The organism is Pseudorhizobium banfieldiae (assembly GCF_000967425.1).
GTDB classification, from domain to species: Bacteria; Pseudomonadota; Alphaproteobacteria; order Rhizobiales; family Rhizobiaceae; genus Neorhizobium; species Neorhizobium banfieldiae.
This window is the reverse complement of the sequence record NZ_FO082820.1, coordinates 3,951,258-4,007,685: the sequence shown is the minus strand read 5'-3', so window position 1 is coordinate 4,007,685 and position 56,428 is coordinate 3,951,258. Positions and strand designations below refer to the sequence as shown.

The 56,428-nt window shown below is 63.1% G+C and carries 52 protein-coding genes, 1 tRNA gene and 1 other RNA gene (1 of these 54 running past the window's edge); 34 read left to right on the top strand and 20 right to left on the bottom strand.

Features of this window, described 5'->3' with window-relative positions:
* Positions 1–368 precede the first annotated feature (368 nt).
* From NT26_RS19310 to dnaJ, 3 genes are all read left to right on the top strand, one after another.
* Positions 369–2,672, top strand: coding sequence for a transglycosylase domain-containing protein (locus NT26_RS19310; RefSeq protein ID WP_052641176.1), 2,304 nt, complete (start codon positions 369–371; stop codon positions 2,670–2,672).
* A gap of 203 nt (positions 2,673–2,875) precedes the next feature.
* On the top strand, positions 2,876–4,783 hold the full coding sequence (dnaK, locus tag NT26_RS19305) for a molecular chaperone DnaK (RefSeq protein ID WP_052641174.1): 1,908 nt from the start codon (positions 2,876–2,878) through the stop codon (positions 4,781–4,783).
* 92 nt (positions 4,784–4,875) lie between these two features.
* Positions 4,876–6,015 carry a molecular chaperone DnaJ gene (gene dnaJ, locus NT26_RS19300; protein WP_052641172.1) on the top strand — a complete coding sequence of 380 codons (1,140 nt, stop codon included), beginning with the start codon at positions 4,876–4,878 and terminating at the stop codon, positions 6,013–6,015.
* 93 nt (positions 6,016–6,108) lie between these two features.
* Here the strand turns inward: dnaJ and NT26_RS19295 are convergent, their stop codons facing one another.
* Both NT26_RS19295 and NT26_RS19290 read right to left on the bottom strand, forming a co-directional pair.
* Positions 6,109–6,318 carry a SlyX family protein gene (locus NT26_RS19295; protein WP_052641170.1) on the bottom strand — a complete coding sequence of 70 codons (210 nt, stop codon included), beginning with the start codon at positions 6,316–6,318 and terminating at the stop codon, positions 6,109–6,111.
* A gap of 40 nt (positions 6,319–6,358) precedes the next feature.
* Positions 6,359–6,646, bottom strand: a complete 288-nt coding sequence (locus tag NT26_RS19290) for a hypothetical protein (protein ID WP_052641168.1) — start codon at positions 6,644–6,646, stop codon at positions 6,359–6,361.
* A 153-nt stretch (positions 6,647–6,799) separates the two neighbouring features.
* On the opposite strand from NT26_RS19290, the gene recF reads away from it, so the two are divergent.
* The 3 genes from recF to NT26_RS19275 are packed head-to-tail and all read left to right on the top strand — an operon-like array spanning position 6,800 to position 9,240.
* On the top strand, positions 6,800–7,918 hold the full coding sequence (recF, locus tag NT26_RS19285; RefSeq protein WP_052642400.1) for a DNA replication/repair protein RecF: 1,119 nt from the start codon (positions 6,800–6,802) through the stop codon (positions 7,916–7,918).
* A 42-nt stretch (positions 7,919–7,960) separates the two neighbouring features.
* Positions 7,961–8,728, top strand: a complete 768-nt coding sequence (locus NT26_RS19280) for a molybdopterin-synthase adenylyltransferase MoeB (RefSeq protein WP_052641166.1) — start codon at positions 7,961–7,963, stop codon at positions 8,726–8,728.
* Complete coding sequence (locus tag NT26_RS19275; protein ID WP_052641164.1) at positions 8,725–9,240, top strand: GNAT family N-acetyltransferase; 516 nt, start codon at positions 8,725–8,727, stop codon at positions 9,238–9,240. The genes NT26_RS19280 and NT26_RS19275 overlap by 4 nt, the downstream gene beginning before the upstream one ends.
* Here NT26_RS19275 and NT26_RS19270 read toward each other — a convergent pair.
* A complete protein-coding gene (locus NT26_RS19270; RefSeq protein ID WP_052641162.1) occupies positions 9,237–10,241 on the bottom strand; it encodes a 2-hydroxyacid dehydrogenase in 1,005 nt (334 codons plus the stop codon). The genes NT26_RS19275 and NT26_RS19270 overlap by 4 nt on opposite strands.
* 174 nt (positions 10,242–10,415) lie before the next feature.
* Here NT26_RS19270 and NT26_RS19265 point away from each other — a divergent pair, with 174 nt between their 5' ends.
* Positions 10,416–10,952, top strand: coding sequence for an SH3 domain-containing protein (locus NT26_RS19265; protein WP_052642398.1), 537 nt, complete (start codon positions 10,416–10,418; stop codon positions 10,950–10,952).
* A gap of 10 nt (positions 10,953–10,962) precedes the next feature.
* On the opposite strand, the gene NT26_RS19260 is transcribed toward NT26_RS19265, so the two are convergent.
* Positions 10,963–11,955 carry an adenosine kinase gene (locus NT26_RS19260; protein ID WP_052641161.1) on the bottom strand — a complete coding sequence of 331 codons (993 nt, stop codon included), beginning with the start codon at positions 11,953–11,955 and terminating at the stop codon, positions 10,963–10,965.
* 157 nt (positions 11,956–12,112) lie between these two features.
* Here NT26_RS19260 and NT26_RS19255 point away from each other — a divergent pair, with 157 nt between their 5' ends.
* Positions 12,113–13,057 (top strand): AEC family transporter, encoded by a 945-nt coding sequence (locus NT26_RS19255; RefSeq protein ID WP_052641159.1) that lies wholly within the window; start codon positions 12,113–12,115, stop codon positions 13,055–13,057.
* A gap of 86 nt (positions 13,058–13,143) precedes the next feature.
* Here the strand turns inward: NT26_RS19255 and NT26_RS19250 are convergent, their stop codons facing one another.
* Positions 13,144–13,944, bottom strand: a complete 801-nt coding sequence (locus tag NT26_RS19250) for a c-type cytochrome (RefSeq protein WP_052641157.1) — start codon at positions 13,942–13,944, stop codon at positions 13,144–13,146.
* Positions 13,945–14,092: 148 nt separating this feature from the next.
* Between NT26_RS19250 and NT26_RS19245 the strand changes: the two genes are divergently transcribed.
* Both NT26_RS19245 and NT26_RS19240 read left to right on the top strand, forming a co-directional pair.
* Complete coding sequence (locus tag NT26_RS19245; protein ID WP_052641155.1) at positions 14,093–14,848, top strand: 3-deoxy-manno-octulosonate cytidylyltransferase; 756 nt, start codon at positions 14,093–14,095, stop codon at positions 14,846–14,848.
* A 12-nt stretch (positions 14,849–14,860) separates the two neighbouring features.
* Positions 14,861–15,724, top strand: a complete 864-nt coding sequence (locus NT26_RS19240) for a prephenate dehydratase (protein ID WP_052641153.1) — start codon at positions 14,861–14,863, stop codon at positions 15,722–15,724.
* A gap of 4 nt (positions 15,725–15,728) precedes the next feature.
* Here NT26_RS19240 and nudC read toward each other — a convergent pair whose 3' ends face one another.
* Together nudC and NT26_RS19230 are read right to left on the bottom strand one after the other, a co-directional pair.
* Positions 15,729–16,685 carry an NAD(+) diphosphatase gene (nudC, locus tag NT26_RS19235; protein ID WP_052641151.1) on the bottom strand — a complete coding sequence of 319 codons (957 nt, stop codon included), beginning with the start codon at positions 16,683–16,685 and terminating at the stop codon, positions 15,729–15,731.
* Position 16,686: 1 nt separating this feature from the next.
* Entirely contained in the window at positions 16,687–17,112 is a 426-nt protein-coding gene (locus NT26_RS19230; protein WP_052641149.1) for an HIT family protein, read from the bottom strand.
* 66 nt (positions 17,113–17,178) lie between these two features.
* Here NT26_RS19230 and ffs point away from each other — a divergent pair.
* From ffs to NT26_RS19220, 3 genes are all read left to right on the top strand, one after another.
* Positions 17,179–17,275, top strand: an RNA gene (gene ffs / locus NT26_RS22215) — signal recognition particle sRNA small type.
* 69 nt (positions 17,276–17,344) lie between these two features.
* Positions 17,345–19,216, top strand: a complete 1,872-nt coding sequence (locus tag NT26_RS19225; protein ID WP_052641147.1) for a DNA polymerase III subunit gamma/tau — start codon at positions 17,345–17,347, stop codon at positions 19,214–19,216.
* 15 nt (positions 19,217–19,231) lie between these two features.
* Positions 19,232–19,555: a YbaB/EbfC family nucleoid-associated protein gene (locus NT26_RS19220; protein ID WP_052641145.1), complete on the top strand. Its 324-nt coding sequence runs from the start codon at positions 19,232–19,234 to the stop codon at positions 19,553–19,555.
* A 4-nt stretch (positions 19,556–19,559) separates the two neighbouring features.
* On the opposite strand, the gene NT26_RS19215 is transcribed toward NT26_RS19220, so the two are convergent.
* On the bottom strand, positions 19,560–20,174 hold the full coding sequence (locus NT26_RS19215) for an MOSC domain-containing protein (protein ID WP_052641143.1): 615 nt from the start codon (positions 20,172–20,174) through the stop codon (positions 19,560–19,562).
* A 56-nt stretch (positions 20,175–20,230) separates the two neighbouring features.
* Between NT26_RS19215 and recR the strand changes: the two genes are divergently transcribed.
* Both recR and NT26_RS19205 read left to right on the top strand, forming a co-directional pair.
* Complete coding sequence (gene recR, locus NT26_RS19210) at positions 20,231–20,836, top strand: recombination mediator RecR (protein WP_052641141.1); 606 nt, start codon at positions 20,231–20,233, stop codon at positions 20,834–20,836.
* A 9-nt stretch (positions 20,837–20,845) separates the two neighbouring features.
* Entirely contained in the window at positions 20,846–22,084 is a 1,239-nt protein-coding gene (locus tag NT26_RS19205; protein ID WP_052641139.1) for a lytic murein transglycosylase, read from the top strand.
* A 6-nt stretch (positions 22,085–22,090) separates the two neighbouring features.
* Here NT26_RS19205 and NT26_RS19200 read toward each other — a convergent pair whose 3' ends face one another.
* A complete protein-coding gene (locus NT26_RS19200; protein ID WP_082077775.1) occupies positions 22,091–23,719 on the bottom strand; it encodes an MFS transporter in 1,629 nt (542 codons plus the stop codon).
* 232 nt (positions 23,720–23,951) lie between these two features.
* Between NT26_RS19200 and rimP the strand changes: the two genes are divergently transcribed.
* From rimP to NT26_RS19145, 11 genes are all read left to right on the top strand, one after another.
* Positions 23,952–24,539 (top strand): ribosome maturation factor RimP, encoded by a 588-nt coding sequence (rimP, locus tag NT26_RS19195; RefSeq protein WP_052641137.1) that lies wholly within the window; start codon positions 23,952–23,954, stop codon positions 24,537–24,539.
* A gap of 49 nt (positions 24,540–24,588) precedes the next feature.
* On the top strand, positions 24,589–26,196 hold the full coding sequence (gene nusA / locus NT26_RS19190) for a transcription termination factor NusA (RefSeq protein ID WP_052641135.1): 1,608 nt from the start codon (positions 24,589–24,591) through the stop codon (positions 26,194–26,196).
* Positions 26,193–26,873: an RNA-binding protein gene (locus NT26_RS19185; RefSeq protein ID WP_052641133.1), complete on the top strand. Its 681-nt coding sequence runs from the start codon at positions 26,193–26,195 to the stop codon at positions 26,871–26,873. The genes nusA and NT26_RS19185 overlap by 4 nt, the downstream gene beginning before the upstream one ends.
* A gap of 101 nt (positions 26,874–26,974) precedes the next feature.
* Positions 26,975–29,644 carry a translation initiation factor IF-2 gene (infB, locus tag NT26_RS19180; RefSeq protein WP_052641131.1) on the top strand — a complete coding sequence of 890 codons (2,670 nt, stop codon included), beginning with the start codon at positions 26,975–26,977 and terminating at the stop codon, positions 29,642–29,644.
* Between the two features lie 78 nt (positions 29,645–29,722).
* The gene (gene kduD, locus NT26_RS19175) at positions 29,723–30,484 is read left to right on the top strand and encodes a 2-dehydro-3-deoxy-D-gluconate 5-dehydrogenase KduD (protein WP_052641129.1); all 762 of its coding nucleotides are present in this window, start codon (positions 29,723–29,725) and stop codon (positions 30,482–30,484) included.
* 263 nt (positions 30,485–30,747) lie between these two features.
* Positions 30,748–31,731, top strand: coding sequence for a tonB-system energizer ExbB (gene exbB, locus NT26_RS19170; RefSeq protein WP_425287743.1), 984 nt, complete (start codon positions 30,748–30,750; stop codon positions 31,729–31,731).
* A 3-nt stretch (positions 31,732–31,734) separates the two neighbouring features.
* Positions 31,735–32,226, top strand: a complete 492-nt coding sequence (gene exbD / locus NT26_RS19165) for a TonB system transport protein ExbD (protein ID WP_052641127.1) — start codon at positions 31,735–31,737, stop codon at positions 32,224–32,226.
* Positions 32,223–33,149 carry a TonB family protein gene (locus NT26_RS19160; RefSeq protein ID WP_065814557.1) on the top strand — a complete coding sequence of 309 codons (927 nt, stop codon included), beginning with the start codon at positions 32,223–32,225 and terminating at the stop codon, positions 33,147–33,149. The genes exbD and NT26_RS19160 overlap by 4 nt, the downstream gene beginning before the upstream one ends.
* A gap of 422 nt (positions 33,150–33,571) precedes the next feature.
* Positions 33,572–34,198, top strand: coding sequence for a ribonuclease D (locus NT26_RS19155; protein ID WP_052641122.1), 627 nt, complete (start codon positions 33,572–33,574; stop codon positions 34,196–34,198).
* A 95-nt stretch (positions 34,199–34,293) separates the two neighbouring features.
* Positions 34,294–35,316, top strand: a complete 1,023-nt coding sequence (locus tag NT26_RS19150; RefSeq protein WP_052641119.1) for a hypothetical protein — start codon at positions 34,294–34,296, stop codon at positions 35,314–35,316.
* A gap of 195 nt (positions 35,317–35,511) precedes the next feature.
* A complete protein-coding gene (locus NT26_RS19145) occupies positions 35,512–37,155 on the top strand; it encodes a hypothetical protein (RefSeq protein WP_152336387.1) in 1,644 nt (547 codons plus the stop codon).
* Positions 37,156–37,230: 75 nt separating this feature from the next.
* On the opposite strand, the gene rpsA is transcribed toward NT26_RS19145, so the two are convergent.
* From rpsA to aroA, 3 genes are all read right to left on the bottom strand, one after another.
* Entirely contained in the window at positions 37,231–38,937 is a 1,707-nt protein-coding gene (gene rpsA, locus NT26_RS19140; RefSeq protein ID WP_052641115.1) for a 30S ribosomal protein S1, read from the bottom strand.
* Positions 38,938–39,087: 150 nt separating this feature from the next.
* Positions 39,088–39,723 carry a (d)CMP kinase gene (gene cmk, locus NT26_RS19135; protein WP_052641113.1) on the bottom strand — a complete coding sequence of 212 codons (636 nt, stop codon included), beginning with the start codon at positions 39,721–39,723 and terminating at the stop codon, positions 39,088–39,090.
* Positions 39,723–41,090 (bottom strand): 3-phosphoshikimate 1-carboxyvinyltransferase, encoded by a 1,368-nt coding sequence (gene aroA, locus NT26_RS19130; RefSeq protein WP_052641111.1) that lies wholly within the window; start codon positions 41,088–41,090, stop codon positions 39,723–39,725. Before aroA ends, cmk begins: the two co-directional genes overlap by 1 nt.
* Positions 41,091–41,304: 214 nt before the next feature.
* Between aroA and NT26_RS19125 the strand changes: the two genes are divergently transcribed.
* The 3 genes from NT26_RS19125 to NT26_RS19115 all read left to right on the top strand — a co-directional run bounded on the left by NT26_RS19125 (position 41,305) and on the right by NT26_RS19115 (position 43,293).
* Positions 41,305–41,691 (top strand): TIGR02300 family protein, encoded by a 387-nt coding sequence (locus tag NT26_RS19125; RefSeq protein ID WP_052641109.1) that lies wholly within the window; start codon positions 41,305–41,307, stop codon positions 41,689–41,691.
* A gap of 149 nt (positions 41,692–41,840) precedes the next feature.
* Positions 41,841–41,916 (top strand) — tRNA-Ala (locus NT26_RS19120).
* 117 nt (positions 41,917–42,033) lie between these two features.
* Entirely contained in the window at positions 42,034–43,293 is a 1,260-nt protein-coding gene (locus tag NT26_RS19115) for an alpha/beta hydrolase (RefSeq protein ID WP_052641107.1), read from the top strand.
* A gap of 12 nt (positions 43,294–43,305) precedes the next feature.
* Here the strand turns inward: NT26_RS19115 and NT26_RS19110 are convergent, their stop codons facing one another.
* From NT26_RS19110 to NT26_RS19085, 6 genes are all read right to left on the bottom strand, one after another.
* The gene (locus NT26_RS19110; RefSeq protein ID WP_052641105.1) at positions 43,306–44,310 is read right to left on the bottom strand and encodes an ABC transporter ATP-binding protein; all 1,005 of its coding nucleotides are present in this window, start codon (positions 44,308–44,310) and stop codon (positions 43,306–43,308) included.
* A gap of 28 nt (positions 44,311–44,338) precedes the next feature.
* Entirely contained in the window at positions 44,339–45,403 is a 1,065-nt protein-coding gene (locus NT26_RS19105; protein ID WP_052641103.1) for a Gfo/Idh/MocA family oxidoreductase, read from the bottom strand.
* Positions 45,400–46,239, bottom strand: coding sequence for a carbohydrate ABC transporter permease (locus NT26_RS19100; protein WP_052641101.1), 840 nt, complete (start codon positions 46,237–46,239; stop codon positions 45,400–45,402). The genes NT26_RS19105 and NT26_RS19100 overlap by 4 nt, the downstream gene beginning before the upstream one ends.
* Positions 46,240–46,249: 10 nt before the next feature.
* Positions 46,250–47,200, bottom strand: a complete 951-nt coding sequence (locus NT26_RS19095) for a carbohydrate ABC transporter permease (protein ID WP_052641099.1) — start codon at positions 47,198–47,200, stop codon at positions 46,250–46,252.
* Positions 47,201–47,372: 172 nt separating this feature from the next.
* Positions 47,373–48,629: an ABC transporter substrate-binding protein gene (locus tag NT26_RS19090; RefSeq protein WP_052641097.1), complete on the bottom strand. Its 1,257-nt coding sequence runs from the start codon at positions 48,627–48,629 to the stop codon at positions 47,373–47,375.
* 25 nt (positions 48,630–48,654) lie between these two features.
* On the bottom strand, positions 48,655–49,569 hold the full coding sequence (locus tag NT26_RS19085) for an N-acetylmuramic acid 6-phosphate etherase (protein ID WP_052641095.1): 915 nt from the start codon (positions 49,567–49,569) through the stop codon (positions 48,655–48,657).
* Between the two features lie 206 nt (positions 49,570–49,775).
* Between NT26_RS19085 and NT26_RS19080 the strand changes: the two genes are divergently transcribed.
* The 4 genes from NT26_RS19080 to nagA are packed head-to-tail and all read left to right on the top strand — an operon-like array spanning position 49,776 to position 53,591.
* Positions 49,776–50,654, top strand: a complete 879-nt coding sequence (locus tag NT26_RS19080; RefSeq protein WP_052641093.1) for a glucosamine kinase nucleotide-binding domain-containing protein — start codon at positions 49,776–49,778, stop codon at positions 50,652–50,654.
* A complete protein-coding gene (locus NT26_RS19075) occupies positions 50,651–51,412 on the top strand; it encodes a GntR family transcriptional regulator (RefSeq protein ID WP_052641091.1) in 762 nt (253 codons plus the stop codon). Before NT26_RS19080 ends, NT26_RS19075 begins: the two co-directional genes overlap by 4 nt.
* A 2-nt stretch (positions 51,413–51,414) precedes the next feature.
* The gene (locus NT26_RS19070) at positions 51,415–52,437 is read left to right on the top strand and encodes an SIS domain-containing protein (RefSeq protein ID WP_052641089.1); all 1,023 of its coding nucleotides are present in this window, start codon (positions 51,415–51,417) and stop codon (positions 52,435–52,437) included.
* The gene (gene nagA / locus NT26_RS19065) at positions 52,434–53,591 is read left to right on the top strand and encodes an N-acetylglucosamine-6-phosphate deacetylase (RefSeq protein WP_052641087.1); all 1,158 of its coding nucleotides are present in this window, start codon (positions 52,434–52,436) and stop codon (positions 53,589–53,591) included. Before NT26_RS19070 ends, nagA begins: the two co-directional genes overlap by 4 nt.
* Here the strand turns inward: nagA and NT26_RS19060 are convergent.
* Both NT26_RS19060 and NT26_RS19055 read right to left on the bottom strand, forming a co-directional pair.
* Entirely contained in the window at positions 53,579–54,967 is a 1,389-nt protein-coding gene (locus tag NT26_RS19060; RefSeq protein WP_052641085.1) for a sensor histidine kinase, read from the bottom strand. The two genes, nagA and NT26_RS19060, sit on opposite strands and share 13 nt — an antisense overlap.
* On the bottom strand, positions 54,964–55,641 hold the full coding sequence (locus tag NT26_RS19055) for a response regulator transcription factor (protein WP_052642392.1): 678 nt from the start codon (positions 55,639–55,641) through the stop codon (positions 54,964–54,966). The genes NT26_RS19060 and NT26_RS19055 overlap by 4 nt, the downstream gene beginning before the upstream one ends.
* Before the next feature lie 109 nt (positions 55,642–55,750).
* Between NT26_RS19055 and NT26_RS19050 the strand changes: the two genes are divergently transcribed.
* Positions 55,751–56,428, top strand: the 5' portion of a protein-coding gene (locus tag NT26_RS19050; protein WP_052642390.1) for an ABC transporter substrate-binding protein. The gene runs 393 nt beyond the window's last position; 678 of the gene's 1,071 nt are visible here — the first part of the coding sequence; it begins with the start codon at positions 55,751–55,753; its stop codon lies off the right edge, out of view.

Below are 56,428 nucleotides of genomic sequence, written 5' to 3'. Positions count from 1 at the left end.
AAAATAGGCTATGCCTTCATCCTCGATGCAGGACAGATCGTGATCATGACCGTTGAGATAGGCATCCTCACGAGGCTTCCTCCAACATGGCAAGTTTATGGCAAGCAGGTGCCCGTACTCTGCGATCGTCGCGCGTTTCTGCGTCTATCATCCGGCGCGCCGGGCCAGTGTCCGTAGCACCGCGTCAATTGGCCGCCGGCAGTGGCGGGATGAGGAGACATCGGGATTTCCCGGAAAGGATACCTCTCAGCCTCGCATTTCAGAGGTCTTAACCCCCCCTTAAATCGCCGCATTTAGAGTCCAGCGGAATGCGCGGGCGATGTGCAACCGCCGGTCGCGGCCGGCGCAGCGGGGGTGACCGACGCGACATGGCGGCGAAACGAAAATCGGGACAGAGGGTCGAGCCCTCCTTTGACGACGGTGAATATGTCGACGAGGATTTCCGGCTTCGTTCCGAAGACCGGATAGCCGGCGGCGGCAGGAAGCGGCCGTCGCCAGCGAGGAAGGAGGCGCCGCGCCGGCCTCGCAAGGGCAAACCGACCCGGCAGTCCCGCGGCTTTTTTGCGCCTCTTCGTTCCCTTCTCTATTGGTGCCTTGTTCTCGGCATATGGGTCGGGATCGGCGTGGGCGGCCTCGTGCTGTACTTCGGCGCCCAGATGCCCGCCGCGAGCACCTGGGCCATCCCGGACCGTCCTCCAAACATCAAGATCGTCTCCACCGACGGCTCCGTGATCGCAAACCGCGGCGCCACGGGCGGCGAAGCGCTGGCGCTCGAGGAGATGTCGCCCTTCATCCCGCAGGCGGTCATGGCGATCGAGGACCGGCGCTTCTACATGCATTTCGGGGTCGACCCGCTGGGGCTGACGCGCGCCTTCATCAACAATGTTACCGGCCAACCGATCCAGGGCGGCTCCACCATCACCCAGCAACTTGCCAAGAACCTGTTCCTCTCCCCCGAAAGAACCTTCGAGCGGAAGATCCAGGAGGTGCTGCTTGCCTTCTGGCTGGAACACAAATTCAGCAAGGACCAGATCCTGGCGATGTATCTCAACCGGGTCTTCTTCGGCTCGAACGCCTATGGAGTGGAAGCAGCGTCGCGACGGTACTTCAACAAGTCCGCTCGTGACGTGAACCTGGGCGAGGCGGCACTTCTCGCCGGGCTGCTGAAGGCCCCTTCCCGCCTGTCTCCCGCGCGCGACCCGGAAGCGGCCGAAGAGCGTGCCCAGGTGGTACTCGGGGCTATGCTGGAGGAGGGCTACGTCACGGAAGACGAGATCAAGACCGCCATGTCCCAGCCGCCCACAAAGGCCCGCAGCTACTGGTCGGGCGCGGAACACTACGCTGCCGACATAGTCATGGACGAGGTCAAGAAGCTGCTTGGCGAGGTGAAGCAGGACGTCGTGGTCGAGACGACCATCGACCTCTCGCTCGAACGCAAGGCAGAAGAGGCCCTCACGGATATTCTTGACGACGAGGGCGGCAAGCTCAATGCCAGCCAGGCGGCCCTGGTCTCAATGGATGCCACGGGCGCCATTCGCGCGCTGGTGGGCGGCAAGGATTACGCGCAGAGCCAGTTCAACCGCGCCGTGACCGCCAAGCGTCAGCCGGGATCCGCCTTCAAGCCGTTCGTCTATGCCGCCGCCCTCGAAGCCGGGATACGGCCGGACTCCGTGCGCAACGACGCACCGGTCCGGATCGGCAAGTGGACGCCGGAGAACTACGACCAGAAGTACCGCGGTCAGGTAACGGTCTCTTCGGCGCTCTCCCAGTCGCTCAACACCATTGCCGCCCAGCTGGTCATGGAGGTCGGACCGGACGAGGTGGTGAGACTGGCACACCGGATGGGCATAGAGCAGGAGATGCAGCCTAACGCATCCATCGCGCTCGGGACATCCGAAGTGCCGCTCGTGGAACTGACGGCCGCCTACGCCCCCTTCATGAACGGAGGCTACAAGGCGACCCCGCACATCGTGCGCCGCATCCTCGACACGGACGGCAATGTTCTTCACGAGAGCAGCTATGGCAACCCGCCGCGGGTGCTTAGCGAAACCATCGTCGCCACAATGAACAGCATGCTCACGCGGGTCATCCAGGAAGGCACCGGCAAGGCGGCGAGGCTCGATAACTGGCAGGCAGCCGGCAAGACGGGCACGACCCAATCCTTCCGGGACGCGATCTTCGTCGGCTTTACCAGCATCATGACCACGGGGATCTGGTTCGGGAACGACGACGGCACCTCAATGAAAAAGGTGACGGGGGGCGGCCTGCCTGCAAGGGCGTGGAAGAATTACATGACGGCCGCCCATGCAGGCTACTCGCCGACACCGCTGTTCGGCAGCCATGGCGGCTTCGCGCTGCCACCGGCTGCCGAGCCGGAGAGGGAGCCAACGACGATCGGTGACATCATTTCCGGAGTGCTCCCCGGATCTTCTACGCCCGATGACTATCCGGCCGCCCCCTCTGCGCCGCGTCACGACGCCTATCCACCCGACGGCGAAATTCCCGTACGCGATTACCGCGAATATCGCGGCCCCTACGACGGGTTCGAAGATGCACCCATGCCGCGCGAGGATTATGCTGAAGGCCCGATACCACCCGGTGAAGTCGGCTCCCCGAGCGGGAGGGGATCGTCCCGGCAGACAACCCTCTACGACCTGATCATGGGCCAGTGAGGTCGAAAGCGCCCCATTCACAATTGCGTGTTTTTTTACCGGCGTCGGCATGGCGGCGCGCCTTGCAGTCGAAAAATCACGTCCTTATATACGCCGCATGACGCAGCGAATGCTGCCGGAATACACAAGACCATCCCATTCGAGGAACTGTCAGCGGAATGCCTGACCGGGGTTCCGACGGTTCGCTTAAAGGAGAGAGAAAAATGGCAAAAGTAATTGGCATCGACCTCGGCACGACGAACTCCTGCGTCGCCATCATGGACGGCAAGGACGCAAAGGTCATCGAGAACGCTGAAGGCGCGCGCACCACGCCTTCCATGGTCGCCTTCACCGATGACGGGGAGCGCCTCGTCGGCCAGCCGGCAAAGCGCCAGGCCGTGACCAATCCCACCAATACCCTCTTCGCAGTCAAGCGCCTGATCGGCCGCCGCTACGAAGACCCGACGGTGGAGAAGGACAAGGGTCTCGTTCCCTTCGAAATCTCCAAGGGTGACAATGGCGATGCCTGGGTCAAGGCTCAGGGCAAGGGCTACTCGCCTGCGCAGATCTCCGCGATGATCCTCCAGAAGATGAAGGAAACGGCTGAATCCTACCTCGGCGAGAAGGTCGAGAAGGCGGTCATCACCGTTCCTGCCTACTTTAATGACGCGCAGCGCCAGGCAACCAAGGATGCCGGCAAGATCGCCGGCCTTGAAGTTCTCCGCATCATCAACGAGCCAACGGCTGCTGCACTCGCTTACGGCCTCGACAAGAAGGACGGCAAGACGATCGCCGTCTACGACCTTGGCGGTGGCACCTTCGATATCTCGGTCCTCGAGATCGGTGACGGCGTCTTCGAAGTGAAGTCGACGAATGGTGATACCTTCCTCGGCGGTGAAGATTTCGACATGCGTCTCGTCGAATATCTGGCCGGTGAGTTCAAGAAGGACCAGGGCATCGACCTGAAGAACGACAAGCTTGCCCTGCAGCGCCTCAAGGAAGCTGCGGAAAAGGCCAAGATCGAGCTGTCGTCCTCGCAGCAGACCGAAATCAACCTGCCGTTCATCACGGCGGATGCCTCCGGTCCGAAGCACCTGACGATGAAGCTGACCCGTGCCAAGTTCGAAAGCCTGGTCGACGACCTGATCCAGCGCACCGTTGCTCCGTGCAAGGCAGCGCTCAAGGATGCTGGCGTGACCGCCGGTGAAATCGACGAAGTCGTTCTGGTCGGCGGCATGAGCCGCATGCCGAAGGTGCAGGAGACCGTGAAGCAGCTGTTCGGCAAGGAGCCGCACAAGGGCGTCAACCCTGACGAAGTGGTGGCCATGGGCGCTGCGATCCAGGCCGGCGTTCTGCAGGGCGACGTCAAGGACGTGCTGCTGCTCGACGTAACCCCGCTGTCGCTCGGCATCGAAACGCTCGGTGGCGTCTTCACCCGCCTGATCGACCGCAACACGACGATCCCGACGAAGAAGAGCCAGACATTCTCGACCGCCGAGGACAACCAGTCGGCCGTGACCATTCGCGTCAGCCAGGGCGAGCGCGAAATGGCTGCCGACAACAAGCTGCTCGGCCAATTCGACCTCGTTGGCCTGCCGCCGGCACCGCGTGGAGTACCGCAGATCGAAGTCACCTTCGACATCGACGCGAACGGCATCGTACAGGTCTCGGCCAAGGACAAGGGCACCGGCAAGGAGCAGCAGATCCGCATCCAGGCTTCCGGCGGTCTGTCCGACGCCGATATCGAGAAGATGGTCAAGGACGCCGAGGCTCATGCCGAGGAAGACAAGAAGCGTCGTGCAGGCGTCGAGGCGAAGAACCAGGCCGAAAGCCTGATCCATTCGACCGAGAAGTCGCTGCAGGAATATGGCGAGAAGGTCTCCGAGACCGATCGCAAGTCCATTGAGGACGCGATCGCCTCGCTGAAGTCCGCCGTCGAGGCCTCCGAGCCGGATGCCGACGACATCCAGGCGAAGACCCAGACGCTGATGGAAGTGTCGATGAAACTCGGCCAGGCCATCTATGAGGCCCAGCAGGCGGAAGCTTCCGAAGGTTCCGAGGGCGGCAACAATGACGACGGTGTCGTCGATGCCGACTACGAGGAAATCAAGGACGACAAGAAGTCGGCTTGAGGCTCGTCTGTTGGCGACCCTCATGAAGATAGTCGACTAGAAACTCCGGCTGCCATCGTGCAGCCGGAATCCTTTCGGGAGCCGTTACCTCCATGGCAAAAGCTGATTTTTACGAAACCTTGGGTGTCGGCAGGTCCGCTGACGAGAAGGAGTTGAAGAGCGCCTTCCGCAAGCTCGCGATGAAGTATCATCCCGACAAGAATCCGGGCGATACCGAGGCCGAAAAGAAGTTCAAGGAGATCAACGAGGCCTACGAGACCTTGAAGGATCCCCAGAAGCGTGCCGCCTACGACCGGTTCGGACACGCCGCCTTCGAAGCCGGTGGCATGGGCCCTGGCGGCATGGGCGGTGGTTTCGGTGCGGCAGGCGCCGGCGGCTTCTCGGATATCTTCGAGGATATCTTTGGCGAGATGATGGGCGGTGGACGGGCACGACGCTCCTCCGGCGGTCGCGAGCGCGGCGCCGACCTCCGCTACAACATGGAAATCACGCTGGAAGAAGCCTTCAGCGGCAAGACCGCCCAGATCCGCGTCCCGACCTCCATCACCTGCGATGTCTGTTCGGGCTCGGGGGCGAAACCAGGGACGCAGCCGAAAACCTGCGGTACCTGTCACGGCTCCGGTCGAGTGCGCGCCAGCCAGGGCTTTTTTTCCGTCGAGCGGACCTGTCCGACCTGTCACGGGCGCGGCCAGACGATCACCGATCCGTGTACCAAGTGCCATGGTCAGGGGCGCGTATCGGAAGAGCGCTCGCTGTCGGTCAACATCCCGGCCGGCATCGAGGACGGCACCCGCATTCGCCTTCAGGGCGAGGGCGAAGCCGGCATGCGCGGTGGACCAGCCGGTGATCTCTACATCTTCCTGTCGGTGAAGCCGCACCAGTTCTTCCAGCGCGACGGCGCAGACCTGTTCTGCACGGTGCCGATTTCGATGACGACCGCCGCACTGGGCGGAACATTTGACGTTGCGACGCTGGACGGGACCAAGTCCCGGGTGACGGTGCCGGAAGGCACGCAGCCCGGCAAGCAGTTTCGCCTCAAGGGCAAGGGCATGCCAGTACTGCGTTCGTCACAGACGGGCGACCTGTATATCCAGATCCAGATCGAGACGCCTCAGAAGCTGACCAAGCGTCAGCGCGAACTGCTGCAGGAATTCGAGGACATCTCCTCGAAGGAAAACAATCCCGAGTCGACCGGCTTCTTCGCCCGGATGAAGGAGTTTTTCGAAGGCTGACGAGCAGGAGGGTCGTTTGCCCGTCCTTCGTCACCGTGTAGCCAATACCGCGAAGGCAGCGCTCGCCTGCCTCGCGGTAGAGCGGATCGATGGTCAATAGTGCGGCGGCTTGGTGATAGCCGGTGCATCAAGCGACGCTTCCTCCAGCGTCAGGAAACGCTCCGTAAGCCGCTCGAGCTTGGCGCGGGTCTGTTCAACCACTTTCCACTGTTCGGCCAGTTGATCGGAAAGCTCCTCGATTGTTTTCGCCTGGTGGGCAACGGTCTCTTCCAGCGTTACGATACGTTCGTCATCAGCGGCCAACGCGCGCACTCCCTCAAGGCCCTACGATTTAAAGCGAGCCTCAGAGCTCGCCCTTTCGCTTGTAGGGCATCAGCATGATCGCGGATGCGGTTACCGCACCCCCGAAGGTCAGCGCAAGGGGCGCGGCGATCATCACGAAAGACAGGATCGGTGTCTGCGATCGGGCGATGTGGGTGCCCAGGCCATAGAGGTTGAACCAGTAAAGGGCGAAGGCGATGCCTATTCCCAGCATGATGCCAAAGGCAGCATTGATGGCAAGGAACCTCAGCATATCGACGTGGTCCCGGCGAGCTTCGTCCGGCGTCATTTCATCTTTGCGTATGGGCATGGTTGCCTCCCGGCGACAGGACACACGATAGCAGGTTCCTTCATTTGTCGCGCGCGACAAACTGCCCAACCGCCCTTTGGTTCCAAGGCGTCGAACTTTGCTTGCCATCGCCACCCGGAAGCCTTAGCTCCTGCCTATCAGACACGGATGTCCATGGCCCAGAAAGCATTCCTTTCCCGTCTCAAGCTCACCGACTTCCGGAACTATGCGGAAGCAGGCCTTTCGCTGGACAGCCGTCATGTCGTGCTGACCGGAGACAATGGCGCCGGCAAGACGAACCTTCTGGAAGCGGTCTCCTTTCTCTCTCCAGGGCGCGGGCTCCGACGCGCCGTTCTCCCAGACGTGACACGCGTCGGGGCGAGTGGCGGCTTTTCCATCTTTGTCGACATGGAGGGCATGGAAGGTGAGGTCTCGCTGGGCACCGGCATTGATACCCTCGGTGAAACCGTCAGCCGCAAGCTGCGCATCAATGGCACCCCGGCACGGTCGACCGAGGAGCTCTCCGAGCACTTGAACGTGATATGGCTCACGCCATCGATGGACGGGCTCTTCACGGGTGCGGCGTCGGAACGACGACGTTTCCTCGACAGGCTGGTTCTGTCGATCGATCCTGCCCATGGCCGCCGCGCAAGCGACTTCGAACGGGCGATGCGCAGCCGCAACCGACTGCTTTCGGAGGGCCGCTACGACCCCGCCTGGGTTTCGGCTGTCGAAGCTCAGATGGCGGGTCTTGGCGTGGCCATGGCCGCAGCCCGTCTGGAAATGCTGGGCTTGCTGCGCCGCTTGGCCGCCGTGGAGGAGACGCCATTTCCCTCGCCGGCGCTGAACCTGGAAGGCTTCCTGGATGATGCGGCCGATCAGCCGGCAGCGGAGCTGGAAGAGCGCTATCTGGCGGCGCTGCAGGAAGGGCGTCATCGCGATGCCGCGGCTGGCCGTACGCTGGAGGGCCCCCACCGAAGCGACCTTCTCGTTCGCCACCGCGAGAAGGATATGGATGCCGGACGCTGCTCCACCGGCGAACAGAAGGCACTACTGATCGGGCTCATTCTCGCTCATGCCCGTCTGACTGCCAACATGACCGGCTTTGCGCCGGTCCTGCTGCTTGACGAGATTGCCGCCCATCTTGATGAAGGCCGGCGTGCAGCCCTGTTCGACCTGGTCGATGGATTGGGAGGTCAGGCTTTCATGACCGGCACGGACCGCGCGATGTTTTCGGCGCTTGCCGAGCGTGCGCAGTTCTTCAGCGTCGAGGGCGGCAGCATCCGCGGCTGATCCTCGCTTTTCCGCCTCCTCCTAGGCTGCTAGATTGCCCTCATGCAACTGACGCCTGAAGAGATCGAACGCTACCGACGCCACATCCTGCTCCCGGAGATCGGCGGCCATGGGCAACAGCGGCTGAAGAACGCTAGGGTGCTGGTCGTCGGCGCCGGAGGCCTGGGTGCTCCAATCCTCCTCTACCTGGCGGCGGCCGGCATCGGCACAATCGGCATCATCGACGATGATGTCGTCTCGCTTTCGAACCTGCAGCGGCAGGTCATCCACGATACGGGCACGATCGGCGAGCTGAAGACGGAGAGTGCGAGGGCGGCACTCGCGCAGTTGAATCCGACCATCCGGGTCCTCTCCTACGAAGAGCGCTTTTCCGAACGGTGGGCCGGCGAGCATCTGCCGCTCTTCGATCTCCTGGTGGACGGATCGGACAACTTCGATACCCGCTATGCATGTGCGGATGCGGCGCTTGCGGCGCAGGTTCCCCTTGTAACCGGTGCCGTGGGCCGCTTCGACGGATCGCTGACGGTCCTGAAGCCCTATGAGGTCGGCATGGATGGAATGCAGAACCCCAGCTATCGTGACCTGTTTCCCGAGAAACCGCCGCAGGGTCTGATACCTGCCTGCGCAGAAACCGGCATCATCGGGGCTCTGGCGGGCGTGATCGGAACGCTGATGGCGATGGAGACCATCAAGGTCATCACGGGTGTCGGTGAACCTTTGATCGGACGGCTTCTGCTGTATGACGCGCTCGCCGCCAGGTTCGACACCATCCGATACAACCGGCGCCCAGCCGAGAGCGCTGCAGAATGACCGAGGTTCGCCGCATTATCCCGGAAGAGTTCGACCATTGGAATGAGCTTCTTCACCTCATCCGGACAGCGTTCCTCTACATGGACGGCGTCATCGATCCGCCCTCGTCTGCACACCGTCTCAATCTGCAGTCTCTGAAGGAAAAGGCTGCGAGCGAAATCTGCTTCATCGCCATGCAGGGCAGCGAGATCTCGGGTTGCATCTTCTGTCGGCCCGAACCACCCGATGAACTCTACATCGGCAAGCTTGCGGTACGGCCGCAGATGCAAGGACAAGGCTTGGGGCGGCAGTTGCTTGAGGCCGCAGAAAGTGTCGCCTTCGCAAGCGGCCATAGCCGGCTTCGCCTGGAGACGCGTATCGAGCTTGCGGGCAACCACGCGACCTTCTCACGCTGGGGCTTCGTCAAATCAGCGGAGAGGTCTCACCCCGGCTATGATCGCGTCACGTTCATCGAGATGGTAAAGACGCTGGCCGCCCCGGTAGCGGAAGCCAGCCAGTTGCTGCGGGACTAGCTTCGGCCCGGCAGAACCCGGTTCGGCGGCCTGTGCCCGTCGAAGAAGGTGCGGATGTTGATGATGACCTTGTCACCCATGTCGATCCGGCCTTCGATCGTCGCTGATCCCATGTGGGGCAACAGAACGACGCGCCCCTCATTAGCCAGCTTCACGAGCCTGGGATTCACAGAAGGTTCATTCTCGTAGACGTCAAGTCCGGCGCCGGCGATCTTGCCGTCGCGCAGCAGCTGGATCATCGCCGCTTCGTCGATGATGTCGCCACGCGCGGTGTTGACGATGAGACTGGTGGGCTGCAGCAGCGCGAGGCGCCGTGCTGACAGAAGATGGAACGTGGCTGGTGTCGACGGGCAGTTGACGGAGACAATATCGACGCGCGCCAGCATCTGGTCGAGACTGTCCCAATAGGTCGCCTCGAGTTCCTCCTCCGTCGCAGGATGAACCCTCTTGCGGTTGTGGTAGTGGATCGACAGGCCAAAGGCTTTGGCACGCCTTGCGACGGCGGTGCCGATTCGGCCCATGCCGACAATGCCGATTCGCTTGCCCCAGATGCGACGACCAAGCATCCAGGTGGGAGACCAGCCGGCCCAATCGCCCGGATGGTCCGTCAGTATCCGCGCACCCTCGGGCAACCGGCGCGACACCGCGAGAATCAGCGCCATCGTCATGTCGGCCGTGTCTTCGGTGAGGACATTCGGGGTGTTTGTCACCGTAATGCCCTTGCGGGCGGCAGCCTCGATATCGATGTGATCCGTGCCGTTGGAAAAGCTGGCGATCAACCTGAGATCCGGCCCTGCCTCGTTGATCAGGGCCTCGTCGATCCTGTCCGTCACCGTCGGCACGAGCACGTCCGAGGATCTCATCGCCTCGACGAGCTGCTCGCGCGTGCGCGGCACATCGTCGACATTCAACTCCGCGTCGAAAAGCTCGCGCATCCGGGTCTCAACGGCATCCGGCAGCTTGCGTGTGATATAGACCTTGGGTTTCTTCTTCGCTGTCATAGGCGTTGTATTCAGAGGTCCTTAACCAAGTCGCGCGATAGTCTGAGCATAGAGGGCGTTTCTACCAGACCCGTCGGCGAAGACAAACAAAACCTCGCAGGAGCCGGATTGTCGATGTCGCCCAACTCGCTGGCGGCCGGCCCGCAGGCACCGCCCACTCTCGGAAGAACCCGCATGCGCAGCGTCATCCTTACCCTACTGCTGGCAGTCTCCATCGGAGCGATCCCGGCGCTCCATTCCACTCCTTCCCTTGCACAAGGCGCGAAGGGGCCAAGCGGCCTGCCCCTGCCCCGCTTTGTCAGCCTGAAGTCCAAGCGGGTGAATATCCGCATCGGTCCCAGCACCGACTATGCAGTCGCGTGGATGTATCTGAAATCGGGCACGCCGATGGAGATCATCCAGGAATACGACAACTGGCGGCGCGTCCGGGACGCCGATGGTACCGAAGGCTGGGTCAACCAGGCGCTCCTGTCGGGTGAACGAACGGCGGTGGCGGCTCCCTGGATGCGCGGCAAGGCAGAGGACGTCTTCGTCAATATGCGCCGCGAACCACAGTCCTCCGCAACCGTGACAGCAAAGCTCCAGCCCGGCGTCGTCATCTCGATCGACGAGTGCAATGGCGACTGGTGCCATGCGTCGGTCAATGGCGCCGAAGGCTGGGTCAGCCAGGCGGAAATATGGGGAGCATATCCCGGAGAGGCGTTCAGGTAGCCGCCTCGGGCTACAGCAGACCCTCGCCGACCGCGGCATCGCGCAGTGGAACCATGGGGCGCGGGCCGATCTGCTTGATGACGATCGCCGCCGAGAGGCATCCGAGCTTGCCGCAATCGGAAAGCGAGCGGCCTTGGGTATATCCATAGAGGAAGCCGGCAGCGAAGAGATCACCTGCGCCCGTGGTGTCGACCAAGTCATCGACCTTGTAGGCATCGATCTTCACGCGCTCCTCGCCGCGAAGGATGATGGCGCCTTCCTCACTGAGGGTGACGGCAGCAAGCTTGCAATCCGCGGCGATGCTCTTCAGGGCCAGTTCGAAGTCATCCGTCTCGTAGAGCGACAGCGCCTCCTGCCTGTTGGCGAAGACGATGTCGACGGTGCCCGAGCGCATCAGGTCCAGGAACTCGGAACGATAGCGATCGACGCAGAACGGGTCCGACAAAGTCATGGAGACTTCCCGCCCGTTCTCATGGGCGATCCGGGCGCACTCCAAGATCGCCTCCTTGGCCCGTGGCGGATCCCAGAGGTAGCCCTCGAAATAGGTGACGGCGGATTCGGCAACGACCGCAGGCTCCACGTCGCCGGGGCCGAATTCAACGCAGGCGCCGAGATAGGTATTCATCGACCGTTCGCCATCCGGGGTGACGAAGATCATCGAGCGCGCGGTGGGTGGATTGGTCCCCTGCGGCTTCGTCGCATAATGCACCCCCTGTGCGCGGATGTCATGCTGGAAGATGCTGCCAAGCTGATCCTCGGCTACCTTTCCGAAGTATGCAGCCCTGCCACCGATACCGGCAACGCCTGCCGCGGTATTGCCGGCCGATCCTCCAGATGCTTCGACCGCAGGGCCCATCCTGGAATAGAGGAGTTCTGCACGCTCGGCGTCGATCAGGTTCATCGCGCCCTTGATGATGTCATTCTCGGCTAGAAACTGGTCGTCACATCGGGCGATGATATCTACGATCGCGTTTCCTACCGTCAAAACATCAAACTGCGGCATGCTGCCAGACCTCTCTCGAACTCGTCATCGGCACCTTTTTGCATAGGCGAAGGAAAAACCCCAGAGCCCGGTGTCAATTCCTTGTCGGCCTCAGATGTTTTTCGGCATAAACGGGGCCAGCCTCTAGATTATATTCATTCCCTCGAAAGCCAGTGACTTGTCCGCAGTTCTCATAAACGTAGCCCCTGTCTTCCTGCTCATCCTTATCGGCTGGATTCTTGCCCGAACGAAAGTCCTGAACGAGGCAACGGGGGATGCCCTTGGAGAATTCGTCTTCAAGATCGCGGTGCCCATGCTGATCTTCAGCACCCTGGCTAACGCCCATTTCGACGGCGTCTCCCCCTTCCGCCTGTGGGCCGCCTATTTTGCAGGGGTGGCTGTCACCTGGACAGCCAGTCATCTGATCGCAAAGCATGTCTTCAAGCGAGACGACAAGATCGGCGTGATCGCTGGAATGTCGGCTGCCTTCGCGAACAATGTGTTCATTGGCCTGCCGCTCGTGGGACGCTCGGTCGGAGCCGAGGGGCTGCTCGCCCTTTCCATACTCCTTGCGATCCACCTGCCGCTGATGATGATCGTCGGCACCATCCTGATGGAACGGGCCACCGTGATCGTCGATGGGGGCAAGGGGCGCGGATCGAAGGTCATCCTCGCTCAGGTTGGTTGGAACCTCGTCCGCAACCCGCTGGTAATAGCACTCGGCGCCGGCCTCGCCTTCAGCCTCTCCGGGCTGACGCTAACCCCGGTTCTCTCGACCGTGGTGACGCAATTGTCGAGCGCGGCAGGACCGGCCGCGCTAATTTCGATCGGGATGACCCTCACACGTTATCCGGTACGCGGCAATATCGGGCTGACGGGCGCGATCGCTGCCCTGAAGCTGCTACTCCTGCCTGCTGCGGTATTCCTGATGGGCAAGGCGCTCGGCCTCAGCCCGGCATGGGCGGCGGCCCTCGTGCTGACCTCGTCGGTGCCGACCGGCATCAATGCGTGGCTGATCGCCCAACGGTTCCGGGCAGGACAAAACATCGCCGCCTCCACCATCAGCGTCACCACGGCGCTTGGGGTCGTTTCGGTCAGCTTCTGGGCATGGCTTCTCGCCTAGGCGAGCAATCACAGGGCGGAGATCGGCTTGCAACGAAAAAGCCCGGCTGAAGGCCGGGCTTCAAACTGATCTATGGTGAAAGAGAGTCAGTTGTTGGCCGGTGCAGGCTGCTGGCCTACCGGTGCTGGCTCTTCCGCGGCAGGAGCGGCCGGCGCTTCGGCTGCAGGTGCTGCACCTTCGGCTGCGGGCGCTTCGCCAGCAGGAGCGGCAGGAGCCTCGGCCGGAGCAGCGGCTTCACCTTCGCCAGCGGCAGGAGCGTCCGCCGCAGGAGCAGCTTCCTCCGCAGGAGCAGCACCTTCAGCAGCGGGAGCAGCGGCTTCACCCTCGGCGGGAGCGGCTTCAGCCTCCGGCAGCGGAGCCGGGTTGCCAGACAGCGACCGCAGGTAGGCAATGACGTTCGCCCGTTCGTCGTCCTTCTTCAGGCCGGCAAAGCCCATGGCCGTACCAGGAACGTGCTGCTTCGGCGCCAGCAGGAAGCCGTTGAGATGATCGTAGTCCCAGACGACAGAACCGCCCTCAGAAAAATCCTTCATCGCTGCCGAATAGCTGAAGCCTTCGTGCGAAGCGATCGGCCTATTTACAACGTCCCAAAGGCCGGGCCCGACCTTGTTGGCGCCGCCCTGATCGGCGGTGTGACAGCTCGCACACTTCTTGAACGAAGACTCTCCGGCTGCAGCGTCGGCGCTGGCCAGCAGGGTCGCGATAGGCACGGCAGCTTCTTCCTCGGCGCCGCCCTCCTCACCACCGGTTTCCGCGGCGACAATGGCAAAGCCTGCCTGTTCCGGAACTTCCGAGTGCCAGATTCCGTCGGACGCAATCGAAACCGTCATCATCACGAAAACGGTGGCAAGAAAGGCTCCTACCGCCATGTTCACGTACGAGTTCATGCAAACGCTCCCTTGCAACCGCCGGGGTACAGGCGGGCCATCTTGAAATCGCGCGGAACCTATGTCTTTTGCTTTGCGGTTGCAACACGATTATACGGCAGCGCGTGAGACTTTTTGACACTGATCAACGCGCTTTTGAAGGCCTTTCATGACCGATATCGCCAATGAGCGGACGCTGGTGCTCATCCCTGCGCGCATGGCCTCGACCCGGCTGCCCGGAAAGCCGCTGGCAGACATTGCTGGCCTGCCGATGATCGTCCAGGTCGCAACGCGTGCGCGGGAAGCCGATGTGGGCCGGATCATCGTCGCAGTAGACCATCAGGACACATATGATGCAGTCGAGGCGGCGGGCTTCGAGGTCCTCATGACCCGAGGCGACCACCAGTCGGGCTCCGATCGGATCTTCGAAGCCGTCCAGAAGGCGGACCCGGAGGGAAAAATCGACGTGGTCGTAAACGTGCAGGGAGACCTGCCGACCATCGAGCCAGAATCCGTGCGCGCTGCCCTCCGTCCCCTGGAGAACTCCAGCGTCGACATCGCCACACTAACGGTCGAAATCTCCGACGAACACGAGAAGACGAACCCCAACGTGGTCAAGGTCGTCGGTTCGCCGCTTTCGCCGACACGGCTACGGGCGCTCTACTTCACCCGTGCCACGGCACCGTACGGGCCGGGTCCGCTCTACCATCACATTGGGCTCTATGCGTACCGCCGAAAGGCGCTGGAGCGCTTTGTCTCGCTTGGACCGTCTGCACTTGAGAAGCGTGAGTCGCTCGAACAGTTGCGGGCCCTCGAAGCCGGCATGCGCATCGACGTTGAAATCGTTGACTCGGTTCCGCTCGGTGTCGATACTCCGGCCGATCTTGAAAAGGCTCGTGCAATTCTCTCCAGCCGCTCTTCCTGAGGCGCTTTCTCCATGACCCAGACCACCAACAGGATCGCCTTCCAGGGCGACTTCGGCGCCAATTCCGATATGGCATGCCGGGACATGTTCCCGTCCATGCAGCCGCTCCCCTGCCCGACCTTCGAGGACGCCTTCGTGGCGCTGGAGAGCGGAGAGGCGGATCTGGCAATGATCCCGATCGAGAATACGATCGCAGGGCGGGTTGCGGACATCCACTATCTCCTGCCGGAATCGCGGCTGCACATCATCGGCGAGTATTTCATGCCGATCCGCTTCCAGCTCATGGTGCTGCCAGGCGTGACGCGGGAAGAAGTACGAACGGTGCACAGCCATATCCACGCGCTCGGCCAGTGCCGCAAGATCATACGCTCCAACGGCTGGAAAGCAGTCGTCGCGGGCGACACGGCCGGTGCCGCCAAGCTAGTGGCCGAAAAGGGAGACCGGACCATGGCCGCCCTCGCCCCGCGGCTTGCCGCCGATCTCTATGGTCTCCATATCCTGGCCGAGAATGTCGAGGACACCGAGAACAACGTGACGCGTTTCGTCGTCCTCTCACGGGACGAGCACTGGGCGAAGCGGGAGGACGAGTCCGAGATCATCGTCACCACCTTCGTTTTCAACGTCCGCAACATCCCGGCCGCCCTCTACAAGGCCATGGGTGGATTTGCCACCAACGGCGTCAACATGACGAAGCTGGAGAGCTATCAGTTGGGCGGCAAGTTCGTCGCCACCCAGTTCTATGCGGACATCGAGGGACATCCCGACGACCCGGCGGTGCGGCGGGCACTCGAGGAGTTGCGGTTCTTCTCCGAGAAGGTCCGCATCCTCGGCGTCTACAAGGGTCATCCGATGCGCGGGGCGCTGCAGAAGCACTGACCTCCTAGTGCCAGTCGACCCAGTCGCGGATCAGCCGATGAGCGATCGCACCTGCCGGAGGCGCAAAGAAACCATCCCCCGGCTGACCCTCCAGGATGCGCCCAACGTCCTCTCGTGAAAACCACCGGCAGTCGGCGATCTCCTGCTGATCGATCTTGATCTCGGTCGATGTTGCTTCCGCATAGCAGCCGATCATCAGCGAATGCGGCATGGGCCAGGGCTGCGACGCGTGATAGCGGACGCGCCCGATGCGAATGCCCGACTCCTCGAAAGTCTCACGGCGGACAGCGTGTTCGATCGTTTCACCCGGCTCGACGAACCCGGCGAGACAGGAATACATCCCCTCCTGGAAATGGTGGCTGCGACCGAGAAGGCATTGGTCGCGCTGCTCGTCGATGATGAGCATGATCACGGCGGGATCAGTACGGGGAAAGGTCATGTGCCCGCAGGCACCGCAGACGCGCCGATACCCGCCGATCCGGCTCTCCGTCGCCGCCCCGCACTTGCCGCAGTAGCGGTTGGTCGCATTCCAGTTGATCAAGGCTGCCGCCTGGGCCGCCTGGCCGAGCAATTCTACATCCAGAAGCCCGTCCCGATAGAGCGCACGCGCCTCCGTCGGCTTGAAGTGAGCGGCAAGGTCGTCCGCTGCCACGCCGACGGGAACGGCGATCCGAGGCTCGCCATTCTCGCAATAGCCGAGCAGGACGGCATTGTCGAAATCGGGCTGGAACTCCATGAGTTCGTAGGCAGCAAACAACGGATCCAGAACCTGACCGTCATGCTTCAGGATCAGCCGGCTCCCGGTGAAGGCAAGCAGATGGGTGCCATCCACCTTCAGAGCCTCCTCCAGGCAGTTCTCCTCCCGGTACTCGGACCTGCGATCCAGCGTATTGCCGGAGAAGGCGGTGAGATTGCTGGCTTCCGGATGCGGTGCATTCGTGTCGAAAAGGGAACCGGTCATGTCAGAGGGCTTCAATCAGCGTCTGGAGGAGCCTGCTTTCCGCGCCGTTTTCGTACGGTTCGGGAGTGCCGTGGCCCCAGATGGGTCCAGGCCAGTTGGCATCACCCTCATTTCGCGCGACAATGTGAACATGCAACTGACCGATAACATTACCGAGGGTCCCGATATTGATCTTTCGGGCGCCGGTCGCCTTCTTCAAAGCTGCGGCCACCGCATTGGTCTCGAAGGTCAGAAGCGTCTGGTCGAGCGGTGTGAGTTCGAAGATCTCGCTGATGCCTTCGCGTTGCGGGACAAGCACAAGCCAGGGCCATCGACGGTCCTTCATCAGGCGAAGCTGGCACAGGCCGAGAACCGTCACCATCTCCGAATCGCGCTCCAGCCTCTCGTCCAGCGTGAATTGCCTCAAGTTGCGTTCCTCCGTCGACATTAAACCCTAGCAGTTTTTTACAGGCTTGGCTTGCATTTGCGAGTGTTATTGCCGATATGTGCGGCGGGAGGTTGGTGGTGGACGAGCCACTCGCCAACCGGGTCAGGTCCGGAAGGAAGCAGCCCTAACGAGCCCGGCACGGGTCGCCGTGCCAGCCTCCCACCCTCTACCATCTTGGTCAGCTTCCGGTCCGGTCAAGAGGCTGGAACGGCCCGCGAAGGCTGGCAGGCGCATGAACGACACCGGGCCCATCTCCAAATCATTTCCTCCTCCCGGTAGCGGCTACCGGGTGCTGGCGCGAAAGTATCGCCCGAAGGACTTCTCCGATCTTATGGTCGGCCAGGAGCCGATGGTTCGTACGCTCACCAACGCCTTCGAGACGGGCCGGATCGCCCAAGCCTACATGCTGACCGGTGTCCGCGGCGTCGGCAAGACGACGACGGCGCGCATTCTGGCGCGCGCACTGAATTATCGGACGCCCGAGATCGACCAGCCGACGATCGACCTTCGCAGTCCGGGAGAACATTGCCAGGCCATCATGGAAGGCCGGCATGTGGACGTCATCGAGATGGACGCCGCATCCCATACCGGCATCGACGACATCCGCGAGATCATCGAGCAGGTGCGCTACCGGCCGGTTTCGGCGCGCTACAAGGTCTACATCATCGACGAAGTCCATATGCTATCCACACAGGCCTTCAACGGTCTGCTGAAGACGCTGGAAGAACCGCCGGAGCATGTGAAGTTTATCTTCGCGACGACGGAAATCCGCAAGGTCCCGATCACGGTACTGTCTCGTTGCCAGCGCTTCGATCTGCGCCGCATCAGCGCTGCCGATCTCGTCGGCCTGTTCACCACCATCCTGGAGAAGGAAGGCATTGTCGCAGATGCAGAAGCCCTGTCGATGATCGCACGGGCAGCCGAAGGCTCTGCCCGCGACGGCCTTTCGCTGCTCGACCAGGCGATCGCGCATGGGGGCGGACGGGTCGAGGCCGAGACCGTCCGCGGGATGCTGGGCCTTGCCGACAGGGCGCGTATCGTCGATCTCTTCGAACATGTCATCCGTGGCGACGTGACGGCAGCACTTGGCGAGTTCGAGTCCCAGTATCAGGCCGGGGCCAATCCGGTCGTGGTGCTGACGGACCTCGCCGACTTCACGCATCTCGTCACACGCATCAAGTACATCCCGGAGGCGGCGCAGGATCCGTCGCTGAGCGAGGTCGAGCGGGTTCGCGGGCAAGAATTCGCGCATTCGGTTGCCGTCAGCACCCTGTCGCGTATCTGGCAGATGCTGCTAAAGGGCATCCCGGAGGCGGAGAACTCATCCAGACCCGCCGGCGCCACGGAAATGGTGCTGATCCGGCTGACCCATGCCGCCCATCTTCCCGCACCGGAGGACGCCGCGCGACGTTTGGGCGAACTCGGCAATGGCGAAGGCCACAGTCTGGCACCCTCCGGCAGTGGCGGCGGGAGCGTTCAGGCAAGCTTGCAACCGCCGCTCAACGCCCAGGCCTCGGCCATGTCGCCCGCCGCTCGCGCGCCGGCCGGCGGGCCCACCGCGATGCTGAAGGCCGTGCCTAGCTCTGAACCACGCGAACTGCCCGTGGGCCGAACCGAGGACCTGCCGGCGGAGAAGCCGGCTTCGACCGTCGCCGTCAACTCGTTGCAGGACATCGTCGACCTCTGCTCGAAGAACCGCGACCCGAGGCTGAAGGCCCTGGTGCGAAACTTCGTGCGGCTTGTGAAGCTAGAGCCCGGTCGGCTGGATATGCGCATGAGCGACGGCGGGCCAGCGACACTCCCCGGTGAACTCGGTGTAAAGCTTAAGGAATGGACCGGCATACACTGGATCGTCAGCCTGAGTAACGAGGCAGGCGAAGCAACGCTCGTGGAGGCGGACGCCAATGCCCGCGAGGCACGGCTCACCGATGCCCGGGCCGATCCGGATGTTGCGGCCATCCTCGCGCAGTTTCCCGGTGCCCGCATAACCGACGTACGCATCCGTGCCATCGAGGACGATCCCGTGAACGAAGACATCGCGGCACCGGCTGCCGCAGAATCCGCCGAGGGCGACATCCTGCCCGGCGACGACATCGAACTATAAGAGAAGGAAAATACGATGCGCGACATCATGGGTATGATGGGCAAGGTCAAGGAAATGCAGGCCAAGATGGAGAAGGTGCAGGCGGACATCGCGGCACTGGAAGTCCAGGGCACATCAGGCGGCGGCCTGGTGACGGTCCGGCTGAGCGGCAAGGGCGAGATGCTCGGCCTCAAGATCGATCCATCGCTCTTCAAGGAAGATGACGTCGAGATCCTGGAAGACCTGATCGTCGCTGCCCATCAGGACGCCAAGAAGAAGGCGGAGAGCACCGCGGCGGACATGACCAGGGAACTGACGGCCGGACTGCCGATCCCGCCGGGAATGAAGCTGCCTTTCTGAGGGCTCAGACCGTCGAATACCGTTTGCGCAAGCGCGCCGCGATCGGCAGCGCCAGAAGCCGGAACCGGTCCGGCGGGTTTATCCGCTCGCCGGCCTCGGGAAGAAGATCCGCGACTGGAACCCTGTCGCCTTCGTAAGGCTCGAACCGTACCGCCTCCCCGGGCTCCAGCACGCCTTCGCGCAGGACGCGGCAATAGATGCCGGGGCGACCGGCGGCCGAGTATCGCCTGACGAAGTCATGCTCGCCCATCCTCGCCGCGAATGTCGCGCAGGGAATTCGCGGCGCCGTGGCCTGCAAGACCACTTCTGCAAAGACAAATCGGTCGCCGATGCAGACGTCGCGTCCGTCCAACGCATCGATGCGAAGATTCTCCCCGAAGATCCCGGGCAGCAGCTCCCGAACGATGTGCCTGGACCACCACGCCATCGTCAGCTCGCCTTCCAGCAGAATTGCCTGGTCCGGCCCTCCGTGATGGTTGCGGTTGCAGACCGAATCACCGACGAGGCCCGCCTTGTCCACCATCGTCGGACTGTTGACGGCTATCTTGTTGATGCCGGTCTTGTAGCTCTTGCCCTGAAGGATTTCAGGCCGGCCCAGGCAGATGGCGGCAAGTTTCATCGGCCGGGGCCCTTGTTACGATTCCGTTCGGTCGAGATATCAGCTAAAAGCCGCCCATGGCAAAGCGTGTTACCGGTCCCGAAATCGAAAAGCTCATCCAGTTGCTGGCGAAGGTCCCCGGCCTGGGACCGCGTTCGGCGCGGCGGGCGGCGCTTCACCTGATCAAGAAAAAGGAACAATTGCTCGGCCCGCTGGGGCTTGCCATGGGAGAGGCGTACGACAAGGTTAAGGTCTGCTCGCGCTGCGGTAATGTCGATACCGTCGATCCCTGCACCGTCTGCACCGATACGCGCCGAGACCAGTCGATGATCATTGTCGTGGAAGACGTATCCGATCTCTGGGCATTGGAACGCGCTGGGGCGATGAACGCCGCCTACCACGTGCTCGGCGGAACCCTTTCGCCGCTGGACGGCATCGGTCCCGATGATCTCAACATCCGCCCGCTGATCGAAAGGGTGAGCGAAGGCGGTGTTCGGGAGATCATCCTTGCGGTCAACGCGACCGTCGAGGGACAGACGACAGCACACTATATAACCGATCAGCTCGCGGGCCTGGATGTCAAGATCACGCGGCTTGCCCATGGTGTTCCCGTAGGGGGTGAGCTCGACTATCTCGACGAGGGGACGCTGACCGCTGCCCTTCGCGCACGAACTGCGATCTGAGGAGGTTCCATGCGACGATACGCTTTCGCTGCCGCTCTATTCCTCTCCCTGCTCCCCGCTGCGGCGTACTCAGCCTCGCGTGCAGAGGTGGAGATACAATTCCAGCGATGGATCGCCGGCGATCTGTCGGCGGAAGCGAAGCAGAACGGCATCTCGGACAAGACAATTGCCGGCGCATTCAAAGGCGTATCGCTCAACTGGGACCTTCCCGACCTTGTGCCGCCCGGCAGCACGCCGCCCCCCAGCCAGGATCAGAGCCAGGCGGAATTCTCGTCCCCGGGCGCATATTTCTCGGAGAAGCGCCTGCAGGGTCTGGCCGCAACCGGACGCAGCTTGGCCGCTCAGCATCGCACGACCCTGGAGCGGATCGAAGCGACATACGGCGTTCCCGGCGAGGTCATCATAGCCATCTGGGGCCGCGAATCGGGCTTCGGACGCGCCAAGCTTCCCCATTCCGCGATCGAAGTTCTGGCGACGAAGGCCTTCATGTCGACCCGCAAAGAGATGTTCAGGTCGGAACTGATTGCAGCACTGCACATGATCGAGGGCGGCGACATAACCGCGTCGAAGATGATGGGCTCATGGGCCGGAGCGCTCGGCCAACCGCAGTTTCTGCCATCGAGCTATCTGAAATATGCGGTGGATTTCGACCGCGACGGACATCGCGATATCTGGAACTCCGTGCCTGACAGCCTGGCGTCGATCGCCAACTACCTGGCGCGGGAGGGATGGCAGAAGGGACGCGACTGGGGGTTCGAGATCACGATCCCCGACAGCGTCAGCTGTGCTCAGGAAGGACCGGACCTGGCGCGGCCGATTTCCTCCTGGGAAAATACGGGGATCTCGCGCGTCTCCGGGCGCGGCTTCCCCGAACCTGAACTGCGGGCCGATGGCATGATGCTCGTCCCGGCGGGCCGGCACGGGCCACAGTTCATCGTCACGCCCAACTTCTACGTGCTCAAGCAGTACAACAACTCCGACCTCTACGCCCTCTTCATCGGCAACCTCGCGGACCGGATCGCCTATGGCTCAAGAGCTTTCCAGGCGCCGTGGGGAGATGTCGGTCGAATGAAGCGGTCGGACGTGCTCGCGATGCAGAAGGCCCTCGTGGCACAGGGCTACGACGTCGGCAAGGTCGACGGGCTGGCAGGCTACAAGACGCGGCGTTCCATCGGTGACTGGCAGGCGAAGAACGGACTCGCTGCCACCTGCTTTCCGAGCGCTTCGCTGAAAGACCGGCTGAAATAGCCCTCCTCAGTGCGTATCGATATGCGGCTGATGGAACACATCGTCCCTTGTTGACGGGATCGTCTGCCGCTCGATCATCCGGTGAACCCGAACCTTTCCGCCACGATGGAGGGCCAGTATCCGGTCCGTCGTCTCTGCGTCGGCCTGCGTGCGACGCTGGTTGTGCCGGACGTATTCCACCCAAGTGGGCACGTGGTAGGTCTCGGTCCAGATTTCCGGATACTGCAGATCACGCATCAGCGCCCAGTTGCGCGCCCCGTCGCGAATGCGGATACGCCGCCGCTCGGCCATCAGCGAGAGAAATTCGGGCAGATCCTCATCGGCGATGTCGTAATCGACCTGGATGACGATCGGCCCGCTCCGGGGCTGGATCTCCAGGCCGAGCGAGGGCTCTACGAAGCGGTTGAGCGGATCGAGGTTCAGTGACCGGAAATCGGGCATGGGCAGCCGCAATCCGAGCGCCGCCCCGGCCAGCATCAGCAGGCTGGACATGACCAGGGCGTTGGTGGGGTCGAATTCCTCTGCCCAGTAACCCCAGAGCCAGCTGCCGCCAGCAATGCCTCCAAACGTTGCGGTCTGGTAAAGGGAAAGAGCACGTCCGACCACCCAGCGGGGTGTCGAAAGCTGCACCACTGTGTTGAGGAGCGACAGGGTGACGACCCAGCAGATTCCGGCGAGAACCAGAGCCAGGAAGGTGATCAAGCTCGATGTACTGAGCCCGATCGTCGCTGCGCTCAGGGCAAACCCCGTGAAGCTCGTTCGGACAATCTGCTCGCTTCGCAGCTGCTGGCGAATGCCTGCGTTCAGGAATGCTCCTGCGATCCCCCCAACGCCGAACGCACCGAACATGATCCCGTAGGTCAATGGCCCGCCCTCCAGGAGATCACGGGCGACGATGGGGAGCAGCGCCAGCACCGAACCGGCAGACAGGCCAAAGACAAAGCCGCGAACCATCACCTTTTCGAGGTTCGGCGACATGGCGACGTAGCGGAAGCCGGCCGAGATGGCACTGCCGAGGGTCTCGCGAGGGAGCGGGTTCTTCGGATAATCCGGCTTCCAGCGCAGCAGCGCATAGATCAGTGCGAAATAGCTGACTGCATTGATGGCAAACGCAGTGGCCGCACCGGCCGCGGCGACGATGACGCCGCCGAGTGCCGGGCCGACGCTGCGCATGATGTTGAAGCCTGCGCTGTTGAGGGAAACCGCCTCGGGCAGGTCCGGGCGCGGGACCATGTCGCCCACCGACGCCTGCCAGGATGGATTGTGAAGGGCTGTCCCGGAGCCGATGACGAAGGTGAACATCAGCAGCAGCCCAGGCGTCAGGAGGTCGGAGGACGCGAAGACCGCCAGCAGCAGAGAGGCGACGAGCATGAGGAACTGCGCAGCCAACATGACCCTGCGCCGATCGAAGCTGTCCGCCAGGGCGCCCGACACTACCGAGAAAAGCATGATCGGCAGGGCCGTCGACGCCTGGACCAGAGCGATGAGGTTTTCGGACGTGGTAAGAGCTGTCATCATCCAGGCCGCACCGACCGCCTGGATCAGGCCACCCAGATTGGAGGCGAGACTGGCAAACCACATGGTGCGATAGGTCTGGTGGCGCAGCGGCGCGAACGGCGATCGGGTGTCTGTCACGCGGGATTCCAACTCGGCTGCAGATGAGGCTCGAAGTATAGGGCGGCTTCAGGCAGAAGCCAGTCCGGAGGAGACTGGGTCGCCGCCCTTGCAAAAGCCGGCTAGAGCACGTATATGCAGGCTATATTCTTGATCGTTTGATGAAGAGTGGGGCCTGACCGGGACCCGCTCTTTTTTGTTAGGCGATCGACACGGGCCGAGGCTCATCTGGCAACGACGACCGGAAGTTTCCATGTCGCATACCGAACACGAACCACGCATCATCATCGAAACCGGGCTTGACCTCAGGGTTGCCGAGATCATCGAGCCGGTGATTGCCTCAATGGATTACCGCCTGGTGCGCGTCCGGCTGATGAACCAGAACGGGCTGACGCTGCAGGTCATGGCCGAGAGGAATGACGGCACGATGACCGTCGAGGACTGCGAAACGATCTCGACCGCGATTTCGCCTGTCCTTGATGTGGAAGATCCGATAGATAAGGCATATCATCTCGAGGTGTCGTCGCCCGGTATCGACCGGCCGATGGTCCGCAAGTCGGATTTCTCGCGCTGGCAGGGCCATGTCGTCAAATGCGAGACGTCGATCATGATCGACAACCGCAAGCGGTTCCGCGGCAAGATTGTCGAGACGAATGACGAAGGCTTCACGATCGAGCGCGACCAGGTGGCCTATGGCGAGGCGCCGAGTGTCACCATTCCCTTTACGGCGCTCTCGGAAGCCAAGCTGATCCTGACGGATGACCTGATCCGGGATGCGCTGCGCGCCGACAAGCTGGCCAAGGCCCAGGCGGCCAACCAGAACGGCGAAGACGACGAGTAACAACCGGCCCATCGGCCGCACAGATTTCGACTGACGGAGACGAACGACAATGGCAGTGAGTGCAAACCGGCTTGAGCTTCTGCAAATCGCGGATGCAGTGGCACGTGAGAAGGTCATCGACCGCGAGATCGTGCTGGCCGCGATGGCCGACGCCATTCAGAAGGCGGCGCGCTCGCGCTACGGTTCGGAGACCAACATCCGGGCCGACATCAATTCGAAGACCGGCGAGATTCGCCTGCAGCGCTTGCTGGAAGTGGTCGAGCAGGCCGAGGACTACGGCACGCAGATCCCCCTGGAACTGGCGCGCGACCGCAACCCAGACGCCAAGATCGGCGACTTCATCGCAGACCCGCTGCCGCCTATGGATTTCGGCCGTATCGCCGCTCAGTCTGCCAAGCAGGTCATCGTCCAGAAGGTGCGCGAGGCCGAGCGTGACCGCCAGTATGACGAGTTCAAGGACCGCGTCGGCGAGATCGTCAACGGCACTGTCAAGCGCGTCGAGTACGGCAATGTCATCGTCGATCTCGGCCGTGGTGAAGGCATCATCCGCCGTGACGAGATGATCCCGCGCGAGACCATGCGCTACGGCGATCGCGTCCGCGCCTACGTCTACGACGTGCGCCGCGAACAGCGCGGTCCGCAGATCTTCCTGTCGCGCACCCATCCGCAGTTCATGGTGAAGCTCTTCACGATGGAAGTACCGGAAATCTACGACGGCATCATCGAAATCCGCTCCGTTGCCCGCGACCCGGGGTCGCGCGCAAAGATCGCCGTGATCTCCAACGACTCCTCGATCGACCCGGTCGGCGCCTGCGTTGGTATGCGTGGTAGCCGCGTGCAGGCCGTTGTCGGCGAACTGCAGGGCGAGAAGATCGACATCATTCCGTGGTCGAACGACCCGGCGTCCTTCATCGTCAATGCGCTGCAGCCGGCCGAAGTCGCCAAGGTCGTTCTCGACGAGGATGCAGAACGCATCGAAGTGGTCGTTCCGGACGAGCAGCTGTCGCTGGCCATCGGCCGCCGCGGACAGAATGTCCGCCTGGCCTCGCAGCTGACCGGCTGGGACATCGACATCCTGACTGAGCAGGAAGAATCCGAACGCCGCCAGAAGGAATTCAACGAGCGGACCGACCTGTTCATGGAGGCGCTCGACGTCGACGAGATGGTTGGCCAGGTGCTGGCCTCCGAAGGCTTCGCGGCGGTCGAGGAACTCGCCTATGTCGAGCTTGACGAGATCTCTTCCATCGAAGGCTTCGACGAGGATACCGCCCAGGAAATCCAGACGCGCGCCCGCGAATACCTCGAGAAGATCGAGGCGGAGATGGACGCCAAGCGCAAGGAACTCGGCGTTCAGGACGAGCTACGCCAGATCGACGGCCTCAACGGCCAGATGCTGGTGGCACTTGGCGAGGACGGCATCAAGACTGTTGAAGACTTTGCAGGCTGCGCCGCCGACGATCTCGTGGGCTGGAGCGAGCGCAAGGACGGCGAAACGAAGAAGTTCGACGGTCTGTTCTCGAAGTTCGACGTGTCGCGTGCCGAAGCGGAGAACATGATCGTTCAGGCCCGCCTGCTTGCAGGTTGGATCACCGAGGAAGATCTCGCCGCTGACCAGCCGGAAGAAGAAGAGGAGGCGGAAGCCGTCGCCGAGGAATGATTGCCGGAGAAGTCGGACAGGAGCAGGACGATGCGGAGTTGGTCGTGAACGATCGCACCTGCATCGTCACCCGCGAGACGGTAGCACCGGAGATGCTGATCCGGTTCGTTGCCAGCCCCGACGGGAAGGTTGTTCCTGATCTGAAGCGGCAGCTTCCGGGGCGCGGGTGTTGGGTCAAGACGGACCGCGCGCTCGTCGAGCGGGCAGTTCAGCGAAAGCTGTTCTCGCGTGCCCTGAAGCGGGACGTGCAGGCCGACCCCGACCTTGGGGCCCTCGTCGACCGGTTGATCGCAGCCGATCTCGCCGGGATGATGAACCTGGCCCGCAAGGCTGGTCAGTTCGTCAGCGGCGCGATGAAAGTGGATGCCGCCGTGCGCTCAGGTGCGGCGGTTGCTGTCTTCCATGCAGCCGATGCTGCGGCCGACGGCGTGCGCAAGATCGACCAGGCGAGAAAGGCCTGGAGGCTCGGCACCGATGCCGACGAAGACATACCTTCTTTTTCGTTCTTCAACGGGGCGGAAATGGACGAACTGTTAGGCCAGAATGCTTTTATCCATGCCGCGGCGCTTGCCGGACAGGCGGGTGAGGGTGTAGTGAAGCGCGCAACCATGCTCGAAAAGTACCGCGGTGCCGGTCAATCGGGAGCAGGCGGCGGCGCCCGCCGGCCACAGACATGACGCGGTCACCGGCAGCAGCCGGCCGCCGCACCGAGAGACATGCATTGATAGACGAGGTCTGATGTACGCCATCCGTCCTCGTTTGAAGGAACAGGAACGGAATGACCGACAACAAAGACGACAAGACGCTTGGGGTTAAGAAAACCCTCACCCTGAAGCCTTCGGGAGTGAGCCAGGGCACTGTGCGCCAGGATATGGGCCGGGGTCGTACGAAGGCGGTTGTGGTCGAGACCCGCAAGCGCCGTCCGATCCGCCCGGAGGACGACAAGCCGGCATTCACGGCACCGACGCCGCGTGCTGCAGAGCCTGCCGCACCTGCGCCGCGCCCGCAGCAACCGAACCCGCCGGCAACGCGCGTTCATCAACCAACGCAGGCCCAACGCCCTGCGGCGCCGGCCCCACAGCAGCGGCAAGGCGAGCGCCCCCGGGGTGCGGTACTGCATGACCTGTCGGCCAGTGAAATGGATGCACGTCGCCGTGCACTGGTTGAAGCGCAGGCCCGCGAAGTCATCGAAGCCAAGCAGCGTGCCGAAGACGAAGCGCGTCGTCAGGCAGAAGAAGAACGCCGTAAGTTGCAGGAAGCCGAAGAGGCTGCCCGTCGCGCCGCCGAACCGGCTCCCGTAGAAGTGCCCGTCGAGGAAGCACCGGCGCCGGCTGCAACACCTGCACCAGCGGAGCGTGCCGCAGATGCACGCCCGGGCATTTCGCGCACGCAGCCTGCTGCTCCCGCACAGCCGGTCATCGGTCGCGGACGTAAGGCTGGCAACGAAGAAGACGACGACCGCGGTCCGCCACGCGGAGCTCCCGTCCGTGGGCGCGTAGCTGCCCCGGCGCCCGCCAAGGCGCCCGCACGTCCGAAAACTGAAGACGAGCGCCGCCGCGGCAAGCTGACCGTCACCACCGTCAGCACCGACGACGATGGCGGCAACGCCCGCGGCCGTTCCATGGCGGCGATGCGCCGTCGGCAGGAGAAGTTCCGCCGCAGCCAGATGCAGGAGCCGCGCGAGAAGGTCATGCGCGAGGTGACCTTGCCGGAGACGATCACCATCCAGGAACTGTCCCAGCGCATGTCCGAACGCGCTGTCGACGTCATCAAGTTCCTGATGAAGGAAGGCCAGATGATGAAGCCGGGCGACGTCATAGACGCAGACCTGGCGGAACTGATCGCCGTCGAGTTCGGTCATACCGTCAAGCGCGTCTCTGAGTCTGACGTCGAGGAAGGCATCTTCGACGTCGCCGACGAAGAAGGCGTATTGGAGCCGCGTCCGCCGGTCGTCACGATCATGGGCCATGTCGACCACGGCAAGACCTCGCTGCTCGACGCCATCCGTCAGGCCAATGTGGTCGCCGGCGAAGCTGGTGGTATCACCCAGCATATCGGCGCCTATCAGGTCGAGCAGAACGGCCAGAAGATCACCTTCATCGATACGCCCGGCCACGCCGCCTTCACGGCAATGCGTGCCCGCGGCGCGCAGGCGACCGATATTGCGATCCTCGTGGTCGCCGCCGACGACAGCGTGATGCCGCAGACGATCGAGTCCATCAATCACGCGAAGGCGGCCGGCGTGCCGATCATCGTGGCGATCAACAAGATCGACAAGCCGACGGCCAATGCGCAGAAGGTCCGCACGGAACTCCTGCAGCACGAAGTCTTCGTGGAAAGCATGGGCGGTGAGGTTCTCGACGTCGAGGTATCGGCGAAGAACAAGACCAATCTCGACAAGCTGCTCGAAGCAATCCTGCTGCAGGCGGAAATCCTCGACCTCAAGGCAAACCCGAACCGGACCGCCGAGGGTACCGTGATCGAAGCACAGCTCGATCGCGGCCGTGGTGCCGTCGCGACGGTCCTCGTCCAGAAGGGTACGCTGAAGCCCGGCCAGATCCTGGTTGCCGGCGACCAATGGGGCCGCGTCCGCGCTCTCGTCACCGACAAGGGCGAACATGTGAAGGAAGCCGGCCCGGCCATGCCGGTGGAGGTTCTGGGTCTGTCGGGCACGCCCGCCGCCGGCGATCGCTTCGCGGTCGTCGACAGCGAGAGCCGTGCACGCGAGATCTCCGAGTACCGCCAGCGGCTTGCCCGCGACAAGGCAGCCGCCCGTCAGTCCGGCTCGCGCGGCTCGCTTGAGCAGATGATGAGCCAGCTCCAGAGCTCCGGCCTGAAGGAGTTCCCGCTGCTGATCAAGGGCGACGTCCAGGGCTCGATCGAAGCCATTGCCGGCGCGCTCGAGAAGCTCGGGACCGACGAAGTCCGGGTCCGCATCGTCCATTCCGGTGCTGGCGCCATCACGGAGTCGGACATCTCGCTCGCCGAGGCGTCCAATGCCGCGATCATCGGCTTCAACGTTCGTGCCAATGCGCAGGCCCGTGCGGCTTCCGAGCGCTCAGGCATCGAGATCCGCTACTACAACATCATCTACGACCTGGTGGATGACGTGAAGGCGGCGATGTCCGGCCTGCTCTCGCCGGAGCGGCGCGAAACCTTCCTCGGCAATGCCGAAATCCTCGAGGTGTTCAACATCACCAAGGTCGGCAAGGTTGCCGGGTGCCGCGTCACGGAAGGCAAGGTCGAACGCGGTGCAGGCGTCCGCCTTCTGCGCGACAACGTCGTCATCCACGAAGGCAAGCTCAAGACGCTCAAGCGCTTCAAGGACGAGGTTGCGGAAGTGCCGGTCGGCCAGGAATGCGGCATGGCCTTCGAGAACTACGAGGACATTCGCGCCGGCGACGTCATCGAGTGCTTCCGCGTAGAGCACATCACCCGCACGCTGTAAGCGACGGGAACAGTATCAAGGGCCGCTGGAAAGAGATTTCCGGCGGCTTTTTTCTTGTCACATGAGGAGGAGGCAGACGTGACCATTTCATTCGACCTGACGGGCAAGACGGCAATCGTCACCGGAGCAAATACCGGTCTCGGGCAAGCCATCGCTGTCGCACTTGCGGGGGCCGGGGCAGACATTGCGCTGGTCGGCCGTTCTTCGATGGAAGAGACGGAAGCGGCAATCGCCGCTGGCGGCCGGGGCAAGTGCCGCTTCATCAAGGCCGATCTTTCGACGATCGAACCGATAAAGGACGTTGTTGAGCAGACCCTGGCCTGGACGAGCCGTGCCGACATCCTTGTCAACAATGCCGGCATCATCCGCCGCTCGGACGCCGTGGACTTCACGGAGGCGGATTGGGACGACGTCATGGACGTCAACCTGAAGAGCGTCTTCTTCCTGAGCCAGGCCTTTGCCCGCCACCTGATCGCGCAAGGCAAGGGCGGCAAGATCATCAACATCGCCTCGCTGCTCTCCTTCCAGGGCGGCATCCGCATCCCCTCCTATACCGCATCGAAGAGCGGGCTAGCGGGGCTGACGCGGCTGCTCGCCTGCGAGTGGGCCGGCAAGGGCATCAACGTCAATGCCATTGCTCCAGGCTACTTCGAGACCAACAATACCGAGGCACTGCGGAACGACCCGGACCGCAATGCCGCAATCCTTGGGCGCATTCCAGCCGGGCACTGGGGCAAACCCGACGAACTTGGCGGCGCAGCGGTCTTCCTTGCCTCCCCGGCGTCCGACTACGTCCACGGCGTTGTACTGCCGGTGGACGGCGGCTGGCTCGCCCGCTGATCCGCACAAGGCAAGCCATTGCCGCAGCGACGCGGCAATGGCTTGCACGGAAAGTAACCTTCCCAGACAAGATCTAATCCGGATCGTCGGGTTCAAGATTTATTTGTTGCCAACCAAAGTCATGTTTATTATCGAGAGGCCGTAAGAGAGACCGGCAAGGCCGGCCTTCAGTCCGGAGCCCGGGTCGTCCGACGATCAGGCTCGCATTCCGGAGAGCTTCTGACATGACGATTGCGTCCGCCCGTCCTTTTCATCACCATCTCATGATGCCCCTCCTGGTCGGCGCGCTTCTGGGTGCTACACCTGCGACCAATGCCCAGGATGCCGCTCCGCCGCCAGCCGCAACATCGCAGGCCAATCCATCCGAACCCGCCCCGCAGACCTTGACGCACACCGAACAGACGCCTGCGGACATTCCAGCCTCTGCTGATACCATCGACGAACAGCCGCGTGCCTCGGAAGGGATGATAGAGGATGTCCCGACGGTGATGCAGGACATCCTTCCTGCCGGCGAACGCTCGGACATCCCGCACGACCTGTCGCCATGGGGCATGTTCATGGCCGCTGACTGGGTGGTCAAGGGCGTGATGATTGGTCTCGCCTTCGCCTCGCTCATCACCTGGACCGTCTGGTTGGCCAAGACGCTGGAACTCGCTGGAGCACGCACGCGGGCGGGCCGGACCCTGAGGATCATTCGGAATTCCGCAACGCTCGCCGATGCCGTCGAAGAGCTTGGGAAGCGCGGCGGGCCGGCGGCCCTTATGCTGCGTGCCGCGGCCGACGAAATTCGCCTTTCCGAAGCTGCACTCGACCACGCCGATAATGGGGGCGTGAAGGAACGCGTGGCCTCGGCGCTCTCCCGCATCGAATCCTATGCGGGCCGGCGCATGTCGCGCGGCACCGGCGTTCTCGCCACCATCGGCTCGACCGCTCCGTTCGTCGGTCTATTCGGCACCGTCTGGGGGATCATGAATTCCTTCGTCGGCATTTCAGAGTCGCAGACGACCAACCTTGCCGTCGTGGCACCCGGCATTGCCGAGGCGCTGCTCGCGACTGCGATCGGTCTCGTGGCCGCAATTCCGGCTGTCGTCATCTACAACGTCTTCGCCCGTTCCATCACCGGCTATCGCCAGTTGCTGGCTGATGCTGCCGCCGGGGTCGAGCGGCTGGTCAGCCGCGACCTCGACTTCCGCAGGGTGCCACCCGGCAACCGCAACGTGCCTGTCTCCCTCGTGGCAGGAGAATGATCCATGGCCGGCGGCATTCGCGAGACGCAGGGCGACGACCTCGCCGAAAACCATGAAATCAACGTCACGCCATTCATCGACGTGATGCTGGTGCTGCTGATCATCTTCATGGTGGCAGCGCCACTTGCGACGGTGGACGTGAACGTCGACCTTCCGGCCTCGTCGGCGCAGCCCGCGCAGCGCCCCGATGAGCCCCTCTATCTTACGGTCAAGGAAGACCTCGGGCTCAATCTCGGCAATGATCCGGTGCAGCGCGAGCAGCTGGCGGCGACGCTGGATCGGGTCACCGAGAGCGACAAGGAGACCCGCATCTTCCTGCGCGCCGACAAGGCGATCGAATACGGCCAGTTCATGGAGGTCATGAACCTGCTGCGGGACGCAGGCTACCTGAAGATCGCCCTGGTCGGGCTTGAGACACTGCCCGGCGCAGCGCCGTCTGCCTCCGCCGAACAGGGAGCCACAGCAGCCGCCCCAGCAAGCGGAGAGAGCCAGTGACGCTCTCCACTCCCCGCTCCAGCCGTGCCGGCCGGCTCGGAGAGCTGGCACTATGGTCGTCCGCTGCGATGGTGGTGTTGACGGCGCACATCGCCGCTGCCGCTGTTCTTCTGCGCCAGGAGCCGGACGCACCGGCCGAGCCCGGGCCGCCTGCAGCGATCATGATCGAACTTGCGGCGGAACCGGAAGCGGCGAATACCGAGGATGACCAGGTCGCGACCGAGGAGGTCGATTCCGAAGAAGTTGCCAGCCGGCAGCTGGAGCCCGTCGAGCAGCCGCCGGCGGAGCCATTGCCTGATCCTGTCGAGCCACCTCCGCCGGAAGAAGTCGCCGAACCGATCGAGCCAGAGCCGGCGGAACCGGAGCCTGAACCCGAACCCGAACCCGAGATCACCGAAACCATTCCCGAGCCGCCACCGGAACCGGTGGAGGAAATCGATCCTATCGAAGAGCAGATGATCGCAGCTCTCGAGGATGTCGAAGTGCCCTTGCCTGTCTCCCGGCCACCTCCACCGCCGCCGGAGCCGAAGAAGCAGCCGCCCAAGCGCGTCCAGAAGCAGCCGCAGGCCTCCAAGGCATCGCAGCAGGCCAAGCTTCAGGCGAAGCCTTCGGAGCGTACGGCTGCCAGCCAGACCACCACCGGCTCGTCACGGCCCTCCGTCTCGCCCGCGAAGTGGAAGTCGCGCGTTCAGGCGAAGATCGCGCGCAACGCGCGCCGTTGCCCCGGCAATGACACCGGCACAGCCGCCGTACGATTCAGCTTCGATGGCAACGGCAATATAACCAATGTCTCCCTCTCCCGTTCCTCCGGGAACTCGGCGATCGACAACTACATCGTCGCAGCCGTGCGCCGCGCATCCCCCATCCCTGCCCCGCCTGCCGGCGTCCCGAGCTATCTCGATCAGGGGCTGAGGTGCGAATGAGCGGGGCTGCTTAAGTCCACTCAGCGCTCCAGAGAGGCCGTGTCCTCGCCTACGGACCTGCGAGGAACAGCCCTTCAATGCGAGAGAACTGGCCTGCCGGCTTTCGCGCGCGGCGCACTTAGGATGATCGATGTACGGAAACGAAAAAGCCCGACGCGGGAGGAGGTGCGTCGGGCTTTAAACATGATCGGCAATTGGGAGGAGGAGGAGATTGCCGATCTCATCTAACGACGCTGGGAGGAGGAGTGCGTCGCTTCGATGGTTGAGATATAGGCTGCGCCGAGTGCATTGCCAAGGGCTTTGCTGCATTGCAGCAATGCGTTTTTTGCAGAGCTTCTTCTATGTCTTCCGCAGTGATCGGCGGCCAAGCTTGCCGCAGAGCGGCTGCTGTGGCATTGCCTCATGAGCAAACGACGAGGCAGATGATGAGCAGCATTCGCTACCACGAAGGTGATATTTCCGCGGCCGATGCCGCCCGCTATACGGGTGACGTTGCGATCGACACCGAAACCCTCGGGCTTGTTCCCCGTCGTGACCGCCTCTGCGTTGTGCAGCTTTCCCCCGGCGACGGAACGGCGGATGTCATTCGCATCGCCGCCGGCCAGAAGGAAGCGCCGAACCTCGTGGGCCTGCTTGCCGATCCCTCACGACGCAAGATCTTCCACTACGGCCGCTTCGACATCGCCGTCCTCTTCCACACCTTCGGCGTCACCACCACGCCCGTCTTCTGCACCAAGATCGCTTCGCGGCTGACGCGGACATATACGGATCGTCATGGATTGAAGGACAACCTGAAGGAGCTCCTCGACATCGACGTGTCGAAGGCCCAGCAGCAGTCGGACTGGGCCGCGGAAACGCTCTCGCCCGCACAGCTGGAATATGCCGCATCGGACGTTCTCTACCTGCATTCGCTCGCCGACCGGCTGACAGACCGTCTCCGCCGGGATGGCCGCATGGAGCTGGCTGCGGCATGTTTCGAATTCCTTCCGACGCGCTCCAAGCTCGACCTCTTGGGCTGGGAAGAAACCGACATCTTCGCGCACAGTTGATGCGCCTTGTTCGTAAAAGCCTGCTCATCATCATTATCCGCGCATTAACCACTCTGCCCTAGCCTCGGCGGCGATTGGGTCATCTCGGTGGGATCATGCTTTTTCCGACGCAGCAGACGGCGGGGCTCGCGGCGACGAATGTCATGCAGGCGACGCTCGACAGCATCGAAGAGCGGCGCCGGGATGACCAGGAGAAGGCGAGCGGCGAGAAACGAGACCCCGTCGTCGAGGCCCAGGTCAGCGCGAGCATCGACGCACGGCGCGCACGGGACAAGATGGCCGAGGCATTGTTCGGCATCAACAATGTGGATGCAAACGAGCTGAAGCTGAAGCTGACCGAGCGGTTGGCAGCGAAGCTCGGCATCGACCTTGAGGAAGACCGGTCGAACTTCTCCCTTGGACGAGCAATCGAAGAAGCAATCAAGCAGCTCGGCCTCGATCAGACCGCGATCTCCAAGCTTGAAGACGAACTCGGGTTGAAGGCGGCCGGCGTTTCTCTCGCGACTGTCATCGCGGCGATCAAGAACCCCTATGGTGACGACAACGCACGCCTTCTAGAAGGGCTTGCGGCAGCCGCCAACGGTGGCGGGGCGGCATTCGACGTGGCCCGGGTCCTTCAGCGCCTTGAGGATGTCGCCGATCCTAAGACACTGGAAGAGCTGAAGCTCGGGCCGCAGGGATATGATCCGACCCGTGTCGAGGATGCCCAAACGCGGGCAGAACGGCAGAAGGATATCCAGGCCCTGGAAGCCTCCGAAAAGCTGGAAGATGTCCAGGACATGCAGGACGTCGTGTCGGCCCAGAACGACAATGCTGTGAAGCCGGAGGAGATCGGCGAGCCGAAGGCAGACGCCGCCGCCTCTGGCGCCGAACTGATCCTGATCCTGGGAGCGAATGCGGAGCAGGCGAAGAGGGCCGATGTCGGGCCCACAGCGGAGGAGCCGCTTGAGATCCCTTCGGAGGAGTCCGGCGCCCTCGAGCAGGAAGAGCAGACAGAACAGACGGCTGAGGCGATCGAGGAGATGGCGCTCGTCGCAGCGAACGCCGCCCCTGTTCTACCGATCTTCGTCGACGATGTCGGGCTCTATGAACTCCTGAAGAGAAAGTTCGCGGCGTAGCCCGCGACCGTGAAGGCAAGGCGCTTTCCGTCGGTTTGGTCGTTAAGGAAATCTTAACGACCTTGGTCGCATTCTAGTCAATCAATCGGCAAAGGTGGCGCCATGAGGCGTCGCGGCCGCAGCGCCGTACGTTGCGAAAACACTGAACCGCAGTAGCCGATCTGTCTAGCCCACCGCGAAGACATGGAGCAGGTCATGCTGCCGCCTATCGGCGCCGCGTTGAGCGCCTCTGTCGACTATCAGGATGCGGGCCGGCAGGCGATGCGCGCCTCGCTCGCCGCCACCTCTGGCGTTTCAGCTGCCACGACCCCTTTACCTGTAAACCTCCTGGGCGGCGGTCGGATCGACATCCTTTCCCTGTCCGGCCAGGTGCAGCTGGCACAGGGCCTTTCCATCTTCGCCGAGACCATTGGGAGCTTCCTGAAGATCAGCCGACGCGAAGGGGAAGGCCTCGTCGACTATGCAAACCGGCTGGCGGAAGCCCTGAAGTCGCTGAGCCCGTCGCAGCGGGCCGCTCTGGAGCAAAGCATCGCCCTGCTTGTACGCGGCGTCACGCTTCGCATCCTCACCGAAATCCTGAACAATCCGCTTGGGCCGGAGGCGGCACGCCTCACCGCCTACCTGGAAAGCGCACCGGCAGCCGATCGCGACCCGGCGACCCGTGCCGTCGTCAGTTCCTACCGCCAGAACGACGCTGCAGTGGCCTCTTCCGCTTCTCCCGCTTCTGCCGCGGTTCGCACCCCGGCGACAGGCGCGGCTCCAGCGCCAGCCGAGCTTCCTGCGAAAGCCGCCGGAGGCGATCAAAGGCCTCCCGCAATGCCGACAGCTCCCGCCGGGGAAGCCGCAGCCGCTGCCATTGCTGGTCCGACCTCCCCTACGAGCGCCGTCACGGCGGCACCTCCCGCTCCAGGAGCGGTTGCGGAAGGAGGAGAAGACGCCCGTGTTTCTTTGCCGAGACCACAGGAACCGGCACAGCCGATCACGCGCGGCGGCATGTCTCCGCTGCAGCTTGATGGTCCCGATCCGGATCACACTCCGCTCGCAGCCCGATCCCCCGAACTGCCAGTATCGGCGGAAACAAGAGCCGGCGGGAGCCCCGTGGCCACGGAAAAATCTCTCTCCAGCCGCGCAGAGATGGTTGGTGAGCCGCGTTCGGCAACAACGGCCGCCAGCATAGGAACGCCCGTCATCTATGACGCCCCCGCGCTGGCACGCTTCGCCCAAAGGGCGGTGGAGGATCCGAAGAACAGGTTAATACAAGACGTCCTGTTCCAGAATTCCGCGTCGGGCGGCTCCCCGTCGGAGAGCACAGGCGCCAGCAAGGCGCCGGTGCCCCAGGTCCTTGCTCCTGTCCAGGCAGAACAGTCGGCCGAGGACGGCGCGACCCCGATTGCCCGCCCAGTGCCTGCCTCACCCTTGATGCAATCGGGCGAGGCAACCGCGGTACGCACGGTAGACATCGAAAACGCTCTTCCAGCCCCCGCGCCGGCGTCGGGCAACAAGGTGACGGCCAACTTCTCTGCGGCTCCCCATCTGGTGGCCGATCCGGCCGCATATATTCTGGCAGCACCCATGCTGGCACGCGAAGGTCTGGCCCAGGTCCTGGTGACCTATCCGCCAGCGCCCCGGGCGCCGGATGAGGAAGAACGCGACGTCGAAAGGGTCTCGCCCATCGATGAGGACGGTGGCCGTCGATCGTCTCATCGAGATGCGCAGGGCGGGCAAGGCGATCCGGCGGACGATCCCTCGCCCGAAGACGACGACGGGGAGGCGGTGCCAGGCGACGAGCTTTCAGACCATGCTCAGGATCTGTACTGGCGTATGGCCGACCTGACCTGAAGCAGGAGCCCAACCCATAATGAAAAAGGCCGCCGGACTTGCATCCGGCGGCCTTGGTGTCTTCGGAAACAGCGATTACTCGTTGTTGCCGCGGTTCTTGAGAGCCGCGCCGAGGATGTCGCCGAGCGATGCGCCCGAGTCGGACGAACCGAACTGAGCAACAGCTTCCTTCTCTTCTGCGATCTCGAGAGCCTTGATCGACAGCATGACCTTGCGGTCCTTCTTGGAGAAGTTGGTGACGCGTGCGTCGAACACCTGGCCGACCGAGAAGCGCTCCGGACGCTGATCGTCGCGATCGCGTGCCAGGTCGTTGCGGCGGATGAACGAGGTGATGTCTTCGTGGTTCACGAGCTTCACTTCGACGCCACCGTCGTTGACGGCGATGACTTCGCACGAAACGACAGCGTTCTTGCGCAGTTCGCCCGAAGCAGCGGCATCGCCGACTGCATCCTTACCGAGCTGCTTGATGCCGAGCGAAATACGCTCCTTCTCGACGTCCACATCGAGAACGACAGCCTTGACGACGTCGCCCTTGTTGTACTCCTCGATAACCTGCTCGCCCGGACGGTTCCAGTCGAGGTCGGAGAGGTGGACCATGCCGTCAACGTCGCCTTCGAGGCCGATGAACAGGCCGAACTCGGTCTTGTTCTTGACTTCGCCTTCGACTTCAGTGCCGGCCGGATGGCTGAAGGCAAATGCCTGCCATGGGTTCTCGAGGGTCTGCTTGAGACCGAGCGAGATACGGCGCTTTGACGGATCGACTTCGAGAACGACAACATCGACATCCTGCGTCGTGGACAGGATCTTGCCGGGGTGTACGTTCTTCTTGGTCCAGGACATCTCGGAGATGTGGATCAGGCCTTCGATGCCCGGCTCCAGCTCAACGAACGCACCGTAGTCGGTGATGTTCGTGACCGTACCGGAGATCTTCTTGCCGATCGGGTACTTGGCCGCGATGCCATCCCACGGATCCGACTCGAGCTGCTTCATGCCGAGCGAGATGCGGTGGGTTTCCTGGTTGATGCGGATGATCTGAACCTTGACCGACTGGCCAATGGACAGGATTTCCGACGGATGATTGACGCGGCGCCAGGCCATGTCGGTAACGTGCAGCAGGCCGTCGATGCCGCCGAGGTCAACGAACGCACCGTAATCGGTGATGTTCTTGACGACGCCGTCAACAACCTGGCCTTCTTCGAGGTTCTGAACGATTTCAGAACGCTGCTCGGCACGGGACTCTTCGAGAACCGTACGGCGCGAAACAACGATGTTGCCGCGACGCTTGTCCATCTTGAGGATTTCGAAGGGCTGCGGGTTGTGCATCAGCGGGGTGACGTCGCGGATCGGACGGATGTCGACCTGCGAACGCGGCAGGAAGGCCACGGCGCCATCCAGATCGACGGTGAAGCCACCCTTGACCTGGTTGAAGATGATGCCTTCGACGCGCTCGCCGGCTTCGAACTTGGCTTCCAGCTTGACCCAGCTTTCTTCGCGGCGAGCCTTCTCGCGCGACAGAACAGCTTCGCCGAGAGCATTTTCGATGCGCTCGACATAGACTTCGACTTCGTCGCCGACCTTCAGCGAACCGTCCTTGCCCTTGACGCCGAATTCCTTCAGCGCGATGCGACCTTCGACCTTGAGGCCGACGTCGACAACAGCCATGTCCTTTTCGATCGCTGTGACCAGACCCTTGGTCACATAGCCTTCGGCCAGATCGGTCTGTGCGAAGGATTCTTCGAGGAGCGACGCGAAGTCCTCCCGCGTGGGGTTAGATACTGCCATGAAATCTCCTGAGAGTGTCCGTTCAAGGACACATATGCGCCGGGGGTTCGTGTTGAACACGCTCGAAGTCAGTCCGCCTCATCTTGGAGGCAATCCGGCGCAAGGACTGATCTGCGAGCTAGTCTGACGTGCCGACTCACCGGCAGGTCGTCAATCTTTATTCAAGGCAGCGTCGATAAGGCTCTTCGCGGCCTGAAACGCGGCTTCTATACTCATTTCCGAAGTATCAAGCAAGTGCGCATCGTCCGCGGGTCTCAAGGGACTGTCTGCGCGACCCATATCCCGTTCATCGCGCTTCTTCACGTCGGCGAAGATCGCCCCGAAATCCGCCTCGCCGCCGCCGGCGATGATTTCGTCGAAGCGCCGTTTTGCGCGCACTTCCGAGGAGGCCGTGACGTAGAGCTTCACCGGCGCGTCCGGGCAGACGACGGTGCCGATATCGCGGCCGTCGAGCACCGTTCCCGGCTCGCGCCGCGAAAAGGCCTGCTGCGCCTCGACCAGCGCACGACGCACGGAAGGCATGACCGCGATCTTCGACGCCGCCTCGCCGATCTCGTGGCGCGACAGGACGGACCGATCCAGGCCTCCGAGATGCAGCTCGCGCGCCATCCTTTCCGCCACCTCTTCGTCGTCGAGCGGCAGGCCGGCATCGAGGAGTGCCTTGGCAGTGGCGCGGTAGGTGAGCCCGGTGTCGAGGTGCTGAAAGCCGTAGGTTTTGGCGATCCGGCGCGAGAGCGTTCCCTTGCCAGCTGCCGCCGGTCCGTCGATGGCGATGACGAAGCCCATCAGGCCGCCCTGCTCTCAACCGGCTCGATACGGGCGCCGAGGCCAGTCATCAGATCCATGAATTCCGGGAAACTGGTAGCGATGATGCCGGCATCGTCAACCGTCACCGCATGTTCGGAGACCAGGCCCATGACCAGGAAGCTCATCGCGATCCGATGATCGAGATGGGTGACGACCGAAGACCCGGTGGCATTGCCATAGCCCTTGCCGCCCGGGCGGCCGCGGACGACCAGCGTATCCTCGCCCTCGTCGCAGTCGACGCCATTGAGTTTCAGTCCGTCCGCTACGGCGGACAGCCTGTCGGATTCCTTGACCCGCAATTCCTCCAGGCCCAGCATTGTCGTCGCGCCTTCGGCGAACGCCGCGGCAACGGCGAGCACCGGATATTCGTCGATCATAGAAGGCGCCCGGTCCGCCGGCACCGTCACACCCTTCAGTTCGGAATGACGCACGCGCAGGTCCGCGACATCCTCGCCCCCGGCAAGCCGCGGATTGATGACCTCTATGTCCGCGCCCATTTCCTGCAGTGTCAGAATGAGGCCCGTGCGGGTCGGGTTCATCAGAACGTTTTCGATCGTCACGTCGGAACCCGGCACCAGAAGGGCCGCCACCAGCGGAAACGCCGTCGAGGACGGATCGCCCGGAACATCGATCACCTGTCCGATCAACTGGCCGCGGCCTTCAAGACGGATCGTCCGCACGCCGTCGGCATCCAACTCCACCATCAGGTTGGCACCGAAGCCCTGCAGCATCTTTTCCGTATGGTCGCGGGTCATTACCGGTTCGATGACCGTCGTCACGCCCGGCGTGTTGAGGCCGGCGAGCAGGACTGCCGACTTCACCTGGGCAGAGGCCATCGGCACGCGGTAGGTGATCGGGTTCGGGATCGAGGGCCCGCGCAGCGTGACCGGCAGGCGATCGCCTTCGGCGGCCTTCACCTGGACCCCCATCTCACGCAGCGGATTGAGCACCCGGCCCATCGGCCGCTTGGTCAGCGATGCGTCGCCGATGAAGGTGCTCTCGAAGTCGTAGACGCCAACGAGGCCCATGGTCAGGCGGCAGCCGGTGCCGGCATTGCCGAAATCGAGCGGCGCTTCCGGAGCAAGCAAGGCTCCGTTGCCGGTGCCCTGGATGATCCATTCATCGCCGACCTTTTCGATCCGGGCACCCATGGCGTGCATCGCCTTGCCGGTGTTGATGACGTCCTCGCCTTCGAGCAGGCCGGTAATGCGCGTCTCGCCGGCAGCAAGACCGCCGAACATGAAGGAGCGGTGCGAGATCGACTTGTCGCCGGGAATCCGGACGGTGCCCCTCAGATCGGCGGATTTCAGCGATCGGGCCGGCTTCAACGCAACACCATGCGACATGGCTAGTCCTTCTGTTCTTGTCCCTGGTTTCGCGGGCGTCGTTAGCATAAAGCAGGTAGCCGGTCATCCGGCTAATTTGGCGTGACGGGCGGTCAAGTTTACCTTTGACAGAAAAGAGCGCAGGCCTTATGGGGACCGGCTTAGTTTCTCACCCGTTGACAGCCGCTCCGGCGGCCAAGCCGACTTGATCGGCCAGACTCACGAGGCTTTCACAGTGGCAAAAGCGGAACTCGGAACCAAACGTACCGACCCGGATACCGGCAAGAAGTTCTACGACCTCAACCGCGACCCGGTCGTCTCTCCCTATACCGGCAAATCCTGGCCGCTCTCCTTCTTCGAGGAGAACACGGCTCAGATGAAGATGGAACAGGCCGAGGAAGAGGAGATCCAGGAAGTCGACACCGAGAACACGGATGTCGAACTGGTCTCGAATGACGACAGCGACGATAACAGCGGCGACGATCTTCCCGATATGGGCGATGACGACGTCGAGATCGAAGGCGACGACGACGACGACACCTTCCTGGAAGCCGACGAAGACGACGACGATGACGACATGAGCGGCATCATCGGCGTCACCGGCGACGACGACGAAGTCTGATCCACCAGCAACTGCCCGGCGGATCGACAAATTTCGCCGGGCTACGAATTTACGGCTTGCACTCTCGAACAACCGGAAGTAAGAAGCCGCCACTCCGGGCGACACGCCTCGAGTTCCCAGGACCGGACACCAGGCCGGACCACCCTGATGGGGCTATAGCTCAGCTGGGAGAGCGCTTGCATGGCATGCAAGAGGTCAGCGGTTCGATCCCGCTTAGCTCCACCAAAATCTTCCCATCTCACTTCAGGTTGCGCTCTCAACGAGAGTCCTCGCCCGTCGGGACTTTGGCGCCCGCCACCCTCCGCAATTGACATCCACCCCCAATCCCGCTGAATGGGCCGCATGATCACCGGCGCCGCTCATCCTCCACGTCGCCTGCGGGCAGCGTTTCTCCCCCTTCTTCTCGCCTTGAGCCTTGCCGGCTGTGCGGGGCGGCCGGAAGGGGTGATGATCCCGACGGCGTCTGCGGCAGCGCCCGGGAAGGAAGTCGACATCTTCGTTGCGACGACGCGCCAGCCCTCCAGGGAACCGGGCATCCTGTTTTCCGGCGAGCGTGGGCGCGATCTCGAGGCCACCGCCATCACCGTCTCCATTCCGCCCGATGCCAATCGCGAGATCGGCGAGGTGCAGTGGCCGAAGCGCCTGCCGCCGGACCCGGCGAAGGAATTCGCCACCGTGCGGGTCGAGCCGGTCTCGACCGAGACGGGCGCCAATCGCTGGCTCTCGCAGCACCTGCCGCCCACCAAGCGGGTGCTCGTCTTCGTCCACGGTTTCAACAACCGCTACGAGGAAGCCGTCTACCGCTTTGCCCAGATCGTGCATGATTCCAAGGCCGATGCGGCGCCCGTGCTGTTCACCTGGCCGTCTCGCGCCTCGATCTTCGGCTACAACTACGACAAGGAAAGCGCCAATTATTCGCGCGACGCGTTGGAGCGCGTGCTCGACCAGATCGCCGACGATCCGCAGGTGGCCGATGTCGTGGTGCTTGCCCATTCCATGGGCTCGTGGCTGACCGTGGAGGCACTGCGCCAGATGGCGATCCGCGAGGGTCGCGTCGAACCGAAGATCAGCAACATCATCCTCGCCTCGCCCGATCTCGACGTCGATGTCTTCGCCCAGCAGTTCCGGACGATCGGCAGGGACGGGCCGCATTTTACCCTGTTCGTTTCGCGCGACGACAGGGCGCTGCAGCTGTCGCGCCGCATCTCCGGCAGCGTCGATCGCCTGGGGCAGATCGATCCGACCATGGAGCCCTACCGTTCGGAGCTGGAAAACGCCGGGATCACGGTGATCGACCTGACGGCGCTCGAAAGCGGGGACCCGCTCAACCACGGCAAGTTTGCAGAGAGCCCGCAGGTCGTGCAGCTGATCGGCACCCGACTTCTTGCCGGGCAGGAAATAGCAACGGCCAATGTCGCGCTCGGGGAGCGGCTCGGCGCTATTGCCCTCGGCACGGCCCAGACAGTTGGCGGAGTTGCAAGCGCCACGGTCAGCGCCCCGATCGCCGTGTTCGATCCGCAGACCCGCCGCACCTATGGCGAACAGATCAACCGAGTGGGCCGGTCCATCGAGAACACCGTCATCTCCACCGTCGCGCACTAGCGCCGGCAGACCTCAGCTGGCGATTGCCCGACCATCGGCGTCAAAACGGTGCATGCTGGTCGCATCGGGCGTTGCGAAGACAATGTCGTCGGCTGAATAGGGGTGTTCGCCGAAAAGCCGCACCGTCACCAGTCCTGCCTGCTCCGTCTGGATGTAGACGATGGTGTCGGCCCCAAGATGCTCCACATGCTCGACCCTGCCCTTCCAAGTGCCGGCTTCCCGGGACAGGCCGATATGCTCCGGCCGGATGCCGATCGTGGTCGCCCCCGTCTCGCCCATTCGCCCGGCTTCAATGAAGTTCATCTGCGGAGAGCCGAGGAAGCCTGCGACGAAGAGGTTGGCCGGGCGATTGTAAAGCTCCATCGGCGAGCCGATCTGCTCTATGGCGCCGGCATTCAGCACGACGATCTTGTCGGCAAGCGTCATCGCCTCGACCTGGTCGTGGGTGACATAGATCATCGTCGCCTTCAGGCGTCGGTGAAGTGCAGCTATCTCCAGCCGCATGTGCACCCTGAGCGCCGCGTCGAGGTTGGACAGCGGCTCGTCGAACAGGAAGAGCTTCGGTTCACGGACGATGGCGCGGCCGATAGCGACCCTCTGGCGCTGCCCGCCGGACAGTTCCGCAGGCCGCCGCCCGAGGTATTCGTCAAGGGACAGCATAGTGGAAGCCTTGGCGACCCGCTCCGCTATCACGGCCTTCGCCTCGCCCGCCTGCTTCAGCCCGAGCCCCATGTTGTCCTTCACCGTCAGGTGCGGATAGAGGGCATAGGTCTGGAAGACCATGGCAATTCCGCGTTTGGCGGGCGGCGTGTTCACCACTTCCGCACCATCGATCCGGACGCTTCCCGCAGTCGCGTCCTCCAAGCCCGCGATGACGCGCAGGAGCGTGGACTTTCCGCAGCCCGAGGGCCCGACAAAGATCACGAACTCGCCGTCCTTCACGTCGAGATCGATCCCCTTCAGCACCTCGTGGGTCCCGAAGGACTTGCGGATGGAGGTCAGTTGCAGCGAACCCAATGGCGTTGTCCTTACGAGATAGGCGGCATTACAGAATGACTGGCGCGCCGGTCCGCACGCTCTGATCGGCGGCGAGGCAGATGCGCAGCGATTGCACGGCGTCGTTCATGTGGCGGTCGAGGTCGATATCCTCGCGAATGGCCTTGAGCACATAGGCCTGTTCCATGTCGCAAAGGTCCTGATGACCCGGTTCGCCAGCCATCGCCAGATCTTCGTCCGGACGCAGGAATTTCCCGTCCGCGCCCGTTTCGGCGGTATGAACCCGGATCAGCGAGGTCTTGGTGTGCGTGTCGATGTCGTCGGACTTCGCGTTCGGATCCATGACGATGGAGACCGAGCCCTTGGGCGACATCACGTCCTTCACGAAGAAGGCGGTCTCGGAGATCATCGGGCCCCAGCCCGCTTCGTACCAGCCGACCGAACCGTCATCGAACATCACCTGCAGGTGGCCGTAGTTATACATGTCAGGCGCCACCTCGTCGGAAAGGCGCAGGCCCATGCCGCGCACCTGCACGGGCTTGGCATCGGTGATCTGGCACATGACGTCGACATAGTGGACGCCGCAATCGACGATCGGCGAGGTCGTCTGCATCAGCGCCTTGTGCGTTTCCCAGGTCGGGCCCGAGGACTGCTGGTTGAGGTTCATGCGGAAAACGTAGGGTGGCCCGAGCTTGCGCGCCTCCTCGATCAGCCGCATCCACGACGGGTGATGGCGCAGGATGTAGCCGATGACCAGCTTGCGCTCCGCCGCCTTCGCCGCCGCCACCACACGCTCTGCATCGGCCACGGTCGTGGCCAGCGGCTTTTCAACGAAGACATGGCATCCCGCCTCGAAGGCCATGACGGCATAGTCGGCATGACTGTCCGAATAGGTGCAGATCGAGCAGAGGTCGGGCTTCAGCTCGGCGAGCGCCTCCGGGAAAGACGGGTGGATGGTGTAGCCCTGTAGTTCCTCCGGCAGCGCCACTTCGGACCGATTGATGAAACCGACAATCTCGAAGCCCGGGTTGTTGTGGTAGGCGAGCGCATGGCTGCGGCCCATATTGCCGAGGCCGGCGACGAGGACGCGGAGGGGATTGGTTCCAGAATTCACTTCACTGCTCCGGAGGTAATGCCGCGGATCAGTTGCCGCGAGAAGATGACGTAGAGGACCAGCACCGGCAGGATGGCCAGCGACAGGGCCGAAAGCACGGCGTTCCAGTTGGTGACATACTGGCCGATGAACATCTGGGCGCCCAGCGTGATCGTCTTGGTCGCCTCACCGGGCGCCAGAATCAGCGGGAACCAGAGGTCGTTCCAGATGGGGATCATGGTGAAGACGGCGACCGTCGCCATGGCCGGGCGCACCAGCGGCAGCACGAGGCGGAAGAAGATCGCGTATTCGGACAGGCCGTCGATGCGCCCGGCATTCTTAAGGTCGTCGGAAACGGTGCGCATGAACTCCGAAAGGATGAAGATCGCCAGCGGCAGGCCCTGCGCCGTATAGACGAGGATGAGCGCAGTCAGCGTATTGACGAGACCCGTCGCCACCATGCCCTGCAGGATGGCAACCGTACCCAGGCGGATCGGGATCATGATCCCAAGCGCGAGATAAAGACCCATCAGCGTATTGCCGCGGAAGCGATATTCGGAGAGAGCGAAGGCGGCCATGGCACCGAACAGCAGGACCAGCGCGATCGCGACGACAGTGACGATCAGGCTGTTCTGGAAATAGCCGACGAAATCGCCCTGCTTCAGCACCGTCTCGTAGCCGACAAGGCTGAAGGTCTTCGGCGTCGGCAGGGCCATCGGCTCGCGGAAGATGGCGTTGCGTGCCTTCAGCGAGTTCACCAGCGTCAGGAAGACCGGAAAGAGCGCGATCAGCGTATAGGTGATCAACGCTATATGGATGAGCCCGGAGCGAAGAAGGGAAGAACGTGCTTTGGACATCTCGCCTCCCTCAGAACTGATAGCGGCGCATGCGGCGCTGGATGACGAAGAGATACAGCGACACGCCGGCGAGGATGATCAGGAACATCACGGTCGCGATCGTGGCACCCATCGGGCGGTTGCCCATCTGGTTCTGGAAGCCGAAGAAGGTGCGGTAGAGCAGCGTGCCGAGAATGTCGGTCGAGCCGTCCGGTCCGGCGAGCGCCCCCTGCACCGTATAGATCAGGTCGAAGGCGTTGAAGTTGCCGACGAAGGTAAGCACCGAGATAATGCCAATCGAAGGCAGGATCAGTGGCAGCTTGATCTTCCAGAACTGGCTCCAGCCGGTGATGCCGTCGATCTCCGCCGCTTCCAGCACCTCGTCGGGGATGTTGAGAAGGGCTGCGTAGATGAGCATCATCGGGATGCCGACATATTGCCAGACGGAGATCAGCGACACGGTGATGAGCGCACTTTCCGGCTTGCCGAGCCATGGTGAAAACAGCGACTTCAAGCCCACGAGGTCCATCAGGCCGGGCGCGATTCCCCAGATCGGCGAGAGGATGAGCTTCCAGATGAAGCCGACGATGACGAAGGAAAGCAGCGTCGGCACGAAGATGGCGCTTCGGTAGAAGGCGGCAAACCGCAGTGTTGGAACCGACAGCATGGCGGCCAGCGCGATGCCGATCGGGTTCTGCACCGCCATATGGATGATGAAGAAGATCGTGTTGTTCCAGAGGGCGTTCCAGAAATCGGCGGCAAGCCGCGGGTCGCCGAACAGGCGCTGGAAGTTTGCAAGGCCGACGAAAGTCATCTGGCCATCGACGACGTTGAAGAGCGACAGCCTCAGCGTCTCGATCAGCGGGAGGATCATGACCGCGGTGTAGACCAGAAAGGCCGGGGCCAGGAACACGAGGATGTGCCAGCGCATCGTGCGCTTCGGTGGAGCGATCCGCGTCTCGGCAATGTCGGATTGGGTCATCGGCGTCTTCCGGAAACGAGGCATCGTCCAAGTTTATGGCAGCGGCGCCTGCCAGCTACCGCCCGCCCCTCCCGTCGACATGGGCGTGCCGCTGATGGCGGCCGAAGCTCGGGTAGGAAGAAGCCCTCTCCCCCGGTCAGGGAGAGGGCGAGCGATGGTGCCGAACGCGTTCTTACTGCTTCGGCTTATACCAGCTGTCGAGGCCCTTCTGGGTCTCTTCGCCAGCCTGCTCCGGGGTCATCGTGCCGTTGATGACGTTGGCGGTGGTACGCCACATCTCGAGGTCGAGGTTCGGATCGCCGCGGCCGACGATCGCCGCGCTCGGGCGGATCGTCGTCTCGCAGTTCTCGCGCCAGGAAACGAATTCCTGGGCCAGTTCGTCCTGCATCGTGACGGGTGTCGAGTTCAGGCTGAAGAAGCCCGGAGCCGAATTGGCGTAGAGGTCGGCAAATTCCGGCGATGCGACCCACGACAGGAAGGTCTTGGCGGCTTCGGCGTTCTTGCTGTTGGCGTTAAGGCCGATGCCGATGTCGTTGTGGTCAGAGATGTAGCACTTGTCGCCCTCAGCCTTCACCGGCGGCGGGAAGGCGCCCATTTCGAAATCGGCCTGGCTCTTGAAGGGTGCAATTTCCCAGGACCCTGCCGGGTAGATCGCAGCGCGTCCGAGCGTGAAGAGATTCTGGCTGTCCGGATAGGTCTGCGCCTCAAAGCCGTCGCCGAGATAGTCCTTCCACTTGGCGAGCGTCGCATAGGGCTCGACCCACTGCGGATCGGTAAGCTTCTGCGTACCATCAATCAGCCCCTTGCGGCCTTCCTCGCCTTTGTAATAGTTCGGGCCGATATTGTAGTAGCCCATGGTGGCGGCTTCCCACTGGTCCTTGGTGCCCATGGCCATGGGGATGTAATTGCCGTCTTCCTTGATCTTCTCGAGGACCGCGAAGAACTCTTCCTCGGTCTTCGGCACCTCGACGCCGACTTCCTCGAAGGCTGCCTTGTTGTAGATGAAGCCGTGGATGACGGAGGCCATTGGTACGCAGAAGGTGGTCTGGCCGTCGTCAGTGGTCCAGGCGGACTTCGCGACGTCGGAGAAGTTCTCCATGCCTTCAAGATCGTTCAGCGGCGCCAGTTGCCCCTTCTCGAACATGGCGAGAGAGAGGTCGAACGGGCGGCAGGTGATCAGGTCGCCTGCAGTGCCGGCCTCAAGCTTGGCGTTGACGGCCGAGTTGTACTCGGTGGGCGCCATCGGCGCGAAGGTCACCTTGATGTCCGGGTGCTTGGCCTCGAACGCCGGGATGATCTTCTCCTGCCAGATCGGCAGATCGTCGTTGCGCCAGCTCTCGATGGTAAGCTGGGTTTCCTGCGCCATCGCCATGCCGGCCGGAGCCAGAACGGTCGTAGCAAGCAGCATGCCTCTCAGAATGCGGGTCATATCGTTCTCCCTCTTGTTCGCGCACTCAGGCGCGCTTGTGGAACCCAGTTTTTGTTTCGAACTCGGCAAGAGCAGCGCGCAGCACCTCTCCGTTTCTGTGCAGTGCCTGCCGAGCAGATTGGATGTCCGGCATCCCAGCCGCAAGGAGGACGGCAACCTTTACCGAGCCTCCGGCGCTATCGAGCAGTCGTCCGGCCTCGTCCACCGCTACACCGGCGATATCGGCGACCATACGCGCCGCGCGTGCCCGCAGCTTGATGTTGTCGGGATGAAGGTTGACCATATGCCCATCATGCACATGACCGAGCCTGACTGCGGCAAGGGTCGACAGCATGTTGAACGCGATCTTCTGCGCCGTTCCCGCACCCATGCGAGTCGAACCCGCAATCACCTCAGGCGGTGTCCGCAGCAGGATCGAGACGTCCGCATGGGTAAACAGCGCCGCACCAGGGTTGTTGGCAATGGCGATCACCTGCGCTCCGCGCCCCTTGGCGGCCTCCGCGACGGCCAGAGCATAGGGCGTGGAGCCGCTTGCCGAGACGCAGATGACACAGTCGGTCGGCTCGAGCACCGCGGCATCCTTGTGCGCCTGCTCCACGTCGTCCTCGGGAGATCCCGCCAGGTCACTGAGGCTCGCGAGACCGCCGGCAAGCAAGACAAGGAACCGGTCCCTGGGTATTCCATAGGTACCCGGCAGTTCCAGGGCGTCGGCCATGGCCATGAGCCCGGAACTTCCCGCACCCGCATAAACGATCCTGCCGCCGCCGCGAAGCGCCCTAGCCATCAGGTCCGAACCTGCCTCTATTGCCGGGATGGCGGCATCGACAGCAGCGGCCGCAGCCTGTTGTCCAGCCGCGAGAAGGCGCAGGATCTCCTGCGGCGGGCGGGCATCAAGTCCCCCTGCTTCTCCATGCCTGGCTTCGGTGGCGGTTCCGCTCATCCGTTTCTCCCTCTGGCTGAAATGATGCCAAAAAAATACCAATTGTCCAGCCGGCAAATTAAGAAATGTGAAGGTTACCTTAATTCTTCTGCTGACTGGCTAGTTTGCTCTACTCTCTCGACCCATATCCGGGGTTCTTGCGACCCTCTTCGCTTTCACCCTTGGTAATTGGTATTTTTTTGGTATCATAAGTATGGAGGTCATCCATGCAGGCTTATTTCATTGGCATCGACGGCGGCGGAACAAGCTGCAGGGCTGCAGTGGCGGATGCAGACGGACGCATCATCGGCCGTGGGCGAAGCGGCGCGTCCAACATCCTGACCGATCCTGATACCGCACTCCGGCACATCGAGGAGGCAACGCGGCTGGCGTTCGGGGAAGCGGGGATCTCTGCCGACCTCTCCGAGGCATCGGCTCTTCTGGGCGTTGCGGGCAACAATGTCGGAGACGCTGTTTCCTATGTCCAGGCCCGGCTGCCCTTCCGGCACTCGGAGATCGTGTCCGATGGCCTCATTGCCCTGCAGGGTGCTCTCGGCGATGACGACGGGGCGATTGGAATCGTCGGCACCGGCACGATCTTCATCCTGCGCCATGCAGATGAGATCCACTATCTCGGCGGCTGGGGTTTCCAGGTGGGCGACCTGGGCGGGGGTGCCCGCCTCGGCCATGCTGCCTTGCAGGAAAGCCTGCTCGTCCATGACCGGATCCGGCCCGGCAGCGCCCTGACGGCCCATATCCTTGATGAGTTCGCACACGACCCCAGGAAAATCGTCGATTTCGCGCGCGCGGCCCGCCCCGGGGACTACGGTCGCTACGCACCGATCGTGGTTTCCTTCGCGGCGGAAGGCGATGCAATCGCCCTGCGGCTGATGAAGGATGCGGCATCGCATGTCGACGAGGCGCTCGATGCAATGGCACGGATCGACGGCGGCACCGGTCGCCTCTGCCTGCTCGGCGGGCTTGCAGAGATCTACCCATCCTACCTCGCCGAGCGTCACAGGAGCCGGCTCGTCCCGCCGCAGGGGGACGCGCTCACCGGGGCGGTTTCATTGGCCGTGAAGGCGTTTCGGAAGGAGGGGGCATGACGGCACCGCTTGCTTCGCTGCTTCCCCTGGAGGGTCTTCAGGCGCCGGGCGGCGGACCGCTCTACCTTCGGCTGCGGCAGCTGCTCGAGGAGGCCATCCGCTCCGGCCGCCTCGGTGAGGGCGACGCGCTTCCCGCCGAACGAGATCTCGCGGACTATGCCGATGTCAGCCGGGTCACGGTGCGCAAGGCAGTGGACGACCTCGTCCGGGACGGCCTGCTGGTGCGCCGCCAGGGCTCGGGCACCTTCGTGGCAAAGCCAGTTTCGCGCGTGCAGCAGCCCCTTTCGCGGCTGACATCCTTCACCGAGGACATGGCTCGGCGGGGGCTCGAGACGCGCTCGGAATGGCTGGAGCGTGGCCTGTTCCACCCATCGCCCGAGGAGATGATGATGCTCGGCCTTGCCGCCGGAACGCTGGTCGCACGGCTTGGCCGTTTACGCATCGCGCGAGACATGCCGCTGGCGATCGAGCGGGCGAGCCTGTCGGCGGAATTCCTGCCCGACCCGGAGGCGGTCACCACCTCGCTCTACGCCGAGCTCGAGAAAAAGAGTGCGCGCCCGGTGCGCGCGATCCAGCGCATCTCCGCCTGCAACGTCAAGGAACCCGAAGCGGGTCTGCTTGCCGTTCCGGTCGGGGCGGCCGGGCTATCGATCGAGCGCATTTCCTACCTCGCCTCCGGGCGGGTGGTGGAATTCACCCGCTCGCTCTATCGCGGCGACACCTATGACTTCGTGGCCGAACTGACCTTGGGGGATTGACAATGCAGACGCATATGCGGCGCGAGATCAACGAGATACCGGAGGCGGTCGCAAGGCTCCTGGAAAGGTCGGCGGGTGATCTGGCTCACGCAGGGCGGGCCCTGCGAGAACGGGATCCCGCCTTCCTCGTCACGATAGCGCGCGGCTCTTCCGACCACGCAGCAACCTTTATCAAGTACGCAATCGAGCTCACGACAGGTCGACCCGTCGCCTCGCTCGGTCCGTCGCTTGCCTCCATCTATCATGCACCAATGAAGCTTGCCGGTAGCGCGGCCATCGCGATCTCGCAGTCGGGCAAGAGCCCCGACATCGTTGCCATGACGCAGGCGGCGACGGAGGCGGGGGCACTCACCCTCGCGCTGACCAATACACAGGCCTCGCCGATGGCGCAGGCCTCTTCCCACACGATTGACTTCCAGGCCGGTCCCGAACTCGCCGTGGCTGCGACCAAGTCCTACTTCAACTCCATCGTGGCGGGGCTCGCATTGCTGGCGGAGTGGGTGGACGACGACGCCCTGAAGCGTGCGCTGCAGGATCTTCCGGCCCTCTGCTCACGCGCCGTAAACCTCGATTGGACGGACCTTGCGGGGCAGCTCGGTGACGCGGATTCGCTTTTCATGCTCGGCCGCGGGCCGGCGCTTGCCATCGCCAGCGAAGCGGCGCTGAAGTTCAAGGAAACCTCCAACATGCATGCGGAGGCCTATTCTTCGGCGGAGGTTCTGCATGGCCCGGTGGCGCTCGTCGATTATCGATTCCCGGTCATCGCATTTGCGGCGCGCGACGCCGCCGAGGCCTCGGTGGTCGAGATCGCCGATGGTCTTGCCGGCAAGGGTGCCCTTGCCTTCGCGACATCGAGCCGGGCCGGCAAGGCCAGCGAGCTTCCCTTCGTAGCGACCGGCCACCCCCTCACCGATGCACTCTGCCTCATCCTGCCGTTCTACGGCTTCGTCGAAGCCTGGTCGCGCACGCGCGGCTATAATCCTGACGCCCCTGCGGCGCTCAAGAAAGTGACGGAAACGAAATGACCTCAATAGCCATCCGCAATGCCCGCATCTTCGATGGAGAGACCTGGCATCAGGACTCGGCTCTCCTGCTGTCCGAGGGACGTGTCGCGGCCATCGTTGCGGAATCGGACGTTCCCGCCGGGGCCGAAGTCGTCGACATTGGTGGCGGCATTCTGGTTCCGGGCTTCGTGGATCTCCAGGTCAACGGCGGCGGGGGCGTCATGCTCAACGACGCTCCGACGGTAGAAGGGCTGCGGACCATCTGCGCCGCCCATGCCCGTTTCGGCACGACCGCGCTCCTTCCCACGCTGATCACCGATAGGCCGGAGACCACCGCGGCCGTGATCGCCGCTGGACGGCAGGCCCTGGCCGACCACGTGCCAGGCCTGCTCGGCCTGCATCTCGAAGGTCCGCACCTTTCGCTTGCACGCAAAGGTGCCCACGATCCCGCGCTGATCCGGCCCATGGAGGAAGAAGATCTCGCCCTCCTCCTCTCCTGCCGCGACAGCTTCCCGGCGATGATGATCACTGTCGCGCCCGAGAACGTCACGGAAGCACAGGTTTCGCGTCTGGCCGAAGCAGGCTTCGTCGTCAGTCTCGGTCATACCGATGCGGATTTCGACACCGTCCAGCGGTATGCAAAGGCCGGCGCGCGCACCGTCACCCATCTCTTCAACGCCATGAGCCCGCTCGGCCACCGGGAGCCCGGCATGGTTGGTGCCGCCCTGCACACCGGCGTGCTCCATGCCGGCCTGATTGCTGACGGCATCCATGTCCATCCCGCCGCGATGGCGATCGCACTCCGCTCGAAACAGGGACCCGGCCGCATTTTCGTCGTCACCGACGCCATGTCGCCGATCGGCACCGATCTTGCGCGATTCACGCTGAACGGACGGGAGATCCTGCGTCGCGACGGCCGCCTGACCTTGGCGGACGGGACGCTTGCCGGTGCCGACATTGACATGCTTGCCTCTGTCCGCTTCCTGCACGGCAGTCTCGGCCTGCCCATCGAAGACGTGCTTCGGATGGTCTCCGCCTATCCGGCCGAGGCGGCCGGGGTTGCCCCGCGAAAGGGCCGTCTGTTCCCCGGCACGGATGCGGATTTTGTAGCGTTGACGGACGACCTGCAAATGAAGAGCACGTGGATCGGCGGTGCCTGCATCTACTCGGCGTGATCCCTTAGGAGGGGGAGCCGGATCCGGACGCACAGGCCTTGCCCACCAGCCCCATCCAGTAGTTGAAGACGCGCACGGTGCAACTCGGCGATCTCTTCAACGATCGGCAGGCCAAGGCCCGAGCCTGAGGAATCGGCGCGCGTGCCACGGTCGAAGCGCTGCAGGACGGAGTCCCGCCTCTCCGGCGGAATGCCCGGCCCGTTGTCTTCGACTTCGAGGATGGCTTCTGCTTTCTCTTCCCTGACTCGGACGGTCAGGTCCGCGCCGCGGCCGGCATAGAGAAGCCCGTTGGCAACGAGGTTCTTCAGAAGCTCCGCGAGAAGCAGAGGCTCACCAGTGATCATCAGCTTGCCGCCGCCCTCGAAACCAAGATCGATGCCCGCCTCTGCCGCGAGTGGGACGTGATCGGCGGTCACGCTCTGCGCAAGCGAGGCAAGATCCGTCTCCCGAAAGGAGGCCGAGCGTGTCGCCGCGTCGATCTTCGCCATCAGGAGCAGCTGGGCGAGCAGTCTTTCACCGTCCGCGACCGCTGCATCAGCCTTGCTGACTGCAACCTTTGCGGTCTCGAGGTCGGTCGACCGAGACGCGAGGGCGAGCTGGGTGCGGATGATGGCAAGCGGCGTGCGCAGCTGATGGCTGGCATTTCCCGTGAAATGCCGAAGCGCCTCGAGCGCCGATTCAAGCCGCACCATGAAGGAGTTCACGGTGTCCACCAGACCCTGCACCTCGCTTGGGACCCGCTCCGCGATCGGATGCAGATCATCGGGACTGCGTAGCGCGATCGCTTCGCTGAAGCGGTAGAGCGGGCGAAGGGAGACGGTGACTGCGATCCACACGATCACGGCGGCACCGATGATCATGAACAGCAGGCGGGCCGCGGACCGGAACAGGATGGTCTGCATCAACTGCTGGCGGGCCATGGTCGTTTCCGCCACCGTCACGCTGAACGGGACGGAATCGATACCAGTCGACGCAGAGCGCGCCAGGACCGCCACCCGGATAGGCTCGCCGCGAAACACAGCGTCCTTGAAGGCGGCCGCCTGACCCTCGCTACGTGGAATCGACGGCAGGGTCTGGTAGCCCGTGATGAAGGTCCCGGGCGGTCCGTCCACACGATAGAAGACGCGGTCCTGTGCCGCCGATGTCAGCATTTCGAGCGCGACATAGGGAATGTCGACCTCTAGCCTGCCGTCCTCCGACACCACGACGCGCTCCGCGATCGCCAGCGCCGAGCCCATGAGCACACGGTCGGAAACCTCGTCCGCGGTCTTCTCGGCCTCCCGCCAGGTGTCCGCAAGTGCAAACGCTCCGAGCACGGCGGTGGCAAGGAGCAACCAGGCGAGCAGCCGACGTCGAAGGGAATAAGGGGGGGTCATCCAGCGGTTGCCGAATTCTCGAGGTAGTAGCCGATCCCCCGGGCGGTCCTCACCGTCAATCCGTGCGGGGCCAGCCGGCGGCGCAGCCGGCTGACATATTGCTCGATGGCATTGGCCGAAAGGTCCTCGTCGAAGCCCGTAAGTGACCCCACGATCGCATCCTTGGAGACGACTTTTCCAGCTCGCAGAAACAGCAGTTCCAACAGGGCAAGCTCGCGCGCAGGAATGTCCAGCGGCACGCCGGCGCTGGTGAATGTCCGAGAGGTAAGATCCAGCGTGACGCCCCCGAACTGGACGACGGAACTCCTCAACCCCGCCTGCCGGCGCATCAGCATGCGGATGCGCGCCTCGAACTCGGAGATATCGAACGGCTTGATCATGTAGTCGTCAGCGCCGAGATCGAGGCCGCGCACGCGTTCCTCCGGTGCGCCGCGTGCCGTCAGGATCATCACGGCTGCGCGGTTCTGCCTCGAACGCATGGAGCGCAACACATCGAGACCATCCATTTCCGGTAGGTTGAGGTCGAGAATGACAAGATCGTAGGTCTCCGCCACGGCAACCGCCTCCGCCGAGGCGCCGTCAGCCACCACGTCCACGGCATAGCCGCTGCCGCGCAAGAGCGTCGACAGACCCTCAGCAAGCGCCTGATTGTCTTCCACCAGAAGAATTCGCACGTCCATACCCCTCTCGCCGGAGATTATCCTGCGCGATGCCCGTTGTCACGAAAGCGAGGGGCCGGATCCTCGGCTTGTGCTGCGGCTCCTGCTGATGCATGGTTTGGGCATGAGGCCGCTCGTTATCCTCCCCCTTCTCCTTTCCTTCCTGTCCAGCTTTGCATCCGCGGCAACGACGGTTTTTCCTGCCCTGTCCGGCCGCGCCGATGCACCTGTACTGGTGGTCTACTCCTCGCTCGACGAGCCATTGGCGCGCCCGATGGTCGCGGGCTTCCAGGCCGCCAATCCGGATATTGCCGTACGCTATGAGGACATGCTGACAGGCGAAATCTACGATCGGATTGTTCGGGAAACGGATGCCGGGCAGAAAACGGCCGACTTCGCCTTCTCCTCTGCGATGGACCTGCAGGTCAAGCTCGCAAATGACGGCTATGCACAGCGTAGCGATCTGCCGATGAGCGAGATTTGGCCGGGCTGGGCCAATTGGCGCAATACCGCCTATGCCCTGACCTTCGAGCCGGCAGTCTTCGTCTATCACAAGCCAAGCTTCCAGGAAGAAGCACCACCCTCGACGCGCGCCGAGTTCGTGGCGCTCCTGTCGCAGCGCGGCGATGACGTCTATGGCCGGATCGGCACATACGACATCGAGCGCTCGGGGGTCGGTTTCCTGTTCATGTCGCGCGACCAGGAGCAGTTCGGTGACATCTGGTCGGTGATCCGGGCCATGGGAGCTGCCGGCGTCAAGCTCTATTCGACGAGCCAGGCAATTCTCGAGCGCGTCGCCGAC

Excerpts from the sequence above, each read along its gene's own strand:
- NT26_RS19095 (WP_052641099.1), bottom strand. The coding sequence starts at position 47,200 with ATGACCCAATCCGACATTGCCGAGACGCGGATCGCTCCACCGAAGCGC.
- recF (WP_052642400.1), top strand. The coding sequence starts at position 6,800 with ATGGCCCAGAAAGCATTCCTTTCCCGTCTCAAGCTCACCGACTTCCGG.
- NT26_RS19290 (WP_052641168.1), bottom strand. The coding sequence starts at position 6,646 with ATGCCCATACGCAAAGATGAAATGACGCCGGACGAAGCTCGCCGGGAC.
- NT26_RS19155 (WP_052641122.1), top strand. The coding sequence starts at position 33,572 with ATGATGAGCAGCATTCGCTACCACGAAGGTGATATTTCCGCGGCCGAT.
- exbD (WP_052641127.1), top strand. The coding sequence starts at position 31,735 with ATGGCCGGCGGCATTCGCGAGACGCAGGGCGACGACCTCGCCGAAAAC.
- recR (WP_052641141.1), top strand. The coding sequence starts at position 20,231 with ATGGCAAAGCGTGTTACCGGTCCCGAAATCGAAAAGCTCATCCAGTTG.
- NT26_RS19100 (WP_052641101.1), bottom strand. The coding sequence starts at position 46,239 with ATGTCCAAAGCACGTTCTTCCCTTCTTCGCTCCGGGCTCATCCATATA.
- nudC (WP_052641151.1), bottom strand. The coding sequence starts at position 16,685 with ATGACCGGTTCCCTTTTCGACACGAATGCACCGCATCCGGAAGCCAGC.
- NT26_RS19185 (WP_052641133.1), top strand. The coding sequence starts at position 26,193 with ATGATTGCCGGAGAAGTCGGACAGGAGCAGGACGATGCGGAGTTGGTC.
- NT26_RS19310 (WP_052641176.1), top strand. The coding sequence starts at position 369 with ATGGCGGCGAAACGAAAATCGGGACAGAGGGTCGAGCCCTCCTTTGAC.
- aroA (WP_052641111.1), bottom strand. The coding sequence starts at position 41,090 with ATGTCGCATGGTGTTGCGTTGAAGCCGGCCCGATCGCTGAAATCCGCC.
- NT26_RS19070 (WP_052641089.1), top strand. The coding sequence starts at position 51,415 with ATGCAGACGCATATGCGGCGCGAGATCAACGAGATACCGGAGGCGGTC.
- nusA (WP_052641135.1), top strand. The coding sequence starts at position 24,589 with ATGGCAGTGAGTGCAAACCGGCTTGAGCTTCTGCAAATCGCGGATGCA.
- NT26_RS19090 (WP_052641097.1), bottom strand. The coding sequence starts at position 48,629 with ATGACCCGCATTCTGAGAGGCATGCTGCTTGCTACGACCGTTCTGGCT.
- rpsA (WP_052641115.1), bottom strand. The coding sequence starts at position 38,937 with ATGGCAGTATCTAACCCCACGCGGGAGGACTTCGCGTCGCTCCTCGAA.
- dnaJ (WP_052641172.1), top strand. The coding sequence starts at position 4,876 with ATGGCAAAAGCTGATTTTTACGAAACCTTGGGTGTCGGCAGGTCCGCT.
- NT26_RS19060 (WP_052641085.1), bottom strand. The coding sequence starts at position 54,967 with ATGACCCCCCCTTATTCCCTTCGACGTCGGCTGCTCGCCTGGTTGCTC.
- NT26_RS19260 (WP_052641161.1), bottom strand. The coding sequence starts at position 11,955 with ATGCCGCAGTTTGATGTTTTGACGGTAGGAAACGCGATCGTAGATATC.
- NT26_RS19115 (WP_052641107.1), top strand. The coding sequence starts at position 42,034 with ATGATCACCGGCGCCGCTCATCCTCCACGTCGCCTGCGGGCAGCGTTT.
- NT26_RS19225 (WP_052641147.1), top strand. The coding sequence starts at position 17,345 with ATGAACGACACCGGGCCCATCTCCAAATCATTTCCTCCTCCCGGTAGC.
- NT26_RS19145 (WP_152336387.1), top strand. The coding sequence starts at position 35,512 with ATGCTGCCGCCTATCGGCGCCGCGTTGAGCGCCTCTGTCGACTATCAG.
- NT26_RS19230 (WP_052641149.1), bottom strand. The coding sequence starts at position 17,112 with ATGTCGACGGAGGAACGCAACTTGAGGCAATTCACGCTGGACGAGAGG.
- NT26_RS19280 (WP_052641166.1), top strand. The coding sequence starts at position 7,961 with ATGCAACTGACGCCTGAAGAGATCGAACGCTACCGACGCCACATCCTG.
- rimP (WP_052641137.1), top strand. The coding sequence starts at position 23,952 with ATGTCGCATACCGAACACGAACCACGCATCATCATCGAAACCGGGCTT.
- NT26_RS19270 (WP_052641162.1), bottom strand. The coding sequence starts at position 10,241 with ATGACAGCGAAGAAGAAACCCAAGGTCTATATCACACGCAAGCTGCCG.
- dnaK (WP_052641174.1), top strand. The coding sequence starts at position 2,876 with ATGGCAAAAGTAATTGGCATCGACCTCGGCACGACGAACTCCTGCGTC.
- NT26_RS19075 (WP_052641091.1), top strand. The coding sequence starts at position 50,651 with ATGACGGCACCGCTTGCTTCGCTGCTTCCCCTGGAGGGTCTTCAGGCG.
- NT26_RS19250 (WP_052641157.1), bottom strand. The coding sequence starts at position 13,944 with ATGAACTCGTACGTGAACATGGCGGTAGGAGCCTTTCTTGCCACCGTT.
- infB (WP_052641131.1), top strand. The coding sequence starts at position 26,975 with ATGACCGACAACAAAGACGACAAGACGCTTGGGGTTAAGAAAACCCTC.
- NT26_RS19080 (WP_052641093.1), top strand. The coding sequence starts at position 49,776 with ATGCAGGCTTATTTCATTGGCATCGACGGCGGCGGAACAAGCTGCAGG.
- NT26_RS19240 (WP_052641153.1), top strand. The coding sequence starts at position 14,861 with ATGACCCAGACCACCAACAGGATCGCCTTCCAGGGCGACTTCGGCGCC.
- NT26_RS19150 (WP_052641119.1), top strand. The coding sequence starts at position 34,294 with ATGCTTTTTCCGACGCAGCAGACGGCGGGGCTCGCGGCGACGAATGTC.
- exbB (WP_425287743.1), top strand. The coding sequence starts at position 30,748 with ATGATGCCCCTCCTGGTCGGCGCGCTTCTGGGTGCTACACCTGCGACC.
- NT26_RS19220 (WP_052641145.1), top strand. The coding sequence starts at position 19,232 with ATGCGCGACATCATGGGTATGATGGGCAAGGTCAAGGAAATGCAGGCC.
- NT26_RS19205 (WP_052641139.1), top strand. The coding sequence starts at position 20,846 with ATGCGACGATACGCTTTCGCTGCCGCTCTATTCCTCTCCCTGCTCCCC.
- NT26_RS19085 (WP_052641095.1), bottom strand. The coding sequence starts at position 49,569 with ATGAGCGGAACCGCCACCGAAGCCAGGCATGGAGAAGCAGGGGGACTT.
- NT26_RS19265 (WP_052642398.1), top strand. The coding sequence starts at position 10,416 with ATGCGCAGCGTCATCCTTACCCTACTGCTGGCAGTCTCCATCGGAGCG.
- nagA (WP_052641087.1), top strand. The coding sequence starts at position 52,434 with ATGACCTCAATAGCCATCCGCAATGCCCGCATCTTCGATGGAGAGACC.
- cmk (WP_052641113.1), bottom strand. The coding sequence starts at position 39,723 with ATGGGCTTCGTCATCGCCATCGACGGACCGGCGGCAGCTGGCAAGGGA.
- NT26_RS19245 (WP_052641155.1), top strand. The coding sequence starts at position 14,093 with ATGACCGATATCGCCAATGAGCGGACGCTGGTGCTCATCCCTGCGCGC.
- NT26_RS19215 (WP_052641143.1), bottom strand. The coding sequence starts at position 20,174 with ATGAAACTTGCCGCCATCTGCCTGGGCCGGCCTGAAATCCTTCAGGGC.
- NT26_RS19275 (WP_052641164.1), top strand. The coding sequence starts at position 8,725 with ATGACCGAGGTTCGCCGCATTATCCCGGAAGAGTTCGACCATTGGAAT.